Here is a 57,671-nt window from a genome sequence, read left to right as displayed (position 1 = left end):
CGATGATGTCTTCGATCTCGTAGCTGTAATAATCTACCGAGAAACTCACATTATCGGTAATATTGTATACTACGCCCAGATTATAACTGGTGGATTCTTCCGGACCCAAATCAGGGTTACCTTCAAATACCGCCGTATATTCTTGTGGCTCACAGGCCTTGTTGATATTGCCTACGGCATCACAGCGTATGGTATCGACTAAATTCGGCGATTCATCGGTTCGGCCTAAGCCTAACTGGTGCAACGATGGTGCTCTAAACGCGGTACCGTAGGAGCCACGAAGGCTTAAGTTGTCTAGTGGTGCCCATAAAAACGATACTTTCGGGTCGGTTGTGGTACCAAAATCGCTGTAATCTTCATGACGTACCGCCAGTTGCACTTCTAAATTGTCCAATACCGGGATCGCTAGCTCAGCAAAAATTGCGGTGTTGTCACGACTACCGTTGGCTTGAGTGGCTTCGGTACCAAACACATTGCCGCGTAAAAATTGATCATCTGGGTTATCACTGATGGTTTCTTCACGATACTCGGCGCCTAAACCTATCATTAAATCACCTGCCGGCATTTCAAACACTGGCCCGGAAATTTTCGCATCAATGGTTTTGTTGGTAGATTTACCCACTCGGGTGGTATTGGTCTCAATAAAAGCTAAAGACTCAGGTGAGTTTGATGATGGTTCAAACGGATTCCACAGTTCACTGTCAATGGCTTCTTGCACCCGCTGAGAGTTTGGATAGCCATCGACACCCATTTCCACCGATTCACTTTTAATGTAGCTGTATGCGGCTTCCCAGTTCCAATCGCCAAAATCGCCACGTAAGCCCATGATCACCCGATAGTAATCGGTATCGACTTCTTTTTTGCGATTGCCAATATCGACCATACGGCGACGCATGGTGAGATCTTGCTGATAAAAATCATGAGTGGGATCGTCGGCAAGTGGATGATTGGCGTTGTCGCCAGACATAAACAACTCATTAAAACTTGGGCTGCCGGCACCACGGATCATGGTCTTGGCATTTTGGCCGTTAAGTTCAGCAAAGCCTTCAAGATTATCAGTTATTTCGTATTTGCCCATGTAGTTATAACTGAAGCGTTCTGTTTGCGGTACCATAGACATATGAGGCGCATAATCATAGCGACATAAGTCACCAACAATATCTTCCGCAGGACAAACATCATTGCCGAAGGTATCTGCCATACGAATCGTTGAATCCGAGGCGAGAGCAATAGTGCCAGGAATACCTGAGGAACTGCGGAAATCGGTTGCATTTGGATCATTCGGTCGTAACGCACTTTGATTGGATGATTTCGAATAATCGCGGTCAGCATAGAGGATCTCGCCACGACGGAAATAATCCAATACAAAGGTGTGGCTGGTGGTTTCTGTACTATTGCCCCAAACCAGGCTGATATTTTCTTCTTCACCACCGCCATCGGCGGTGTCACCAATTTTGGCGCTGATTTCAACGCCTTCGATATCATCACGCAAGATAATATTGATAACACCCGCAATGGCATCAGAGCCGTAAGTGGCCGATGCCCCATCTTTGAGGATATCGACCCGCTTTATTGCGGCTAATGGAATATTGTTAATGTCGACAAACGCGGTATCTATGCCTTTGGCAAACGGACTTACCGATACTCGGCGACCATTGACCAATATTAACGTTGAGTCAGCCCCTAAGCCCCGTAATGAAACGCTGGAACCACCATTGGCGGTATCGTCGCTACTGTTCGCCTGGGTTGAAAAGGTGCCTTGGCCGGCCATTGGCAGTTTAGTGAATAAACTGATGAGGTCGGTGACCCCGGATTTTGCGATATCATCTGCGGATAAACTGGTCAGCGGCGATGGCCCTTCCATATCTGTTCGTCTGATATGCGAGCCTGTCACTTCAATCCGTTCTATGTTCTCTTCGTCTTCAGCACTCACTGCGCTATAGCTGATGGAAGACAGTAAAGCGGTTCCTGAACACAATATAATCGATTTGCTTAACTTAGAAAGTTTAAACATTTTCCCTAGTCCTTTTGTTGTTTATAATTATCCTGAATTACAACTAAAAATTATTATAAATAGCCGACAACTAATTGCAGTTAGTCAATTATTAGCATCATTTTCATAAAATAAAAAGCTTTAACAAACATTAAAGCTACTAATTTGTAACGATATTATTCTGAAATGAAATTAAATTGATTCAAGCTCCGTCGTGCCGGTGCCTTCGCGGCCGTTCAGCAGTAGTATCATTAACTATCTCCGGTAAACTTTACCCTTTGTCTTAAAAAGGTAATGAATCTGTTTCCGCATTTAGTGCTAAGATTAAACCCCATTCACATCATTGGTGCATTGTATGACTGCCTTATTTAACAAGCTTAATTTAAAACAACAGCAACAAATTGTGGTGTTAAATGCCCCCTTAAGTTTTTCTGATGAGTTAAAGCAATTGACCGGTATAGATGTTTTGCAAGATGTGCAGAAGGTAGACGCCATTGAATTTTGTTTATGTTTTGCCGAGCAACAACAGCAATTGCATCCGTTTATTGAGGCAATTGTCGGTAAACTCGATGGTGATGCCGTGCTGTGGTTTGCTTACCCGAAAAAATCGTCACAAAATTACCAAAGTGATATTTCGCGCGATCAAGGCTGGCAACCATTAGGGCAGGCGGGTTTCGAAGGTGTGCGGCAAGTGGCGATTGATGAAGATTGGTCGGCGTTACGTTTTCGCAAAGCCGAATATATCCAGTCATTAAAGCGAAACCCTAAGTGGATCATGTCTGCCGAAGGTAAGACTCGCGCCAAAAAATGAGCACTGCAATGTAGCACTGGCAAGACCATAGGCTAAACCGGTCTTGTTAGTGCTTTAACGCCAGTTTGGCTTGTTTGAGTTTGCGCATGGAATCCCAACTGTAAATGACAATCGCGGCCCAAATAAACACAAAGGTAATGAGTTTTTCAATAATCAATGCTTCGTTATAAAGCACTGTCGCCAAAATGAACATTATTGTTGGTCCAAGGTATTGGAAAAATCCAAGAGCGGCCAGAGATAAGCGTTTCGCCGCGGCGGTAAAGCATAATAACGGCGCCGTGGTGACCAGCCCGGCAGCAATTAAGGTAATGTTTAAACTGGTTTCGTTGGCAAACATATCGCTGCTTGGCGTATCCATGAAGAACAGCCAGTAAACAATGGCTAACGGTAGCATTAACGCCGATTCAATTAACAAACCGGGGACAGATTCAACCATGAGTTTCTTCCGTAATAAGCCATAAATGCCAAAGGTACCGGCAAGGCTTAGGGCGATTACCGGTATGCTGCCAACATTAAATAATTGTATCACCACACCGATAAAGGCTAACAGCACGGCGATGGTTTGCCATTTTCTTAGGCGCTCTCCAAGAAAAATCATGCCCAGAGCCACCGAAAATAATGGGTTGATAAAATAGCCTAAGCTGGCTTCGAGGATATTGCCGTTGTTGATCGCCCAAATGAAGATGAGCCAGTTAGCGCCTAAAATGAGCGCGGTGAGTAGTAGCCAGGCCAGCATTTTAGCATCGCCAACAATACGTTGTACTTTACGCCAATTGCCCATCGCCAGCACAATAATGACTAATAAGGCGCAAGACCAAATAATGCGGTGCACCAAAATTTCAGGTGCCGAAACTTGATCGAGTAATTTGAAATAAAGTGGTGCAAGGCCCCACATCGCATACGCCGAAAGCGCATTAATTATTCCACTGTTATTGTCTGATTGTTGACTCATCAAGTACTTAATATTATTGCCCGCTAAATTGCGCGCGATTCTACCATAACTCGGTAATTTTGTTTAATGGTATTACACCATATAGGTGCCGGTGCCGAAAGCGATGTGTTCACCTTTTTCATTATGTAATTCCATACGGGCCACCGCCACTTTACTGCCATGACGAATAATGCGGGCGGTGGCGATAAAGGTTTCACCTCGACCGGGCCTTAAAAAATCGGTGCGTAAATCAATAGTGCTTAATTTGGTCAGTTTGGCGTGGATACTCTCTTTATTAGGAGTCTGAATACGGCTGATCATATTGGCAGCAATAACCACACCGCCAACCATATCTAATACCGAAGCCGTGACACCACCATGGAGAATTTTTTGCACCGGATTGCCCATCAATTTGTCGTCCCAGTTAAACTGGATTTCGGCGTATTCGTCTTGCATTTGAGTTATTTTAAAACCCAGCAGTTGATTGAAGGCGATGCGAGTATTCCACATCTCGGTAACCTGCTCAAAAATTATTTCTTTTTCCATAATTCACTCTAAATCAATCACTTCAGCCAATAGATTATCTTAGTGATGAAAAATGTCTACCGGTGATGGCATTTAGTGGGTAAAATGTACGAACTTAACAAAAATAACGATAATCTCTTGAAAGCAGACCTCGAAACACCTACTCAATCTCCTGATTTACTGCACTCTTTGAGCCATCACTTTGGCTATCAAACGTTTCGTCCTGGTCAACAGCAAGTCATAGAAAGCTTACTACAAGGCAGAGATTGTTTGGTGTTGATGCCAACCGGTGGTGGTAAATCCCTTTGTTATCAATTACCCGCGACATTAATGCCAGGGTTAACCGTAGTGGTTTCGCCGTTAATCGCCTTGATGAAAGATCAGGTAGATGGCTTAGTACGACAAGGCATTGGTGCGGCATTTATTAATTCCAGTCTCGATGCACAAACCATTAATCAAACCATGCAACGCATCGCCAGTGGTGAAATTAAAGTCTTGTATGTCGCGCCTGAGCGCTTATTGAACTATTACTTTTTGCAATCGTTGGCGGCTATGCAAATCAGTTTTTTTGCCATCGATGAAGCCCATTGTATTTCGCAATGGGGCCATGATTTCAGGCCATCTTATACTCAGCTTGGTAAATTAAAAGAGCACTTTCCTTACACGCCGGTGATGGCACTAACCGCAACCGCCGATGTGACTACCCGTAAAGATATTTTAAATCAGTTACGGTTCAATGACCCTTATGTGCATTTGGACAGTTTTGATCGCCCTAACATTCGTTATACCTTAACGGAAAAATATAATGGTGAATCACAACTTATTGATTATTTAAAACAATGTGGTGATGACAGCGGTATTATCTATTGCAATAGCCGTTGGCAAGTGGACAAATTAAGTGGCTTTTTAGCGAGTAAAGGGATTAATTGCGCTGGCTATCATGCGGGTCTTGAACCCGAAATTCGCAGCGTTATCCAAGATGGCTTTACCAAAGACAATATTCGCATTGTGGTAGCCACTGTTGCCTTTGGCTTGGGCATCAATAAGCCGAATGTGCGCTTTGTGGTGCATTATGAAATGCCGCGCACACTAGAGTCATTTTATCAGGAAACCGGCAGAGCGGGGCGTGATGGCCTAACCGCCGAGGCGTTATTTTTATACGATAATCAGGACATCGATAAAATTAAAAAACGCATAAGCCAGAATGACAATGAACAACGCGCCAATGTTGAAATGCAGCGTTTTTCGGCAATGGCTGGTTTTGCCGAAGCACAAACCTGTAGAAGGCAGGTACTACTCAACTACTTTGCCGAGTACACGCATTCGGGTTGTGGTAACTGTGATATTTGCCTGGATCCTCCAAGCCGCTATGATGCTACGGTTGATGCGCAAAAAGTGCTTTCTTGTGTGTATCGCATCAACCAAAGTGGTGACATTCATTATGTCATTGATGTGCTGCGTGGCAGAGACACCGATAAAGTCAAAAAACAACAACATGAAACGGTATCCACCTTTGGCATTGGCAAAGATAAAACCCGCGGCTATTGGTTCTCAGTGATCCGCCAGCTAATCCATTTAGGGTTATTACAGCAAGATATCGAGCAGCAATCGGCGCTGTGCTTAACCAATGCGTCGAAAGCGGCGTTAAAAGGCGAAGAGCCGCTGATGATGGCAAGGCCACGTTTACAGCATCAAAGTTACTGGCAACAAAATAAAGCCACAGCAGGCTACGACAAGGTGCTGTTTAAACAATTACGCACGTTGCGTAAAGACATCGCCGATAGTGAGGATATCGCGCCATTTATTGTTTTCAATGACGCATCTTTAATTGAAATGGCTCGGATAAAACCAAGAAACTCGACCGAGTTTTTAACCATTACCGGGGTAGGAGATACCAAACTTGCCCGCTACGGCAAGGCGTTTATGGATTTGATTAAAGAGAGTCTGGACGGCACTTAAGACACTTAAAATATTTAAGATAACTAAGTCACTAAAGTGGCCAATTACTCCGCTACTAGCACATCACATTTGTAAAATGCGCCTTTGCTGTTGCCGTTATCCTCGACTTCATCCAAAGCACTAACCAGTTTCGGTAACAACGTTTGCATTTTCTTCATCAACGTCCATGGTGGGTTAATCACCAGCATGCCAGATGACGTCATGCCACGTTCATCGGTGTCGGCAGATAAGCCTAATTCAAAGCGTTGAATATCACGGATACCACTGTTGATAAAACTGTGTTCCAATGTATCGATGCGCTTTCTGTCCACCACCGGATACCAGATGGCGTAAGTGCCGGTAGCAAATTTCTTATGGGCATTGACGACTGTAGTAAACACTTTCTCGTAATCGGTTTTTATCTCATAAGGCGGGTCGATCAGTACCAGTGCTCGCCTCGAATGTGGTGGTAGCAAGCCAAGCAGACCTTTAAAACCATCTTCATTTTTCACTTTCACTTTGCGTGATTGCTGGATATTGGCCCTTAATAACTCAAAATCTGCCGGATGCAATTCATATAACCAGGCCTTATCGATGTCACGTAAAAAATGCTGAGCGATAACCGGTGAACCCGGGTAGAACTGCAATTCATCACTGTTGTTACCCGGCCAACGATTTTGACTGTTTATCGCATCAAAATAGCCGCTTAATTCCGGCCAGTTTTGTTGTTTTAATTTACCGATACCATTTAAATATTCACCCAGTTTGGTGGCGTGCTCTGAGTTTAAATTAAATAAACCGGCACCAGAATGGGTATCAATATAATCGAAGGCTTTATCTTTTTGCCCTAAGTACTCTAATATTTCCACTTGCACTATGTGCTTTAACACATCGGCAAAATTTCCTGCATGAAATGAATGGCGGTAACTGAGCATGAATAACCTTAATAAATTGAATATTGAATAATGATAGCGAGCAATACGGCCAATAGCCCGTAATGGTTATTTAAAAAGGCTTTGAAACAGTCATCTCGGTCGCGTTGCTTAATCAAGTCTTGTTGATAAAAAAAACTGCCTGCGGCAATGGCAACACCACCATAGTAAAACAAATTAAACTGCTGCATTTGCCCTACTTTGATTAACAAGGCTAAGGTGCTGACTTGTAACAGTGCGATGATCACTTTATCAAAGCGGCCAAAGGCAATCGCCGTTGATTTAACGCCAATGCGCACGTCATCGTCTTTATCCACCATGGCATACATGGTGTCGTAAGCGATGGTCCACAATACATTGGCAGTAAATAATAACCAGGCGACAGTAGGAATTTCGCCACGAATTTGGGCAAAGGCCATGATCATGCCCCAACTGAACGCGGCGCCCAACACCACTTGTGGGAAATGAGTAAAGCGCTTCATAAACGGGTAACTGGCAGCAAGAATCACGGCAATGACGGACAATTGTATGCTGTACCAGGAAAGGGTAAGCACAATGGCGAATGCGATGATGATTAACAGTGCAAATAACAGCAATGCTTCTTTGCTACTCATTAGCCCACTCACTAACGGTCGCTGACTGGTTCTTTTGACATCACCGTCGATTTTTCGATCGGCAAAATCGTTGATCACACAACCGGCGCTGCGCATCACGAATACACCTAAGGCAAAGGCTATGGTTAAATGCCAGCCGGGAAAACCATCAGCAGCAACCCAAAGTGCCCAAAACGTCGGCCACAACAATAGATAGGTGCCAATCGGTTTGTCCATACGGGTGATTAATTTCGTTGCTTGCCATTTTTGCGAAAGAGTGGTCATTTACAATTCCTGCTGAATTTAGCCACGGGCGCCTGGTCAACCATAAACTGAAAGTAAGTTCCGATCGGTTTATCCATGCGAGTGATTAATTTCGTTGTTTGCCATTTTTGCGAAAGAGAAACCATTTACAATTCCTGCTGAATATAGGCACGGGCGCCTGGTAAAAATACTTCGGCAACCATCAGCGGTTTGTCCTCGATAAAAAATAATGAACGTCGGCCCCAAAGGTTATGGTTCACTTTCAGGTTTAACATTGCGGCCAATTCACAAACTCTTAGGCTTGGCTCAATCTCTGCTACTTCAACCACTTCTCGGCGCAATGCCGGATCATTAAACAACACTTGTCCTAGCGATTGTTCACCCAGGTGGGCCAACGCTTGTTGTTTGCCAGTGAGGCTTCTTAATGGTAACAGGCTACGGGCAAATACGTGGGGTATATCGTCGCAAAACAATACCACTTCGCGCACCAGAACTTGCTCACCGAGCAATATTTTGTCATTGGCTTCATGCGCCTGACACCCTTCTATTTTTTGCCCAAGCACTTGCACTTTAAAGTCACTACAATGCTGTTTTAACCGGGCGGTCAGGGAAGACGGATCTAATAGCCAGTCATTCAACCGCTGCAGAGTTGGCGCGTTATCGGCACTTACCCAGTTTACATCGAGTCCAATAGGAAATTGCTGCTTTAATTCGAACATTGAGTGCTCTATTTATTTTTATTAGGAGTCATATTGCTCAATATCATGGCATAAGCAATACCTGAAAGCAGACCAACCAGATGAGCGGTATTGGCAACATTAATTGGCATAAATGGCGTAAAACCGAGCACTAACCAAAACAGCAGAAAGCCAGTAATGGTGTTGGAAAGGCCAATACCTTTATCTGGATTTAGATGTCCGTACCACCAGACAAAGCCAACTGTGGCATAGACAACGCCAGATAAACCGGCAAAATTCGGCCCGGAGATGTAAAATTGAGCAACATTAGACAGCAATGCCGAGGCAATAAATAAGGTCATTATTTTGCTGAGCCCTAAACGTTTTTCAATCTGCCCACCGAGTTGCCACCACCACATAGTATTGAACGCGATATGCAATAAAGAGTAGTGGAAAATAGCCGGTGTTATCAGGCGCCAGGGCTGGTTTAATGTTTGACTAATATCACCATACTGGTTGATCAGAATAAGTTGATACAGACTATTACCGAAAATTAAAAACGTGGCAGCAAAAACTAGCCAGCACAGCATAAAAACGCTAATGGTAAAAGCCCCTGCCTGGGCGAGAAAATTACTTTTTATTTGTTTCGTTAGCCCTGAACTACCTGAGAAACTTACCGAATGCCCGCTTTGCCAGGCGGATGCCTGATACCTTGGATGGTTTGGGTTACTCATGAATTGTTCGAATTCAACTTTGGCCCTGTGCTGTTGATGTTCCTGGCACAACACAGTCCAGCCATCTGCATGGTGATTGTCATCCAGTGCTGGCGCTGTAGAGCTGTTAATACCAATCGATGTTAGGTAATCACTAAACTGAATGGCGACCGATTTTTGTTGGATATTAACTAATGGCAACATGGTAATAATAAAACTTAACCTTGCTCAACATCACTAGGGTAAGTATTGCCCCATTGTTCAAAGCCGCCATCTAGTGAATACACGTCACTGAAATCATGGCCAATTAAAAATTGTGCCGCTTGTTGACTGGAAATGCCATGATAACAGCAGACGACAGTAGGCGCATCGAAGTCGGCATCTCGTAAAAAATCAGTGACATTGTCATTGGTTAAGTGAATAGCGCCAGGTATATGGTTTATGCCAAATGCGTTGGCATCTCGGATATCGACGACAACAAATTTTTTGTCACTAAGACCTGAATGCACTTGTTCAACATTAATATGTTTAAACTGGGTATCATCTGCTAACACGCGATTCTCTTTCTATAAGTTACTTAATGTTGCCATTCTACCAAACCCTACTGGCATACGCTATTTTCTTAAGGTTTAAAGATAAATCACTCTTTATAGGCTTTCCCTGCCTGCCGGGTATAAGTAAAAATGTTAATAGCTTCTGGCTTCTGGCTACGGGCAGCATTTGTATTGTTACACGGTAGGTGAGGTCATCAAATGTACAGCCCGTGGCCAGTAGCTAATTGCTCGAAGCTTAAATCAACCACCCTAAAAGGCTTTCCTGCCTGTCGGATATAAGTAAAAGATATTCATAGCTTCGGGCTACGAGCTTCGGGCAGTACTGGTATTGTTAGATGATAAGTGAATTCATCAAATACCCTGCTCGTAGCTCGTAGCCCGTAGCTAATTGCCCGAAGCTTAACCTCAGCTTAATCCCAACTTAATATCACTTTTCCTGAATTACCCGACAGCATGGCATCAAAGCCTTGCTGGAACTCATCAATCGGGAAGTGGTGGGTGATAATTGGTGTTAAGTCTAGCCCCGACTGGATTAATGACGCCATTTTGTACCAGGTTTCAAACATTTCACGACCATAAATGCCCTTAATGATTAACCCTTTAAAGATCACTTGGCTCCAGTCAATTGCCATGTCTTGCCCTGGTATGCCTAGCATGGCAATTTTGCCACCGTTATTCATATTCTCCAGCATGTCACGAAATGCCATTGGCACCCCTGACATTTCCATGCCGACATCAAAGCCCTCGGTCATACCCAGTTCGTTCATCACATCTTTTAGGCTTTCTTGCGCGACGTTAACGGCGCGGGTTGCGCCCATTTTACGCGCTAGCTCTAAGCGATATTCATTGATATCGGTAATGACCACATGACGGGCGCCAACGTGTTTGGCAACCGCTGCAGCCATAATACCAATAGGCCCGGCGCCAGTGATAAGCACATCTTCACCGACTAAATTGAACGATAATGCGGTATGTACAGCATTGCCAAAGGGGTCAAAAATTGCAGCCAAATCATCAGAAATTTCATCCGGTAATTTGAACGCATTGTAAGCCGGGATCACCAGGTATTCGGCAAAGCTACCAGTGCGGTCAACACCAACACCTACCGTATTACGGCACAGGTGAGTACGGCCGCCACGACAGTTACGACAATGACCACAGGTAATATGGCCTTCGCCAGACACTCTGTCACCAACAGCAAAGCCTTTTACTTCCTGGCCTATATCGACCACTACCCCTGCGTATTCATGCCCGACTACCATAGGTACCGGTATGGTCTTTTGTGACCACTCGTCCCAGTTGTAAATATGAATGTCGGTCCCACAAATGGCGGTTTTGTTGATTTTAATTAATAAATCGTTATGACCCACTTCTGGCTTTGGTGAGTCTGTCATCCAAATGCCCGGTTCGGCTTTTAATTTCGCTAATGATTTCATAAATAATTCCAATATTTTCTCACTGAATGGCTAATTCCTTATGTAGATTGGAATTAGATAACCCCCATTTCTTTACCAATACGGGTAAAGGCTTCAATGGCTTTGTCTAACTGCGCACGGGTGTGTGCCGCCGAAATTTGCGTGCGAATACGCGCCTGGCCTTTGGGTACTACCGGAAAGGAGAAACCAATAACATAGATACCTTCGCTCAGCAGACGATTGGCCATATCCGATGCGACTTTGGCATCGCCAAGCATTACTGGCACAATGGCGTGGTCAGCACCGGCACAAGTAAAGCCGGCCGCTTCCATGTTGTTTCTAAAATAGGCGGCATTGTCTTTTAAGGTTTTACGTAACTGACCACCGTTGGCCAGCATATCAATGACTTTAATCGAAGCGGTTACGATTGCCGGCGCAAGAGAGTTAGAGAAAAGGTAAGGACGAGAACGTTGACGTAGCCATTCAACCACTTCTTTACTCGCCGCTGTGAAACCACCAGAAGCGCCACCCATGGCTTTACCTAACGTGCCGGTAATAATGTCAACTCTGTCCATCACTTGACAGTATTCATGTGAGCCCCGACCTTCTTCGCCAACAAAGCCGACGGCATGTGAATCATCTACCATCACCATGGCATCGTATTTATCGGCTAAATCGCAAACACCTTTCAGGTTGGCAATAACGCCGTCCATTGAGAATACGCCATCGGTGGCGATTAACTTGAACCGAGCACCGGCTTCATTGGCGGCAATTAATTGCTCTTCTAACGCGGCCATATCGTTATTGGCGTAACGAAAACGCTTGGCTTTGCATAAACGCACGCCATCAATAATTGAGGCGTGGTTTAACGCATCAGAAATAATGGCATCTTCAGGCCCTAAAATAGTTTCAAATAGCCCGGCATTGGCATCGAAACATGAAGAATACAGAATGGTATCTTCCATGCCTAAGAAGTTGCTTAACTTGTTTTCAAGCGTTTTATGAATGTCTTGCGTGCCACAGATAAAACGCACTGAAGCCATACCAAAGCCATGGTCGTCTAAACCACCTTTCGCGGCGTTGATAAGTTCTGGGTGATTGGCTAAACCTAAGTAATTATTGGCACAAAAGTTAATCACATCTTCGCCACTGCTAACCGCTATGTCGGCTTGTTGAGCGGTAGTAATAATGCGTTCAGCCTTATAAAGGCCTTCTTCTTTTACTTGATTTATTTGTTGTTGCAGATGGTTAATAAAATTAGATGACATATCAGCCTCGGTTAGTACGTTTATCGGTAAACTTAAGAGTAATTATAAATGTAAGTGATTTAGACATATTATCCACCTTAGAATGGATAAAAAAAAGTTTACAGATGTACAAAATGTCTTATAATTATTTCGATATGACACCCTTTTGCGTCATTTTGACATGGTGTGGTTTGATTTTTAGTGAGGCTATTGATTGATGATTAGTGAAAAAGACGAAGAGTTGCTGTCAATTCTTCGCTGTAATGCCAGAGCTAGCGTTTCCGATATCGCAAGAGCGTTAAATGTTTCTCGAACCGCCATACAAAATCGAATCAATAAGCTTGAAAGTAATGGCGTAATAAAATCCTACTCGGTGGAGCTGGGAAGTAACTATAGCAAACATTTAATCACCATCAATGTATCCTTGAAGGTAAAACCAAACTTAAGAGAACAGATTTGTATCACCTTAAGAAAAACACACCAAATAAGTCATATCTATTCAATCAGCGGCGAATATGATTTGCTCATTGTGCTGCAGATCCAATCGCTCAAACACTTGTCAGCAATTTTGGATCATATTTGTAATTTAGACGGGGTTGAGCGAACCAACTCGTCCATTATTCTGGATGCAATTTTTGAAAGATGATGTTTATTTCTGTAACGACTCATGGTTATAATTTACATAAGCAATATCAAAGCATCGTCGTTGTTTACCATGCAGCTATATAAGAAGATAAAATTTGACTAAACAGAAAATATCGATACGCCTCTACCAATTGTTGATTCTACTTTTGGTGCCAATTTTATTGCTGGTGCTTATTGTTCGTTCCTTTTCACAAAAAGAATATCGACAACGATTAAGTGAGCGCTTTGGCTGGCTACCTTCGAATATGCAGCCGGGTGGCATAGTAGTTCATGCTGCCAGTGTTGGTGAAGTGATCGCGGCAAAACCCTTTATCGATAAATTATTACTCACGTATCCTAAATTACCGATAACGGTAACGACATTTACGCCAACCGGATCTGCACAAGTCAAAAAGTTTTACATCGATAAGGTTCAACACTGTTATTTGCCATTAGATATTTCCTTCTGTGTGCATTTGTTTTTTCGTTTGCTAAAGCCAAAAGCGGTTGTGCTGATGGAAACCGAACTTTGGCCAACACTGATTCATCGCTGTTACAAATCGGATGTTAAATTATTGCTGATAAATGCTCGGTTATCGGCAAAATCACTAAATAGCTATAAAAAGCTCAGCTGGATAATTACTCCGGCATTGAATAAGTTTTCGGCAATATTGTGCCAAAGCAACGATAATGTGGAACACTTTATTGAAATCGGCGCTAACACTGATTTAGTCAGTAATTCGGGTAATTTAAAATACGATATTGGCGTTACCGATGAACTGCAACAGAAAGTTTCGGAGCTGCAGCAATTCGTGCCTGAGCAGAGACGATTACTGGTGCTAGGTAGTACTCATCAAGGTGAGGAATTACCTGTGCTTAATGCCTATAAACAGTTAAAAGACAATAACCCTGAATTACTTTTAGTACTGGTTCCTCGTCATCCTGAACGCTTTAGCAGTGTAACAAAGCTGTGTGCAGAGCAAGGGTTTAACGCTGTGACCCGCAGTTCCCAACAGGCGATCAGTGAAGACACCGATATTTGGCTAATTGATACGTTAGGGGAGTTATTAGCTGTTTATGCGTTAGCCGAAGTTTGTATGGTAGCAGGCAGCTTTTCCGATGTTGGCGGCCATAATCCGCTCGAACCAGCGTTGTTTGCAAAACCCATTGTCGTGGGGGAAAATATGGCTAATTTTAAAGAGATCACGCAAAAACTAATCGATGCTAACGGCATAGTGCAATTAGAAAAGAACAGTGAACTTGCGGTCAAATTGCATTGCTTATTGACAGATTATGAACTGGCTACATCAATTGGCAAGAATGCTTATGATGTAGTCATTGCCAATCAGGGGGCGACAGATAGAAGTATTGATGCACTAACTGATATTTTAAATCTATAATATTTCGGTAATTTTTGCTTTCACCATATCAAAGGTGATGTGCGACATTAATTCACCTTTAGCCCGCATTCCCCAAGGTAACTCGTTAGATGGCTTGCCTTGTTGTTCGCTAATGCATTTTTCATAGACACTCACGGCATGATTTTGATACGGGTAAGGGCCAGTTCGTTTGGGATTGGAGTGGGCATATAAGCCAATGACTGGCGTATTCACCGTAACCGCCATGTGAGCAGGGCCGGTATCTGGCGCAATGACCAACTTGGCAGACTCTAACACTGCTAATAATTGTTTTAGATTGGTTTCTCCCACCAGATTTAATAACTTACTGTTCGCATTATTTTCGATAGCGGCAGCTAAATTACGTTCAAGCTCAGTTGGCCCACCACAAAGCACGACTTGATATCCTTGCTCGATTAAATAGTCGGCCACTTGTGCATAGCCTTGCGGGTGCCAGTTACGTTCCGCTTTACTGGCCGCAGCTGATATCACCACATAAAACTTATCTTGTGGAATATTTTCTTTTTCCCAGTTGCGCTCGCTTTCACCAAATGGCATCAACCAACTCGGTGTAGAGGTTGCAACGCCTATCGCTTTGGCAAAGCCCATAAAGCCATCTAATACATGCGGTTCGTTTTGTGGAGCAATTTGGCGGTTGGTGAATAGCCATTGGCCTTCTTTGGCACGACTTTTATCAAAGCCAACTCGCACTTTGGCCGAAATGCATAAGCTGGCGATGCTGGCACGTAAGGCGACCTGCATATGCAACAGTACGTCAAATTTTCGGCCCTTCATTGTCGCCCTAAGATCTTTAAAACCTTGTAAACCGTTAGATTTATCAAAAATGACAAACTCGACACCCGGTAAATCTTTTAACAGCATGTGTTCTACTTTGCCAATCACCCAGGTAATGTCTATTTCGGGATATTGTTTTTGAATTTGTTGTACCATAGCCACTGCATGGCAAACGTCACCAATGGCAGAAAGCCTTAGAATACAAAGAGATTTTGGCTTAGATAGTTGACCAAGCATAAAGGATTCACCACAATAAACATGAAAATAACGTATTATACCAATTTGATTAAGTTTGTGATCTACTTTTTCATCAGGAAAAACGGATAAATACAATGCATAAAATTTAGTAAGTAGTTATTCTACCTAACAATTTTATAAAGCAGTCGCTGTTCGTTTTAACCATTAAAAATGAGCAGATATTTAATCAACTTGCTATTCATAAAGGCCTATTATCTTGAACCTGTCGAGATTTGTAAAACATTCATCACTTAATCTTTTTAAAGAGGGAAATATTACCTGTCTGTACCAGCAAAATTTACTGCCTGATTTTTGTGTCGATATGTTCAGCAGTGGCTATTGGCAACAACAAGATGCAATACTGGGCAAAGCCGTGGGTCGTGGCACAGCTTGGTTCATACAACATCCGGTGACGAACATGGTGTTGCGTCATTATTATCGTGGAGGTCTGGTTGGCAAGCTTATTGATGATAGCTACATCTTCACCGGCATTATGAATACTCGTGCGGCGAAAGAATTTTTATTGCTACAGCAACTGCAACAATGGCAATTACCGGCACCGAAACCGGTAGCCTTTAAAGTGACTCGTACTGGCTTAACCTATCAGGCCGATATCCTGATTGAGCTTATTGCTGGTGCTACAGATTTGGTCGGGCTGTTAACGAAATCATCATTATCCGATAATATTTGGCGGGAAATCGGTAAGTGCATCAAACGCTTTCATCAAAAAAATATTTATCATCATGACTTAAACGCCCACAACATCATGCTCGATAGTGATAATAACGTTTGGTTAATCGATTTTGATCAGGGCAAGGTGATGACTAAGTCGGGGCCATGGCAACAGCGTAATATGGACAGGTTGTTACGTTCGTTCAACAAGGAACTTGCCAAATTGCCAGCGTTTCAATTTTCTGAGACTAACTGGCAGATGTTGATGCAGGGCTATAATAGCTGTCTGCATAAGGACTGAGTTGAGCAACTACTTATGCAGATTGGTATTCCCATAAAAGAAAGTAGTTTATTGGTTTACCGCTAACTGTTGGTCTAGTGCTTGTTGCTTTAATTGTTTATATTGGCTTCTGGCGGTTTCAAAATCAGCTCGTGATTTATCGGTCACATAGGGGCTTAGTAAGGCAAAAATCTTGAGTAGCCCTTCGTACAAACTGGCATCATCAATTTCTGGATCTTCACCAACCTGCGTTTGTAAGTAGCTTAACCAAAATGTTGTGGTGATGCGCAGCAAACAGGTTAAATCATCCAGCTCATCTTCTTTGATGCTCAATATTTCCGCTTCATCTAAAGATTTCAACATGGTTGAGACTTTCTTAATGATTTGTCGCTGGATTTCTGAGTAACGTTTTTTTAACGCTGGGTTTTTACTGAGTAAAACCGGTAAGTTGCTATAAAAGAAGCGGAATTTAGAAATTAACTGAAAGACAATATCCATATAGAGCAGAATGCTGTCTAATGGGTTTTTGGTATCCGATAAGCCCTTAAACTGGGTAATTAAATCGTCGGCATATTCATTATAAATGGCATTGATAATGTCTTCTTTATTACGGAAGTGGTAATAAAGATTGCCAGGGCTTATCCCAAGGTGGGCGGCAATATGGTTAGTGGTAATATTGCGTTCACCTTTTTCATTGAAAAGTTCAATACTGGCAACAATGATTTTATCTCTGGTTTTCATTAACAACGAAACTCTATTAATTATGAATATCTATATACGACCATCATACTATCAAAATTAACCAAATAGGAAGTTTTTTGAGTAATTACTTTAAATAATACTCATCCAGGAAAATTAGAAATGAAAAATACCCGTTTAGTTATTTGCTTTGTGTTTAATCGAGGCTAAAATACCAACACAATAAATCATTGATTTAACGATATTTTGATCATGAAAAATAAAGCGATATATCCCGGTACATTTGATCCGGTAACAAACGGCCATGCAGATCTAATTGAAAGAGCGGCATTACTTTTTGACCATGTAGTCGTCGGGGTTGCGTCTAGCCCAAGCAAAAAGCCAAGATTTGATTTGGCCGCAAGGGTGAAAATGCTTACCTTAATAACCTCACACTTAGACAATGTGTCGGTGCAAGGGTTTAGTGGTTTGCTGGTAGATTTTGCCAAAGAATGTGACGCCAAAGTGTTAATCAGAGGCTTGCGAGCGGTGTCAGATTTTGAGTATGAATTTCAGTTAGCGAATATGAATCGCCGGCTATACCCAGAATTAGAAAGCGTGTTTTTAACTCCGGCTGAAGAGAACTCTTTTATTTCCTCAACCTTAGTTAAAGAAGTGTCGCTTCATGGCGGCGATGTGAGCGAGTTTGTTCACCCTGTGGTGAAGTCGGCTTTAGAAAAAAGTTAGGCCACCTAAGCATTTAATTAAAAGCTAACGCTGCCTTTGGCGTTAGCTTTTTTGACACTGGGGACAAAAAACACTGGCACGGCCCGATTGGCGAATTTCCTTTAATACGCTTTCACAAATTACACATTTCTCACCACCACGACCATATACTTGTAAAGACTGAGCAAAATAGCCAGGGCGGCCATCTGCCTGGGTAAAATCTTTTAACGTAGTGCCACCTTGATTAATGGCTTTTGCTAATACCTTTTTAATTATGTCAGTTAGATTGTTATAACGTTTTTGGCTGATTTTACCGGCAACTGCTGTCGGTAAAATTCCGGCTTGAAACAATGCTTCGTTGGCATAAATATTACCGACACCCACCACCACATGGTTATTCATGATGAAGGTTTTAACCGGGACGGTTTTGTTACGGGATTTTTTAAATAAGTAACCATCAATAAAGGTGTCATTCAATAAAGGCTCTGGACCAAGCTTTGCCAATAGTGGATGCTCAGCGACATCTTGGGTTAACCACAATACTGCGCCGAAACGTCTTGGGTCGTTCAACCTTAATGCCATGCCCGAATTTAACACCAAATCAAAATGATCATGCTTACTTACCGCGCTATCTTTCGGGATCACCCTAATGGTGCCCGACATGCCTAAATGCAGAACCAGAGTGCCTTTTGCTGTTTTTATTAACAGGTATTTTGCTCTGCGGCTCACTTCCATGATTTTTTCGCCGCAAATTTCATCAATGGTCGGGGTAATGGGCCAGCGCATTTTGCTATTGCGGACAATAACGTTAGCAACAGTTCGATTTAATACATGTGGTTCAATGCCTTGTCGGCATACTTCAACTTCGGGTAACTCTGGCATTAGTATTCTGAATTTTAAAATAAGAAAAAAGATCTTGAAACAAACAGGGCAGAAGGTCAAGAACTCTCCGTTATTGTTTGTTACAAAAATGTTAAATGAACTCGGTGAATTGTTTTGATATTTCATTAAATCTGTCTAATAATCGTGTCCGTTATTTATATGTAACCAATTAATATAAAAAGATTTTAATTATAAGGGAATACCATGAAAAAACGTCACATTACTTCGGCACTGTTAGCCGCTATGGCGCTGGCCAATACCGCTGTTGCCGCAGATACCAATACAACTCAACAAACGGTTAATGATGTCAAACATTGGAATGTCGGTGTTGGCACTTATGCGCTGGTCATTGACGATGAAGATGAAGGTGATGATGATTTCACCGGTTTCGGCTTATCGGCGACTTATGCTTTTTCTGACAAGGTTGCAATTCGAGGTGAATACTATTCACTTGAGCATGATGATGAATCGAAACTTGAAGTGTCAGGTTTTGATCTTGTTGCCTATTATGGTACCAATTTGATGTCACCAGGTTTTAAAGCCTACATCGGTGGTGGGGTGTATAGTGAAAGCCTAGAGTATTCAAGCTTTGATGTGGATGAAGACTTCTCAGGTGTTCAACTCAACGGTGGTATCGGGTATAACTGGGAAATGGTATCGCTTGATTTCGTGTTGGGTTTACGCAGTGTCGGTGATTATGAAGACTTTGCTGGTGATAGTGCCGACTTGTCAGCTGCTACCTCGTCATTAATTATATCTGCGAGATTCTAATAAGAAATTCCGTTTTTAATTAACAATCGATAACAGTGCAGGTAGTAGTTAATGTCGCTATATTAATTACTACCTTTTTATTTTTTCGGCATTCTGCCGCCACAGCTATGATGAAGAAGCAGAATCATGAAGGATTAATCAGTTTTATCGCTAATCGTCATAGATATTTCGTTGTTCTGGCACATCACTTAAATACTCAACAAATTCTACCTCATAGCCGCTTGGGTCAATAAAATAGACGTTATTGCGATATGGTGACACAGCTCCATCCTTATCTATAGCAAAGCCAGCTTTTGCCAATCTGGCTATCACCGCTTCAATACTGTTGGTGACAAATGCAAAATGGCTTAAACCAATTTGATGACCGGTAAGGTCACGATTTTCCCCTGTGCCGTTATCGTTAAAAGTAAGGTATTGAAAATCATCGCCAAAGTGCAGCCAATTTCTTAATTTTCCATACCACTCGGCCTCGCCACCGCCCCGCACCTGCCAATGGGGAAAGGCTGCCTGATAAAATTTTAACGTATCCGGAATGTCTTTGACGACCAGGTTCAAGTGTTCTAAGTGCAACATAGTTTGTCCTATAGTATTTGATGATTTGTGATTAATTAACGGTTACTTGTTTTGCATGGTTTGAATAAATAGTTGAAAGAAATTGCTGGTAAGTAAGCTTGTGCTGGTATGGGCAACGGTATTTTCTTTGCTAATTTTATGTTGATTAGTATTCATGGCTATCTTCCTGTTGGTTAATTCTATTAAGTTAGCCATAGCATAAAACCCCAAGTAAGGTTGAGGTAAAGTGTTTTTTTGCCTATGATGAATATAATTTAAATCAATGAGATAAACTTATGCTAGAAGAAGCCAATCTGAGTGTCGGCATAGTTGCAAAACGTTGCGGTGTGAACGTTTCAGCTTTGCATTTTTATGAACAAAAGGGCTTGATTCGAAGTTGGCGTAACCAGGGCAATCAAAGGCGCTACAAACGCGATGTGTTACGGCGTATCTCGGTAATTAAAGCGGCGCAAAAAATGGGCATCTCATTAGAAGAAGTGAAAGCAGTGTTTGCGCAGTTACCAAATCAGCGCACACCAGATAAACAGGATTGGGCCACACTGTCAAAAGCCTGGCAACAACAACTTAACCAGAGAATAGCTTATCTGGAAAAACTGAGAGATTCGTTAACGGGTTGCATAGGTTGTGGCTGTTTATCGATGAAAAACTGCCCGATTTACAATCCTGAAGATATTTTAGCTGATGATGGGGTTGGGCCTTTGCTATTAGATAAGGAGGCCGAAGAGTAATTATTTCATCGCTGAAATAACAGATTTTATTTCGTGATTTACAGGGATGTAATGAATGCCATGATCACAGGATGTGTTGGAGTGGTCCATGGAAAATCTAAGTTATCTCATCCCTGAAATAAAAAAACCCAGCGTATAGCTGGGTTTTTTGAAAGCAGGGTATCAATTACTTGATTTTAGCTTCTTTGTAGATCACGTGCTTGCGAGCTTTCGGATCAAACTTTTTAATTTCCATTTTTTCTGGCATGGTTTTTTTATTCTTGTCAGTAGTATAAAAATGACCAGTACCTGCAGATGAAACTAAACGGATTTTATCGCGCATGGTTAAATTCCTTAAACTTTTTCGCCACGGGCACGGATGTCAGCTAATACTGAATCAATACCATTTTTATCGATAATACGCATTCCTTTCGGAGTTAAGCGTAATTTTACAAAACGGTTTTCACTTTCAACCCAAAAACGGTGAGTTTGTAGGTTTGGTAAAAAACGACGACGAGTAGAATTCAACGCGTGAGAACGGTTGTTACCTACCATCGGTTTCTTGCCTGTTACTTGGCAAATCTTAGACATGTGAGTCACTCCAATAAATATTTCAGCTCGAGCTTGTAAATCCCAGGCCGTCGCACGGGATCCTGAAAAGGCCGCAGATTATATATACGTCCGTTTAAATGATCAAGCTTTATCGGCTAGAAATTAAGCTGATGTTTGTAATGGCCGCGATTATACGGATTTTTCCCCAAGATCCCAACCAAAATTAGCGATTTAAGCAATTAATTTTAATAAAAATTAATAAAACGTCGATATCTGTCTATTTATTGACTACATATCGCCGCGTTCGGCCAACGAGCAAGTAAGATGGCCAGCGATAATAATATGGTCAAGCACGCGAATATCGACCAGCGCTAAGGCTTTTATCAACCGTTGGGTGATTTGTTTGTCGGCTAAACTTGGCTCGGCAATACCCGATGGATGATTATGGGATAAAATAATCGCCGCCGCTTTTACTTTTAATGCCGTTTCCACGACAACCCTGGGATAAACCGTTGCGGCATCGATAGTGCCAAAAAACAACTTCTTAAAACAAATAATATTATGCTGGTTATCCAAAAACAAAATGGCAAACACTTCATAGTCTTCGTGTTTTAACTCTGCAATTAAATACTCTTTGGTTTGACTGGAAGAGGTAAGGCTTTCACCTTTGATTAATTTTGCCGCCAAATAACGGCGCGACATTTCTAAACAGGCTTGCAGTTGTACGTATTTAGCTTTACCTAAACCATAATGTTGACAAAAACTGTCGCAGTCACTGGCAAACACCTGGTGTAAACTGCCAAAGTGCATTAATAGCTGTCGGGATAACTCGACCACATCTACACCTTTTACTCCGGTGCGCAGAAATATCGCCAATAATTCGGCATCACTTAGACTATGAGCGCCTTTGGCTAACAGTTTTTCGCGGGGACGTTCTTCTTTGGGCCAATCTTTTAACATCACTGCTTCCTTGCAATAGATAACCTGAACCGTTCAGGTTGAATAATAAATGATACCTTAGTAACAACAAACGATAAAAGAAGGTGAATACTCACTAATCGAAGCACACAAATATTATCGCGTATTCACAATAACGTGTTATCTTATCGACACTTATTCATTGTATTACCGGTTGGGTAATTAAATTTTAGCAGGTGATGATGTTTTTACAGCATAAAAATATCGTTTTAGGGGTAACTGGTGGCATTGCAGCTTATAAATGTGCAGAACTGGTTAGGCGCTTAAAAGATCATGGTGCCAACGTAAGAGTGGTAATAACTAATGGTGGCAAAGCCTTTATTACGCCATTAACACTGCAGGCCGTATCGGGCAATCCGGTCGCTGAAAGTTTACTCGATCCGGCGGCAGAAGCAGCGATGGGGCACATTGAGCTAGCCAAATGGGCCGATTTAGTGTTAATTGCGCCGGCAACCGCCAATACTATTGCCCGCTTAAGTGCTGGCATGGCAGATGACTTATTGGCAACGATTTGTTTAGCAACAGCCGCGCCCATTGCTATTGCGCCAGCAATGAATCAACAAATGTGGCATGCAATAGCAACTCAGCAAAATATCGACACGATTAAAAAACGCAGCGTTCATGTTTGGGGGCCAGGTGCTGGCGAGCAAGCCTGCGGGGATGTTGGCTTTGGCCGCATGCTTGAGCCTAATGAAATTGTGCAGCACTGCCTCGACTTCTTTGATGATAACCATGCGGACTTGTTGGCTGGTCAACATTGGGTGATAACTGCCGGGCCTACCCGCGAAGCTATCGATCCGGTACGTTATATTTCAAACCACTCATCCGGTAAAATGGGGTTTGCTATCGCCCAGGCCGCGCAACATTTGGGGGCAAAGGTTACTATCATTGCCGGACCGGTAAACTTGGCAGTGCCAGATAATTGCCAGTGTATTGATGTGCAAAGTGCTGTTGAGATGCACAAGGCAGCACTTTCGCAGGTTGCCAATGCGACTGTGTTTGTTGCTTGTGCTGCGGTTGCCGATTATCGAGTGGCTAAGGTGAGCGAACAAAAAATTAAAAAAACAGACAGCAATAATGCGATGAACATCGCCTTGGTGAAAAATCCGGACATTGTTGCCGATGTTGCCGCGCTAGATAATAAACCCTTTACCGTAGGTTTTGCTGCCGAAACACAAGATGTTGAGCAGTATGCCAAAGGTAAATTACAACGTAAAAAACTGGATATGATTGCCGCGAATAATGTCGCCAAACAAGGCCAGGGGTTCAATAGCGACGATAATGCGTTAATGGTTTTCTGGCTGAGTGGGCAAAAAAAATTAGCGTTAACGAATAAAGTGGAGTTAGCCAAACAACTGGTGGCCACGATTAATGACAGGATGCTTGATGATTAGCGAAGCAGACAAAATATCTGTTAAAATCAACAAAGCTTAGAGTCATTAACCAATACGAATAATATAAGAAATAAAAATAATATGTCTGATAAACAAAAAACAAATCGTCGCCAACAGATATTGGAATGTCTGGCTCACATGCTGGAAACCAGCCCCGGGCAAAGAATTACCACCGCCAAGTTAGCGGCTGAAGTTGGTTTTTCTGAGGCGGCGCTATATCGTCACTTTCCATCAAAAGCGCGGATGTTTGAAGGATTAATCGAATACATTGAAGAGTCATTGTTTTCACGCATCAACTTGATTTTGGCGGATCAAAAAGAAACCCTGGTGCGTTGCCACCATATTACCCACGTATTGTTAATCTTTGCCGAGCGCAACCCTGGCATGTGCCGTATATTAGCGGGCGATGCGTTAGTCGGGGAAAATGAGCGCCTACGTGTACGGGTACATCAATTATTTGAAAAACTGGAAACACAATTTAAACAAATTCTGCGCGAGCGGAAATTGCGTGAAGGCAAGAATTTTCCAATTAATGAATTGGCACTGGCCAATATCATGCTGGCCTATTGTGAAGGGAAAATTAGCCAGTATGTGCGCTCGGGTTTTGAAAAGAAGCCCAGTGAAAATTATGCCGAGCAGTGGCAGTTTCTGATGGCCGGCTGTTAGTCAGAGAGCTGTTTTAGAGAAAAAGTACGAAGGCATTAATATCGACGATATTAATGCCTTTGCAGTTATATAAGTTATTAGAATTATTACAACATTAAAATTATTAGAGAAAATATCATGAGTGAATTAAATCAATTATCACCGAATCGTTTATGGAACATTTTTGCCAATATTTGCAGTATTCCGCATCCATCGAAACATGAGCAAAAAATATCCCTGTGGATCCAGTCTTGGGCGAAAGAGCAGGGCCTGGCAATTAAAGAAGATGCGGTAGGCAATTTATTCATTAAAAAGCCGGCAACGCAAGGCATGGAAAATCGCAAAGGGGTAATTTTACAGGCCCACATGGATATGGTGCCGCAAAAAAACAGTGATACTGTGCACGACTTTTTAACCGATCCAATCCGTCCTTATATTGATGGTGACTGGGTAACGGCTGATGGTACAACGTTAGGAGCAGATAATGGTATTGGTTTATCGTCGGCGATGGCTGTGCTTGCCAGTGATGACGTTGCTCATGGCCCGTTAGAAGTGTTAGTGACAATAGATGAAGAAGCGGGCATGAGCGGCGCTTTTGGTTTAGAGGCTGGCTGGTTAGATGGTGAAATCCTGATCAATACCGATTCAGAACAAGAAGGTGAGGTGTACATGGGCTGTGCTGGTGGTGTAGATGCCAGTGCCACCTTTACATTGCAAAACGAAGCGGTACCTGCTGGCTATGAGTCGTTTAACTTGTCAATTTCAGGGTTAAAAGGCGGTCACTCGGGTGTCGATATTCATACCGGCCGAGCTAATGCCAATAAACTTCTTGTGCGCTTCTTATTACAAGCAAGCAAAGTATTTGCTATTCAGTTAACCGAACTCAACGGCGGCAGCTTACGCAATGCCATTCCGCGTGAAGCCAATGCCAGTTTTGTGGTTAAAGCTGAGCATGTTGCTGAGTTAAAGTCGTCACTTGAGCAATATGTTGCCACCATTAAGCATAACTTAGCCGTAGTTGAACCCGATGTCTCTATGCTATTAATTCAGCCAGAAACCTTCGATACAATGTGGACCAAGCATTGCCAAAACACTATTTTAAGTGCGCTTAATGGTTGTGCCAATGGTGTTATTCGGATGAGTGATGATATCGAAGGCGTGGTAGAAACATCATTAAACTTGGGAGTGCTACGTTGTAAAGGTCCTAAGTTTGTAGCCCTTTGTTTGATCAGAAGTTTGCATGACGATGGTCGCCTAGAAACTGAAGAAATGGTTGAATCTGTGTTTTCGTTAGCAGGGGCCAACGTAGAGTTCTCTGGCGCCTACCCGGGTTGGAAACCAAGCACCGATTCGGCAATTATGAATATAGTACGTGAAACCTACCAACAAAAATTCAATAAATTACCCGAAATTATGGTTATTCATGCCGGCCTTGAATGTGGCTTATTTAAAACCGAATACCCACATTTAGACATGGTATCTATTGGGCCAACGATCAAGTTTCCGCATTCTCCGGATGAAAAAGTCGAAATTGCCACCGTTGCCGAGTACTGGAAATTATTAACGGCAGTATTGGCCAATATACCAGAAGCTGAATAACGCCGTGATAGCATGGTGCTAAACGAAAGGCTGACTTTTGATGCTGTTTAATAATACTGAGTAATCGGTAATGGCAGGGTAGTCAGTCACTTCTCGTATTGGCTGTTTGCTATCCGGGTTGGCTATCGCTAATAAATGTTTAATGCCGTAAGTTTTGGCGGAATCGAGGATGCTAATGCTATCATCAACAAACAAAGTATGTTCGTTTTTGAAACCAACATGTTGTTGCAAGCGTTGCCATAATAACTGTGATTCTTTGGTTGCGCCAAACTGATGGGTAGAAATGAGTTCGTCAAAGTATTTATCTAATTGCGTACGTTCAATTTTTAATGACAAACTGTCAGGGTGGGCATTGGTAACCAGGACGATTTTTCTACCGGATTGTTTTAAGGCGATTAAAAAATCATGAGCATCGGCGCGAAGGCTAATTAAGTGTTGTACTTCTTGTTTCAGCTCTCTGATCGGCATATTGATTTGCTCTGCCCAATAATCAAGGCAATACCAGGAGATGGTACCTTCAACTTGTTGGTAGCGAGATTTTAAAAAGTCAGCCGCCTCACTCTGGCTTATTTGCGCATGCTCAGCATACCTTTTCGGTAAATGCTCTAACCAAAAGTGATTATCAAAGTGCAAATCAAGCAGAGTGCCATCCATATCGAGTAAAACGGTGTGGATTTTTGACCAATCAAACATGGATTTATTCCTGTAAAACAACGGGCTAATTGAGTATATTAAGGATACACAACAATGCTGTATCCAAATATCAATTTTCGATAGTAAATATGGTAGGCATTTTTTATACTAATTTCATTAATTATTTGTTGTGAAAGCAATACTTTTCAAAAACCTCAATTTTAAACTGATAATGCCATATAGGTGCAATGACCATGGAAAAACCCGCTAAACTTAAATTACCGGAAATACTTGCCTGCAAGCAGGTGGCAGCCAGTCGTTTAGTGACCGTTGAAGCCATTGATTTAAAGTTTAGCAATAATGAATTACGTACCTATGAAAAAATTAAAGGTGGTGGTCGTGGCGCGGTATTGATTGTGCCTATGCTGGATAACGATACCATGATACTTGTCAGAGAATATTGTGCAGGCACTCATTCTTATCAATTAGGCTTTCCAAAAGGATTAATTGATTGCGGCGAGGAGCCCATTATCGCCGCCAATAGAGAGTTACAGGAAGAAATTAAAATGGCGGCAACAGAACTTACTTATGTACATAAAGTAAGTTTAGCCCCGGCATTTTTTAATGCAACCATGGACATTTTTCTGGCAACGGGCCTGTTTGATAGCGCCTTAGAAGGTGATGAACCGGAACCTTTAGAAATTGTTCACTGGCCACTTAGCAAATACAAAGAGTTACTAGCACAAGAGGATTTCACCGAGGCTCGCAGCATTTCCGCCTTGATGCTAGTGAAAGATTTACTGAAAGGATAATATGTTAGAGACCTCACACTTGTTGACCATAGCGATAAATGCCGCGAAAAAAGCCGGAATTGAAGTAATGCGATATTATCAGCAGGGTAACTTTGAACAATACACCAAAGACGATGAATCGCCATTAACCAGCGCCGATTTAGCGGCTAATGACATTTTAGTGGCAGAATTAGGACGTTTAACTCCCGATATTCCAATTATCTCGGAGGAGAGCCCTTATCTGGAGTTGGCAAAAAGGCAACATTGGCAACGCTATTGGTTGTTAGATCCTATTGATGGTACCGGTGAGTTTATTGCCGGCAGCGGTGACTTCGCCGTGAACGTTGCTCTGGTTGCAAATGGCTGGCCTAAAATTGGTGTTATTCATGCGCCTGTTCATGCCGTTACCTATTTTGCTGAAACCGAACATGGTGCATTTAAGCAAGATGCTAGCGGTACTAAACAAATTAAGGTGGCCGATTATGATGGTAAACGACCGCTAAATGTGGGCGTAAGCCGTAGGCAAAAACTTGCGGTAATCGAAAAATTCTTAAATGCCAGTTTTGATTATCGACATATTCAGCTAGGTAGCTGTTCATTAAAAAGTTGCCAAATTGCCGAAGGGACGACGGACTGTTATCTACGAATAGGACCTACAGGTGAATGGGATACCGGGGCCAGTCAATGCATCTTGGAACAGGCTGGCGGCACTATTTTAGATAGTGAATTAAACAGTTTGTCTTACAATAAAAGAGAGAGCTTAATGAACCCAGACTTTGTCGGCGTTGGCAATGCCAATATTAATTGGCATGATGTCATTATTCCGCATCGTTGTGAACGGGAATATTAGGGGCTGTTAATCTTTGCGGTACAAATTTTGTTCATCAGACTCTGGGAAATACTATGAAAAAATATCTATCCATTTTAACTCTATTGATTCTGCTTTTTAGTCAACAGGCGCTAGCTGCATGGCAGTTAGACAATGAGCAATCGTTAGTCTCTTTTGTCAGCATTAAAAAAGCAAATATTGCCGAAGTACATCACTTTGGCAAATTAACTGGTGTTATTGATAGTAGTGGTGCAGCGAAAGTTGTTATTCACTTAGCCAGTGTTGATACCAATATTGAAATACGCGATACGCGCATGCAGGAAATGTTATTTCAAACCAATCTTTTTCCAAAGGCGACCATATCGGCCAATATTGGCAGCCAATTTATTAATGAATTGCAAATAGATGAAGGTAGGAAGTTGATGTTATCAGGTCAACTTGAGTTGCATGGTGAAAAGCAATCAATACAACTACCGACTTACGTGGTCAGGGTGAGTGACAACAAGTTATTAATAACCAGTATTCAATCGGTGATCATTAATGCTAAGGATTTTGCGTTAACCGATGGCTTATTGAAATTACAACAAATAGCGGGGTTACCCAGTATCAGTAGTGCGGTACCGGTAAATTTTGTCTTAACCTTTACTCAGCACTAGAGAATTTCTCAGCAGGTAACAAGGTTACTGTCTCATGCAGCTCAGAATACACCAGGACGATTACCCCGGAGGTTAACTGAGCTTTTATTTGTCGTTTTTTATCATCCAAAGAACATTCAAAGGCACCGTAGTCGGTGCCTTCTCTTAAAATATACGACTCAATAATGCCGTCTAGGGCATCATTACTGAGTTGCTCTATGGGAATAATCATTATTTAGCCGCCTTAAAGTGCTGAGCAATATAATCTAACACTCGGTGCTCAAGCCAGTATTTGGGTTTGAATGGGTTATTACCACTAATAAAACCTACATGACCACCACGGTTGCTGACTTCAAAGCTGATGTTATTGTTGCTTGGTAACCTTGTCAGATAGTCATGACATAGAAAAGGATCGTCTAAGGCATGGATCACTAAGGTGGGCTGACAAATTTTATCTAAGATATTAATGCCACTGGCTTTATCGTAATAATCCTGTGCGCTTTCAAAACCGTTGATAGGTGCGGTAACCTGTTCGTCAAAATCAGATAAGCTGATGATATTATCAAGTTCATTGTTATTGATATGGGTGATCAGTCCTAGCTTTATTTTTTCTTTGGTGCTTTCTTTAAGCATATCCACCAGATACTTTTGATAAACCTTAGAAAAACCATGGCTGATGCGTTCACTGCAACTTGCCAAGTGTAATGGTGCGCATAATATGGCCGCACATCGATAGGGGTTATCTACATCTTCGCTCAAATAATTGGCCAATACATTGCCACCTAATGAAAAACCTAAAATGGCGAGTGGTCGCTGGTCAAAACGTTGTTTTAAGTACTCGGTACAGTAATGTACGTCCCAGGTATCGCCACTGTGATACGACGGGCCCTGGCGATTGGGGCGGCCACTACAACCACGAAAATGCATCAATAAACCAATCCAGCCCTTATTTTTAATGGCGGCCATCATGCCTTTTGCGTAGTGGCTGTCAATAGAGCCTTCAAGGCCATGCAGTACATAAACAATGGGTTTTTCTGGAGTGTGTTCGGGGTTTTCCGTCCAGGCAAGATCGACAAAATCACCATCGGGTAATTCAACGGTTTCGTTGATCACGGTAATGGTTTGTTTTCTGCGAAGTATTTTTCCAGCCATGGTTTGCAAGTGACAATTACTTAACCACCAGGCCGGCTTGAATGAACTGTTTGTTATCATTAGGTTCTCTTTGTTTAGTGGTGAAATTATAACTGCTAAACAAAGGCGAGAATAGAGCTTATTTTGTGGCGACGGCGATAAATACCGCTAATACCTGATTAAGATCATCTTTGAGGGTAAAAGTTTTATTGTCAATGCGGTAAGTGCTGACCGCAGCCATTGCTTTAAACAAAACCGATTCTTGCGTTGAGCTTTGTGCACAATATTTACGGGTGGCTCTTGCCGGACCAAGTTCAAGTTTTTCAGCCTTTGCCATATAGCTGCCGGAATAATTATTGCAGCCAGCAAATCCTCGATATGTATTGTTTTCCGCTAAAAACTCGATATTGACGGTGTTATTATTGTCGCCACTAACCGCTTTATTTCCGGCTAAGGTGGTCAATTGCCACACTTGCCCGGTTAACGTTAATTGCTTAGTTGCAACGTCAGCCCCGGGCTGACTTTGACAGCCAACAGCGGCGAATAAAAGACTTATACTCAAGCCTATGTTTTTAATCAAACTAGTCATCTTAACTCCCTGGAATTCAAAAAATATTATAATAATCATAGTGCTATCTATGCAATTAAGAAACAGCATTTCACCATTGTTGGCTAACAACGGTGATTTTAACGGCGGAACATTAAGCGGTTGCTGGTAATCATGGTAAATTTAGGCATAATAGCGAGTTTTCACTAACCCTAGGACGATGCACATGTCTCTCGAACAAACCCTTAGAGATCGCAGTGGCGATAAATGTGAGCTTTGTGGCGCACAAGATAACCTTTCTATTTATGAAGTTCCGCCAGTAGCCGAGCCAAATTCAGATAAAAGCGTATTGGTTTGTTCACACTGTGCTACTCAGATCAACAGTACCGATGCTGATTATGACATGAATCACTGGCGATGCTTAAATGACAGTATGTGGTCACAAGTACCGGCCGTACAAGTAATGGCATACCGTATGCTTAAGCGTTTGAATAGCGAAAGCTGGGCCCAGGATGCGCTGGATATGATCTATCTAGAAGATGACGTGCGTGAATGGGCCGATTCTGCCGCAGGAGATGCGCTAGAAGCGGATGAAGCAACGTTAGATAACAACAAGGCCCCTCTTGCTGGCGGTGATAATGTAGTGCTGATCAAAGATTTAGTGGTGAAAGGCGCAAACTTTACTGCAAAGCGGGGTACCGCGGTGCGTAATATTTCGTTGACTTCAAATCCCTTACATATTGAAGGCAAAGTAAACGGCACTCGCATCGTGATTATTAGTGATTATGTAAAAAAAATGTAACGCCATCCATCGAGCAGAGCAGTTAAGTTATTCTACCTACTGCTCTTATTGTTAGGCAAATATTCGCTGTATCTTCCCTGCTCTTGTACTTGTACGTTGACTCCCCAGTTGATTGTTTATTGCTCTACGGTCATATGTTACAAAGTATTTCATAAAGTGTTTTCTTTTTGTTAAGAAAACGCTATCATATTTCATTAATAACAAAAATGTGAGGATCCGGATTTACCTTACATTTCAAAAAATAACAACAAATAAAGGGACTTATCACTATGCTCACCTTGCGCATTGCGTTCTCTAAATATGTAAAAATATTATTCATTTTTATCTCTGCAACCGTTATTTATGGTTGTGGCAGTGATTCAGATCCAAAACCTGAACCTAAGGTAAAGGTTCCTTTATTTACCCCTGATCCAACTCCTGACCCAGATCCGGATCCGGAACCAGATACGATAACGATTTTCGGTAGTGGTGTAAAAGGGCCTTTGGCGGCAGCCAATGTTACCGTTTATGCGATTAATCCGGACAATGAAAACTTCTTTGGTACGGTTGCCGGTACCGGTAATACCGATGCGTCAGCCCAAATTGAAAATTTATCTCTCCCTTTCCCTCTCTCCCCCCCTTATATTCTAGAAATTAGTGCAACAGAAGGCACCACAGATATTACCACCGGCCAATACCCGGTGATTGAGGTAATGAAAACCCTATTAACGGATGAGATGTTATCTGGGGGACAGCAAATATTTGCCACCCCGTTAACCGATATGACGGTTTCGCTTATTTTTAAAAATGCCGATTCTAATGTTGCGCCATATACCGGTAATGATGATGGTACGGTCACCGATGCTGAGATTTTAGCGGCAATCCCGGTGGCGCAAGAGCAAGTAAAATCAACTCTTGGCTTTGGTCTGGAAGACGATGTCGATCTATTTAATACCCCACCACTGATTAATGAAACGACTGACTCTGCCGGTGAGCAAGCCTCAACCGCGGCTTACCGAAGTGCGGTAGAAGCGTTGACTGCCGTGGTTTATGAAATTAAACAATTGAGTGGCGATTCAGACATTACTACCGATAGCATCGTTGATGATTTAGCCGCCGATTTATCTGACGGTATCATTGATGGTGCTGTGGATGGCGTCGAAACTGAAAGCTATCCCGAAACGGCGCTGGAAGTGTTAGAACAAGATCCTGCGACTTTGCCGATCCCCAATGATCCCGAAGGCAGAACGGTAAGTGACGTAAAAGAACTTCTCCTTGAAGAAACCGAGCAAACCGGTAATACCGACACCGATACCACCGCGTTTGCAGACAGTGAAGAAGTAATTGAACTTGCGCCGGCTGAAACCTCGCCCGATATTGATGGTGATGGTGTTTTAAATTCGATTGATGCGTATCCGGAAGATGCTGCAGCAGATAGTGATTTTGACCAGGATGGTATGCCAGATGTGGCCTACATTGTTGTCGATGGTGCTCGCACCACAACCATTGATACTGAACGCTCAGATAATGACGATGACAATGATGGTGTCGATGATGACCGTGATGCCTTCCCGTTTGATGCTACTGAAACCACAGATACCGATTTAGATGGCATTGGCAATAACGCCGATACCGATGATGATAATGATACGGTATTGGATGATGCCGATGATTTTCCACTCGATAGCACACGTTCCAATGCGGTTGATGAAGACAACGATAGCTGGCCTGTTGGCCAAGATCCAGATGACAGCGATGCCAGTAACCCCGGTATTGATTACCTTGACAGCGATGGCGATGGCCAGGCGGATACGGGTGGCTTAGCCGCCGATAATGATGATGATAATGATGGTGTAGCGGATGTGGATGATGTTTTCCCATTAGACGCTAACGAGTCAAAAGATCTGGATATGGATGGTATTGGTGATAATAGTGATAGCGATATTGATGGCGATAATGTTGCCAATGCTGATGACTTGTTTCCATACGATGGTTTTGCCTCAATAGATACCGATAATGATGGTATTGCCAATTACTACGATGAAGATGACGACGGCGATAGTTTAGCCGATGAAACTGAAATTTTATTGGGCACAGACACATTAAACAATGATTCTGATGGCGATGGCGTGTTTGATAATGTCGATGCCTTGCCACTTGACCCGACCGAACGCTTCGATACCGATAAAGATAGCGTGGGTAATAATAGCGATAACTGTCCTTTAGTTGCCAATACCTTCCAAATGAACTCCGATGACGATGCCTTTGGTGACGCTTGTGATAACGACGATGATAACGATGGAGTCGTTGATGCGGAAGACGACTACCCATTAGATGCCGCTAAGTTTAATGCGGTGGATGCCGATAACGACGGCTGGCCAACCGAGCAAGATTCTGATGACAATAATGCTGCGGTACCAAGTGAAACATTTGTTGATACCGATGGTGATGGCCTTGCCGATAGCGGTGGTTTAACCCCGGACAGTGATGACGATAATGATGGTGTTGCTGATGTTGATGATGCCTTTGCACTTGACGTTAATGAATGGCTAGATACCGATTCGGATGGCGTAGGTAACAATGCCGATCTCGATGATGACAACGATCAATACTCAGATGCTGACGAAATAGCGGTTGGCTCTGACCCACTCGATGCCAGCAGTAAACCTGCCGACTTTGATGGTGATTTTATTGCCGATGTCAGCGATGACGATATCGATAATGATGGTGTGTTAAATGCCGATGATGCGTTTGATTTTGATGCCAGTGAAAGCGTTGACACCGATGGTGATGGCGTAGGTAACAACACAGACCCTGATATTGATGGCGATGGTGTCGCAAACGGCGATGATAGTTTCCCACTAGATGCCTCGGAAAGTGTTGACACAGATAATGACGGTAAAGGCGATAATGCCGATACCGATATTGATGGCGATGGCGTAAATAACGCCAGTGATGCGTTCCCGATGGATGCCAGCGAATCAGTAGATACCGACTTAGATGGTATTGGCAATAATGCCGACCTTGATGATGATGGTGATCAATTTACCGATGTTGATGAAGTTGCCGCCGGCACAAACCCTTTGTCAGCCAGCAGTGTACCCGCCGATTTAGATGGTGATTTTATCTCCGATGCCACTGACACCGACATTGATGGTGATGGTGTAGAAAATGCGGATGATTTATTCCCAACCGATCCGGCAGAATCAGCCGATACTGATGGTGATGGTACCGGTAACAATGCCGATCTTGATGACGATAATGATGGCTATACCGATGAAGATGAACTTGCCGCCGGCAGTGATCCTCTATTAGCTACCGATGTGCCAGAAGATATGGATGGTGATTTCATCTCTGATGCCACTGATACCGATATTGATGGCGATGGTGCATTAAATGATGATGATGCCTTCCCGAATGATGCAACAGAGACCACAGATACGGATCTTGACGGTACCGGTAATAATGCCGATACCGATGATGACGGGGATGGTTTTACCGATGAAGATGAAACTGCAGCTGGCACCGATCCATTATCAGAGTCAAGCGTACCCGCCGATTTAGATGGTGATTTCATCTCCGATGCCACCGATCTCGATATTGATGGTGATGGCGTATTAAATATTAATGATCTATTCCCAATGGACCCTTCAGAATCTGCAGATGCAGATGCAGATGGTACCGGTAATAATGCCGATCTCGATGACGATAATGACGGCTTCACCGATGTTGATGAAATTGCCGCGGGCACAGACCCATTATTAGACTCAGATGTACCTGCTGATATGGATGGTGATTTTGTTTCGGATGCAACCGATCTCGATATTGATGGTGACGGTGTATTGAATGTTGATGATGCCTTCCCGAGTGATGCCACAGAAACGACAGATACCGATGCCGATGGTACTGGTAACAATGCCGATACCGATGATGATGGCGATGGCTATACCGATGCGGATGAAACGGCAGCAGGTACGAACCCACTACTCGCTAGCAGCGTGCCTGCCGATCTCGATGGCGATTTCATCTCCGATGCTACCGATACCGATATTGATGGTGATGGTGCATTAAATGACGATGATGCCTTCCCTAACGATGCCACTGAAACTGTAGATACCGATGCCGATGGCACCGGTAATAATGCCGATACAGACGATGATGGCGATGGCTTTACCGATGCGGATGAAACGGTCGCAGGCACTGACCCGTTATTAGCTACAGACGTTCCTGCCGATCTCGATGGCGATTTCATCTCAGATGCTACTGACACCGATATTGATGGTGACGGTGCATTAAATGCTGATGATGTATTTCCGACTGATGCCACTGAAACAACTGATACAGATAGCGACACCGTAGGCGATAATTCAGATAACTGTCCAGCGATTGCCAATGAAGACCAGCTAGATACTGATAATAACGGTATTGGTGATGTATGTGATGGCTACTCATTTGATCTGAATGGTCGTTGGTTGATCAAGCAAGAATATACGCAAACCGGTGTTGACGGCCAATGTTCACCAGCGCCGGTAGAAGCAGAAATTGTTGTCGTCACAATGACTGAGGAAACACTACATATTGTCGGTCATGAAGAAGTAGATATTGAAGGCGGAGGTATTAACGGCACGGTGAACTTGGATGGCACGTTCTCATTCAATGATGGCAGCTTTGTCTCTGCAGATGGTCTGTATGACTCAGCTACCGATACTTTTGCATTCTCATTTACGGAAGAAAATGTAGGCGATGCTTGTACCGAGGCGGCAAACATTACGGCAACTCGTGTACTAGACGTTAATGAGCAAGCGGCCATGGTTGGCGGTGTTACCTGGTTTGAAGGTGACACTGAGGAAGAAAACGGCGAAATCACCGCGGTTTACTTCGATAAAGGCGATATCAATGAAGGCGTAGAGGAAGTGATTACTTTCTACGATTCTGTATTAGGCGATTGGGTTGCAGATGATGAGCCTAGCAATGACTTCTTAGTAACAGAAACTGGTATCGTTAATGATCCTGACCTATACACCGCTGACAGCTATGGTGCAGAAGGTGAAACCTTAACACTTCTCAGCAGTGAAAAAACATTATTCCTCGACTTCGAAGAGTTGGATATTGAAGGATTCCCGCTTACTACCATTTTGGATGAAGAGTTTGAAACGGTAATTGCTGAATCAACTATATTTACCGTGGGGGCGAAAGCTTATTATACGGCGATCACTCAACAGGACGCTTCGTACTCATTCTATTGTGACAGCAACTACCATCACTGGTTCGATAATAACTTAACTTGCGATAATGCGGTGGCAGTTTCATGGTTAGATAGCAATGAAGGTATTGTGCCTGCTCTTTCAATGGCTGATGTGGTCAATGTTGCGGGTAATGATGTAGGTACTTTTGGTAGTGCAATTTGGATTGGTGGCACAGGTTCCACTTATATCCAAGCGTATGTAGTATCTGACGATGGCCAATTTAATGGTGCAAACCAACAAGTCGTATTTATCGAATACCAAAACCATGTTTGGCAATATGAGCAAATAGATCAGGTTCCACTTACTGAAGTGCAAGTTGGCAGCAATACTGTTTACACATTCACTACCCCTGAATGGATCAACAATAGCGTTGAACGGGATGCTGAAGAGCAAACTATGTTCCTGGTGGAGGATAGTCAGCTTGAAGTCGATCAAACTATTGTTCGTGTTGGTTATGTTGCTGCAGCAGGTTCTTCACAAGAACCTGCCATACTATTTAACGATATTGCCAAAGCTGACATCGAAGCGGCATTTAATTATGTCGATACCGATAGAGATGAGCTTCCGGATACCATAGATCCTGATCAAGACAACGATGGTGTTGCTAACGAAGATGACGCCTTCCCGTTAGATGATAGCGAGTGGTCTGATTTAGACGGCGACGGCATTGGTGATAACACCGATACCGACCGCGATGGTGATGGCGTTGATAACGACGTTGATTTAGCGCCAGATGATGAGGATATTCATACAGCACAAGCTTTTACTGCGGCTGATTTAAAGGCTGATTATGTATTAATTATGGCTGGCCGTATTTCCGAACCAACATTCAGTGTTGGCCATCAGACAGGTAGCCAGTACTCATTTAATGAAGGGGCTAGTTATGACCTAAACTGGTCTGGTCGTACGGATTACTCTTATGCACTGTTAAACAATGTAATGACTCGAACGGTAACTAACCCTGTTGAATCATTAAGTTATATGGATGTTTCTAGCTTGGTTAACGGCGGTGTAATTACTCAACAAGCGGCTGATGAATATATTAACCTTAATGGTGAGAGCCAAGTTGGCGTATTTATCTCATTTGCCGAAGATCGTTGGCAGTTAACCGGTAGTGGTGTTAATACTCAGACGTTCTGGATCACCAATGTCACAAACTACCGGTTTGAAGACTTATCTGTCCAGGAACAATTAATTGGTCTGGAAAATGACGTGGTTGCTATTGAATCTAACGACTCTTTAACAATAACTGACGCAGCATCTTTAACCATTACCCCGTTTACTGAATCTGAATTATTAGCTGGACCTTGGGCAATGCCTCTTGGTGGAGATAATGAATCGGGTGATATGCAGCAAATGTTTACCGCGGATATTGCTACTTTTAGTGCTGACTTTACTGGTAGCTTAGCACTATCGGAAAGTGCCTTTACTTGGCAAATTAGCGGTGATGAATTGATAGTGACATTGGGTGATGGTAGCCAAGCTACGTTAACTCGAGTGCAATCGTTAACAAATATTGATGAAGTACTTGTTGTCGGTAACTACAACGGTAATACCAATAGTAAGTACGTTATTGTGGCTCCAATCGATGACAATGCTTCACTTACGCCATTAATGAATAAATTTGCCCTCAATAGTTTCTCATTTACCAGCCCGAATACTATTGATGTGGATGGAAATATAGATCCCAATGATGTATTTGGTTTCCGATTAGAATCTGATGGCAAAGTAACCCGCATATGGGATGGTAATGTAGATTTAAATAACTACAAATCAGGTTGGGATACTTGGCATTGGCAAACTGAAGAGTTTGGTGCTATTTCAATGGCCGCTAATTATCATGAGAGTGATGTATACCACAGTGATTGTATTCTTGATGAATATACATGTAACCCACTAAGAAAACGTTTTTGGAAGCCTATTAAACAAATAGACAATCGTGTTTATGTGATTGAATGGGAAGAATGGAATGATGAGCATTGGTTATTCTCTGATGCGGAAAATCCTATTTGGCGAGTTAATATTGCGCCTAGGGTTCAATTCTACGAAGTATTTGATTTAGGTTTAGATTCCGATAATGATGGTATCGCCGACAATGAAGATGATGACATGGACAACGATGGTGTACTAAACGTTGACGATGCATTTGCATTGGATAGCGCGGAATCATCAGATTTGGATGGTGATCGCATTGGTGATAATACTGATGAAGATAAAGATGGCGATGGCGTAAACAATGATGACGATGCCTTTCCACTAGATAGCACCGAATGGTCTGATTTAGATGCAGACGGTGAAGGTGATAACACCGATACCGATATTGATGGTGACGGTGTTAATAACGACGTTGATTTAGCACCGGAAGATGCTGACATTACAGCGGCAATGACCTTTACTGAGTCAGAACTACATAGCAACTACATTTACCTATCAGAAAGTCACGGTGCAGAGCCAACGTTCCGATTAGGCAGCAGCAATGGTTTTCAATATCGCTTTACCGGTGGTCTTGGTGAGAGTATTTCGTCAGCAGGTACTAGCACGTTTAGCTATACCGTAGCAGATGACGAACTAGTGATGACGCTTGATGCCCCGGTTCAAGCTACGAGTTACTGGGATCCTCAACAGTTAGCAAACATTGGAGTGGTCAGTCAACAAGCTGCCGATGACTTTATCAATAACCATGGTGATTACCAATTAGAAATCTTCTACACCGTAGTTTCTCGTAAGTGGAATCTGGTTATCAGTGAGGGCAATAAACAAACGTTCTGGGATACCACAGTAACCGAATATCGCTTTGCAAATGCTTGGGACCAAGAACAACTGATTGGGATAGAAACTGACGTTGTAACCTTAGAAGATTCAAGCTCAACTGAGTTAATCAATTTAGCGTCATTAACCCAAACCGGGTTTACCGAGGCAGAATTAATTGCCGGTAACTGGGCAATGCCGACGAACCTGGATGAATCGGGTGAAAATATCCAATATCGTTTAGCCGCAGATATTGCAAGCTTTGCTGAAGATTACAGTGGCTCTAATGTGATCAGTGGTAGCACCTTCCTTTGGTCACTTGATAATGGAACGCTCGAATTATCCTACCCAAGTGGTGGCTCTGTGCGGATGACGCGATATCAAGACTTTGCTGAAATTGATGAAGTGTTAGTGGTGACTGATAGTGTCGGCATTAAAAGCAGCTCGTATCAGATGATTGCGCCTTGGGGCAATGCCAGTCTTGAGCCATTAGTGAATAACTTTGCGCAAAACAGTTTCTCATTAACCAACCCAAATGCCTACGATGATGAAGGTAACTTCGATTTGAATGAAGTGTTTGGTTATCGCTTACAAGATAATGGCGTGGCAACTCGAGTTTGGCGTGGAGATGTCGACTTTAATAATTATCAATCGGGTTGGGATACCTGGCAGCTGAACTGGGGCGATTTTGGCTCAGCTGAAATGACCGCATATATGGATGGCAATGAAAATTGGCATGCCGATTGTAACCCGGATGACTGGGATTGTAGTCCAGTGCGCAAACGCGTCTGGGTGCCAGTTCAGCAAGTAGGCGAGCGAGTTTATGTAATCGAATACGAAGAGCGCAACTCAGAAGCGTGGAATTATGGTGCAGAGCCCAATTGGTATATGGCAATCCAACCACGTATTCAGTTCTATCAAGTATTAGACATAGGTCTAGATTCTGATGGTGACGGTATTACCGATAGCCAGGATGACGATATCGATGGTGATGGTTATAACAATGACGTCGATGCCTTTGTCTTTGATAGTAATGAATGGGCTGATGTTGACCAAGATGGTCTTGGTGATAATGTTGATACTGACCATGACAACGATGGTGTAGATAATGACAATGACGCCTTCCCGTTAGACGATACTGAATGGTCTGACTTAGACGGTGATGGTGTTGGCGATAACAGCGATACCGATATTGATGGTGACGGGGTATTAAATGAAGATGACTTAGACCCTGAAAACTCTGATGTTTCGGTGGCACTAACGTTTACTCAAGCACAATTGAAATCAAGCTATGTGCAGTTATACCCTGGCCACTTGGCCGAGCCATCTTACAAAGTTAGCTACATTGGTGGTGCTCAATACAACTTAGCTGCGAATGCGGGTGAAATCATTACTCATCAACAGAGTAATGGCGTAACTTATGGCTTTGCCAATGATGAGCTCACCATTCACATGGATACACCAAATGAGAGCTACACCTGGCTTAATCCATGGGACTTGGTCGAAAGAGGAATTGCTACAGAACAAGCAGTTAATGACTATGTCAATGTTTATGGTGGTGATGCGGTTGAAGTCATCGAAGCCAATGTCAGTCTTCGTTGGTACTTAGTTGCCGATGGGGTTAACACGCAAACATTCTATGAAACCACGGTGACCGCATATCGCTTTGTTGAAGCTTGGATTAATGATGAGTTATTAGGTGTAGGTGTTGAAAATGTAGCATTAGAGACAACAGGCACCATGACCTTAACCGATGCCGCAACACTCACATCTTCTGCATTCTCGGAAGCAGAGTTTAGTGACTTAATGTGGGCTCTACCTGCCAGTTTAGATGAGTTATCTGCTGATGGGCGAACTCGTTTGGCTTCGGATGTAACCACCTTTAATAATGATTTTACCGGTTCTACTCACTTTAATGGTGCCAGTTTTGATTGGGCTGTTGTAAACGGTGACCTGGTATTAACTTATGCTAACGGTGGTACGGTAACGATCACTCGCTTACAAAACTTGGCAAATATTGATGAAGCTATGGTAGTGACCGATGCTAATGGCATTAAGACCAGCCGTTACTTAATGCTTACCGAGTTTAGCGAGGCAACGATTGATCCATTGATGAATCAGTTTGCAATGAACAGTTTTTCATTAACCAATACCGACAGACTCGATGAGCAGGGTAACGTATATCCTGAAGACGTTTTTGGCTACCGCCTGGAGGCTGGTGGTCGTGCAACGCGCATCTGGGATGGCAATGTTGATTTAAACGATTATAAGTCAGGTTGGGATCAGTGGTCTTGGACTTGGGGCGATTTTGGCTCAGTGCAACTCGAAGCGAAATGGTCAGAGTGGAATGGCAATTACGATGAATGTAATGTTGCAGACTACGGTTGTAATCCTTTCCGTCAACGTACTTGGGTGCCTCTAAAAGAAGTCGGCAACCGAGTGTATGTACTTGAATTTGAACAGTGGAATGACAATACCTGGGATCCAAACGCGGAACCCGCATGGAGAACAAATATTGCCGGTCGAGTTGTATTCTATGAAACGTATGATTTAGGCTTAGACTCCGATAATGATGGTATTGCCGATTCAGTTGACGATGATAATGACAACGATGGTGTAATGAATTGGAACGATGCCTTCCCATTCGATAATCGCGAATCTGCAGATTTTGACGGCGACTTTATCGGTGATAATTCTGACTGGGACAACGACAACGATGGCGTAGACAACGGCAACGATACCTTCCCATTTGATGCTGCTGAGTGGTCGGACTTAGATGGTGACGGAATTGGTGATAATGCCGATACCGATCGTGATGGCGATGGTGTTGATAATGATCTTGATTTAGCGCCAGATAATGGCGATATTTCAGCAGCACAAACGTTCAGCGAAAGTGAACTGAAAAGCCAGTACGTACACCTTAATGAAGGCCGCTTTGTTGAGCCAACATTCAACTTAGGTCACGGTGCCGGCAGTCAATATATCTTCGCCGCCGGAACGGGTGAGTCGATTAATGGGGCTGGTTCAGTAGGTTTTACATACACCTTGGCAAATGATGAACTGGTGATGAACATCAATGCACCGGTCGAAGGTGTGACGTATCTTGAACCATGGGAATTGGTAGAAAGGGGTATTATCAGCCAGCAGGTTGCCGATGATTTCGTTAACAATAATGGTAGTTATCAATTAGAAGTATTGTACTCTGTATCTTCACGAAAATGGAATTTAGTGGATGCCGACGCCACAACCCAAACATTCTGGCAAACCAGTATTAGCGATTATCGTTTTGCCCAACAATGGGAAAACGATGCATTATTGGGTGAAGGGGTAATAAGCGTCTCTGTTGAAGATACAAACAGTGTAACTCTCAGCGATGTCAGCGCTCTTACGGTATCGGCGTTTACCGAAGGTGAAATCGCCGGTAGCAGTTGGGGCATGCCAATGAATTTGGATGAGTTTACTGGCGATGCTATGTGGCAATTGACTGCAGATATCGGTACGTTTAATGCAGACTACAGTGGCAGTGCATCTGTCAGTGGCATTGGTTATACCTGGTCGATTGTTGACGGGTCTTTAGTCTTAACTTATGACAATGGTGGTACGGTAACGATGACACGTTTCCAAGATTTGGCCACCATTGACGAAGTGTTGGTGGTTGCTGAAACGGCAGGCATTAAGACGAGTAACTATTCCATTGTTGCAAACTATGATGCTGGCAGCTCTGTTTCGCCATTAATGAATCAATTTGCGATGAATAGCTTTACCTTGACCAATCCAGGTGCATTTGATGGTCAAGGCAATCTAAATCCGAATCATGTGTTTGGTTTCCGTCTGGAAGACGATGGTATGGTAAAACGTGTTTGGGGCGATGATGTCTATTTTAATAACTACAAATCGGGTTGGGATACCTGGCATTGGCAGTATGGTGATTTGAATGCCATCGAAATAACGGCGTATGGGTCTGAATGGGACGGCATGTATCACAGTGACTGTAACCCGGATGACTGGGGCTGTAACCAATTACGCAAACGTACCTGGGTGCCATTACAACAAATTGGCAACCGTGTTTATGTTCTAGAGTATGAACAATGGAATGACGATGTTTGGTCTACCGGCAATGCACCAATGTGGCGCAACTACATTCCGGCTCGGATCCAGTTCTACGAAGTATTCGATTTAGGTTTAGACTCAGATAGTGATGGCATCATTGACAGCCAGGATGATGACCTGGATAACGATGGTGTCTTAAACGTTGATGATGCGTTTGCATTAAATGCCGGTGAGTGGGTTGATTCAGATGGTGATGGTGTCGGCGACAATGCTGATTGGGCGCCAAACGATGCTAACGAGCAAAACGATTCAGACGGTGATGGTGTTGGTGATAGAGCGGATGATTTTCCTTTTAATTCTGAACTAACTGAAGGCACACCATTAAGCTCTTTAGATTTGGGTAATGCAGAATTATTAGCGTGTATTTTAGAAAATAATCAACATGATGTATTTATTGAGTCAATCGAACATTTATATTGTGGAGGAAGAGAGTTATCCTCTATCGAAGGTATTGGTAATTTAATCTCTTTGAGAGAATTGAATGTCAGTGGCACACAAGTCTCTGATTTAGAAGCTTTAACAACGTTATCAAAACTATCGAATCTAGATATTTCTTATACACCAGTAGCGGACATTACTGCGATAGCTAACTTGACGCAGTTAACATTTTTATCATTAGATGATACGGCGATCACCGACTTGGCTGCGCTTAGTGCATTGTATGAATTAAATTGGTTAAGTTTTGGTAGTACTGATGTTGCAGATTTAACAGCATTGTCAGGGTTAACTAATTTAACGAGCTTAAATTTATGGCAGACGTTAGTGACTGATTTATCCCCGATTTCAGGATTAATTAATCTGAATGATTTAACCATACACAATACCTCAGTTGCAGATATCAGTGCATTGGCGACTTTAACCAATCTGAGCTACTTAGAAATAAGCAATACACAGGTACGTGATTTATCGGCCTTATTGATGCTTAGTAATTTCTGGAATTTGGGTCTTGACCAAGTGGGTTTAGACGATATCAATCAAGTAAGCCTGCTTGCAGGTAATGGCGTCAATGTATGGGGTGAATACTATCAATACGATGCTAACGATATTGATAATGATGGTGTGCCTAATGCGGACGATGCCTTCCCGGAAGACCCATCACTAAGTAGTGATATGACTCTGGCCGATGTCGTTTTTAGCGACGCTAATTTGGCAAATTGTGTGTTAAGCAATTATTCTACAGATACTTATGCTCAACATGTCACTGGTTTATGGTGTACAGGCCTGGGCATTACCAACTTAACGGGCATGGAAACCTTAACTGGTTTAACGAGCCTGTATATCAATAACAATGATATCTCAGAAATTTCAGCATTAGCTTCGTTAGTGAAGCTTGAATGGTTAGACATTAGTGACACGAATATTACCAGCTTAGATGCCGTTGCAGGTTTGACTAAACTTCAGATGTTGGATATTTCACATACTGTGATAAGCGATATCAGTATGCTTACCAACTTGGATAACTTATCTGAGCTTAGAGCTGCCTACACTCATGTGTCAGACATAAGTGTTGTTAATGATTTAGATAACATTTCATCATTAAACCTTACGAATTCTCGAGTCCATGATTTAGCTCCTGCACTTGATAAACCTAATTTGTGGTGGCTTGGAGTTGACGGGTTAACCTTGATGGACCCGTCTCAGGTTACAGCATTGCAAGAACAAGGGAAGTCGGTTGAAGGTACGGTTACTCAATACGATGAAAACGATATTGATGGTGACGGTGTGCCAAATGTGGATGATGCATTCCCCGAAGATGCCTCACTGAACAGCTCTTTATTAATTTCTGACATCGCATTTACCGATGTGAACTTGGAAAACTGTATTCTAAACAACTATCTGCCAACTGATTATGCGCAATCGGTCAGAGAGCTATATTGTGGTTACCAAGGGATCACCGATTTAACCGGCCTTGCACAGTTTGATAAGTTATCCACCTTGCACGTAAATGGAAACGAGATAACAGATGTCACTGTGCTATCCGGTTTAGTCAATCTAACGAACCTGGATATTTCACATACGCAAGTATCAGACATCACTGTGATAGCCAATCTGACTCAGTTAACATCTCTATCGGTAGATGGTACGGCGATCACGGATTTGGCCGCGCTTAGTTCGTTGTATGAATTAAATTGGTTAAGCTTTGGCAGCACTGAGGTTGCAGATTTAACGCCTCTGTCTGGTTTAGAGAACCTTGGCGGGCTAACTTTTTATTGGACTAACGTCACCGATATTACGCCTCTTGCCGGTTTGCCAAACCTATTTGGCTTAGCAATGCAAAACACTGGCATTGAAGATTTTAGTATTTTAGCTACGTTACCAAATTTAGATAATGTGAACTTAAATGACACTAACATTAAAGACTTGTCACCGTTATTTACCTCAGAACATTTATCGTATCTCGGCCTGAACAATGTGGCTCTTAACGATATATCTCAAGTGGATGAATTTATTAACAGAGGGGTTTTTGTTGAAGGTGAATACTATCAATACGATGCCAATGATATCGATAATGATGGTGTGCCTAACGCGGAAGATGCCTTCCCGGAAGACCCGTCACTAAGCAGTGCGATGACTCTGGCCGATGTCGTATTTACTGACGTTAACCTGGCAAATTGTGTGTTAGCTAATTATCCTACGGATACATATGCCCAACATGTCACCAATTTAAACTGTGGTGGCTACGGAATTGCCGACTTAACTGGAATAGACAGCTTAGCTGGTTTAACGAACCTGTATGTTAACGACAATGGTATCTCAGATATTTCAACATTTGCCTCGTTAGTGAAGCTTGCATGGTTAGATATTTCAAATACTCAAGTCACTGATTTATCACCTTTATTGAATCATGATGGACCGATGGATTTAGCGATAACAAATATTCCTTTGGCAGACCAATCACAAATCAGTCAATTGCAAGCTAATGGTGTGAATGTTATTCAGTAAGAGAACACGAATAGCGGCTGTTCCAATTTGTGATCGTCGCTTATTTCTTGGCTAACTCTTAAAATGGAACGGATTTAAAATGAAAAAAATAATTTTATCTTTAGCGGCAGGTTTTGCTTTAGGTGTTGGTGTCATTAGTGCAATGAAGAGTAGCGAAATTGCACAATTAGAAGCTGACAATGTAAAAGCGGAAAAGGAAGTGGCGCAATTATCCCGGCAACTAATGAGCTTAAAAGCTAAGGATTCAGCACCAGCATCGAAGGCTGCACAACGGGTAGCAACCAAAAGCTCATTAGGTAGTTTAAAGCCTAAAAGTCCAAGATCGAAAGAGCAAATGCTTACTCAACGGAAACAGGCAATGGAGCGGATGCGAGCACAACAAAAAACCAATGCGCAAATGCTCGCTACTGAGCAGGATAAGCATAAAGTGAAAACGACAAAAAATGGTGTTGTACTATAGTTTCTTAGATTCTATTTTTCAGTGAATAAATAACAACAGGCAGAGTAGAGATACTCTGCCTTGCTTTAACTGGAAAGTAAATTTTTAGTCTTCACTCATGATCTCTTCAATCTCTTCTTCCAGCTCCATCCACTGCTCTTCAGCAGTTTCCACTTGCGGCTTTAACTTGCCTTGTTTGAGCATTAAATCGCTAAGTTTGGCTTTATTCTCCTGCTCATAGGTTTCCGGCTGGGCCAATTCATGTTCAATAATTTCCAGCTCGGCTTGCCACTTCTCTACTTGCTGCTCTAATTTCTCAACTTGTTTACGCAATGGTGCGGCTTTTTTACGAAGTTCCGCTTGTTGGCGACGCTGTTCTTTTTTATCCACTTTCGGTTCATTACTGGCGTTAGCCTGGTGTTGTGACTTTGATTGAGCGAAAGCGGACTTTTTGTCATCATCAAGCCATTTTTGATAATCGTCGATATCGCCATCAAAGCTTTGCACCTTGCCATTACCGACAATGTAAAACTCATCGACACAAGATTCTAAAAGATATCGGTCATGCGCGATTAAGATGATGGCACCGGCAAATTCTTGCAACGCCAACACTAAGGCCTGGCGCATTTCTAAATCCAGGTGGTTGGTGGGTTCATCGAGTAATAACAGTTGCGGTTTTTCCAGCACGATAAGTGATAACACCAAACGGGCTTTTTCACCACCCGACATGGTGTTAATGACATTCAATGCCTGATCGCCACTAAAGCCAAACTTGCCCAAATGATTGCGTGCTTGCTGTTCGGTAAATTCGGGTTTGGCCAGCAGAATTTGCTTAACCGCAGTTTCGTCGACGCGTAACTGCTCAAGCTGGTGCTGGGAAAAATAACCAATACTCAGTTCTTGCGCACAGTAGCGGCTGCCACCCTGCAACGCCAGCTCACCCGCTAAAGACTTGATTAAAGTCGATTTACCGGCCCCATTTCGGCCGAGTAGGCCAATGCGACTGCCTGGCACTAAATTTATATTCACTGTATCCAGGATAATTGCGGTTTCAGAGTAGCCACAATCACTTTGTTCAAGGGAGAGCAGTGGATAGGGCATGTAACCAGGGTTTTCAAAATCGAAGCTAAATTGGCTGTCTGAGTGCGCCGGAGCTAAATCGGGCAGTTTCTCTAAGCGCTTCAATCTTGATTGCGCCTGTTTGGCTTTACTGGCTTTCGCACGGAATCTGTCGACGAATGAGGTAAGGTGTTTTACTTCGCGTTGTTGTTTTTGAAACATCGCATCTTGCTGGGCAAGCTGTTCGGCGCGTTGGCGTTCAAAACTTGAATAGTTGCCAGAATACAGTTTCGCTTGTTGCTGCTCGATATGGAGGATTTGACCAATGACATCATCAAGAAAGTCACGGTCATGAGAAATCAGTACCAAGGTGCCGTCAAAGCGTTTCAACCAGCGTTGCAACCACAACACAGCATCCAAATCTAAATGGTTGGTGGGTTCATCGAGAAGCAGTAAATCAGCACGACTGATCAACGCTTGTGCTAAGTTTAAGCGCATGCGCCAACCACCGGAGAAGCTGCTGACACTGTTGCTTAGCTGATCTTGACTAAAGCCCAGCCCGTGCAACAATTCGCCTGCTCGTGCCGGTAGGCTATAGCCGTTGATAACATCGATTTGATTTAACAGATGCGCTTCCTGGTTGCCGTTTTCGTCAACTCGGGCTTGTTCTAATTGACTTTCTAAATGGCGAAATTCACTATCGCCATCCATCACATAATCGAGCGCGCTTTGACTTAAAGCAGGGGTCTCTTGCTTTACCGTGGCAATTTTCCAACCTTTAGGAATATCTAAATTGCCGCTATCAATTTGCAATTGCCCTAAAAACGCACCAAAAAGTGATGATTTACCACAACCGTTTGCTCCCACCAAGCCAACTTTGTGACCCGGGTGAATGGTAAAGCTTGATGATTTTATTAAAGTTTTTACGCCTCGGTCAAAACTCAGTTCAGATGCCAGTATCAAGTTGAAATCCTTTGCTTTTGTCAGAGCAATTTTACAGGTAAAATAACTCTACTAGTTTAATTTATTTAGTTGTTAATTAATCAGATGAAAAAACGATTCATTGCTGGTGCCATTTGTCCCGAATGCAAAGCCCGGGATACGATGGCACTTTATAAAGAACATGGCGTTGAAAAAGTGACCTGCGTAAGTTGTGGCATGGAAATGTCTCAACCCGAAGAGCAAGTTGAGCCACAAGTGCGCAGTACTGAGCAAGTTATCGGCGTTTTTAAACCGTAGCTTGCCCCACCATTTAATAATGTGGTGGTGGGGTTTCATCTTCTAACCTGCCAACCGCAGTTGTATTCATGTCTTTCACTCGTTGACCAATTAACCGTAGTTGTTCGTTAACATCACTGAGTTGCTCATGATGCACGGCAATTTCCCGGTTCAGTTGTTCAATGATATCGTCTTGAAAAGCGAGTTTTGTTTCAAGATTATCGATCCTGTCTTGTAACTTTGACAATTGTTGCTCGTTAGCCATGTTAGCTACCTTAAAAATATTTGCGGCTATTATCGCTAATATAGACGTAGCAATAAAGTTTTATTCATTTCATTCATTAATATCTCTTTAAAATGGCAATTTTGTCTCCATATCTAATTTCATAGCGTAAATAGACCACGATTCTTTAATTTTGGTACTGTTTTTTTGAAAAAATAGTCGCTAGTATATGATGACTATTAATAATAATGTTTTATGTATTTGGGGATTTCTCCTGATATGTGCTTTTATTTGGAGAAAATAATGAAATTTTTCGTTAAGCCAACTTTAGTGGCTGTTGCTGTAATGGCAATGATGGGCTGTCAAGAAGAAACAACTGCAAAAGCTGTAACTCTTGAAACAGAAGATCAAAAACAAGCATACGCTCTAGGCGCGTCTATTGGTTCATACATGAACAACAATTTAACCGAACAAGAAAAGTTTGGTATTGTTTTAGATAAAGATTTGCTAATGGCTGGTTTCACTGAAAGCCTAAATGGTAAAGCCCAAATTGAAAAAGAAGAAATTCAAAAACTTCTTATGGCGTTAGATCAAAAAGTAAATGAGAAAAAACAAGAGCAAACCGCTATCGCAACGGAGAAAAATATTGCTGATGGTGTAGCTTTCTTAGCGGAAAACGCGAAAGTTGAAGGTGTGCAAACTACTGAGTCTGGCTTACAATACCAAGTGTTAACCGCAGCTGAAGGTGCAAAACCAATGGCTAGCGATACTGTTAAAGTACATTACAAAGGTACGCTAACTGACGGTACAACTTTTGACAGTTCTTACGATCGTGGCGAGCCAATTGAATTCCCATTAAACCGCGTGATCAAAGGTTGGACGGAAGGCGTACAGTTAATGAACGTAGGTTCAAAGTACAAGTTTGTGATCCCCTCAGACCTTGCTTACGGTCCAAGCGGCACTGGCCCAATTCCAGGTAACGCGACGTTAGTATTTGAAGTAGAGTTACTTGAAATTATTGCCGCCGCAGCTCCAAAAGCCGAAGCCGAAGCCGCAAAATAATATCGGTAACAGATAAATACTGAATCAAAAAAACCAGGCATTGCCTGGTTTTTTATTGGGTAAAATATTCTAGTTCTAAGGCTACTGGCTTATGGCTCGAGCTGCGGGCAGATCGCATTAGCATTCGAAATAGGGACTGTCTTAAACATAGTTAACTCTGAAAAATTGACATTCTAATAACATAAAATATCCTGCCCGTAGCCCGTAGCCCGTAGCCCGTAGCCCGTAGCCCGTAGCCCGTAGCCCGTAGCCCGTAGCCCGAAGCACATCTATCAACCGTTACCCTAACCCTAAACTTTACTCGGTCTGCTTGTACCTTGTATCCTGTACCTAGTCTCTTATTTATGTTTGGTATAAAGCGCTTCTATTAACTGGTCTTCTAATTCAAAGCGTTCTTCTAAAAACTGTCCCAGCGCCGATAAGCTTTGATCAAAATCATCAAGTATGGCATCACTAGACATTTCAGCATATTTATCGTTAAACGTCAGGGCAACATCGGTGGTTTTTGCTATTTGCGGGTAAAGTTTTTGCGCAAGCGCTAAAGATAACGGGCCATTTTTTTTACACTGAGCTACTACTTGATCAAATACTTCAAAATGACCTGCCGACATGTAATCCATCAATAACTGACAAAAAGACTGAATATCGGCACTTTTCGGCAGTGCCCTGTCTGCTTGGTCAAATGGAGGTAAGCCGGCCAATTGGCAATAACCAACAAGAACATCTTGTCGCTCAGTTAACCAATTATCAATGGCATTAAGAGAACCGCCCCATTGTTGTTGTGCTTGTTCTAAACGATTTAACATTTTCCCTCCGAAATTTACGGGAGTGTTTGACATTAGTTATATAACACTGAATTTTACGAGTAAATGCAACATGTTTTTTCAAATGTTATTGCTAAGCGCTAAATAAAAATACCGCAAGCTGCTCTCCGTGATATTTTTTATAATGACTTTCGTTTGCCAATGTAAATGTTTTTTTCTAGAGAGATATTAAATATGTGTGCTTAAAAATAACCACAATCGCCGCGCTGCTTGTTGAATGCGTAGCGTCAACAAAGGGGTATGCTGGTTTTTATAGGCCTGATCGAATTTAATCGGGGTTAAACTTGCCAAACAACTCGAATTTGTTTTACTGGGTTGGCAATAACCAACCGAGGGTCGCCTTGATATGGCGAAAGATTCATTCGCCCAACTCTGAATATTGATTGCTGATAATTCATCACTTGCAGAAAAATTTAACGGGGTTGTTAATTGCAACAGCCATTGTTGTTTGGTCAATTGAGCCAGTAAACATGAATCCCAAATTTGATGTAAATTCTTACAAGCCCTGTTTTTTGCTATTACCTTGGTTTTATTTCCGCCCAAATCAGAGCGATAACTGACATGCAATGGTTGATGAATATCACCTAACCAATGAGCCAGAAATAATAATGCCTGAATTTTTTTCTGCGCAGTCTTAACTAACAAGAACTGTTGCTGGTGAAAACTGATGGCATCAAGCACGCAATTATTTTGACAAGCAAAGGCATTTACTTGTTTTTGCTCCCGGGCAAGGTTGACAAAATGCCAAGCTTTGAAGTGTGTGTAGGGTGTTTGATTCTTAATTGCATCTGCCCAGCTACAAGCTTCGGCAAAAGAGATGGCGGCGGTCGATTTTTTATGCAAAAAAGAATTTAATAATCGCACCTCCTTAGCAGGTAAGTGTGTGAGTAATTCATTTATCGAATTTTGCTGTTGAGTTGTTAACTGCTCGAACGCAAGTTGACATACTAACCAGTGCCCTTTACTACCTAGTGCGACGATCTTGGTACTGAAGATCATAGCAAAAATTAAACAAGTGAACTTCATATCCTATTGATCCCTATGGATATAGTGCTTTAGAAAAAATTTTCTTTCGGCAAATAAAAAGGCCTTAACAAAGTTAAGGCCTGAAATGCTCGCTGTAAGGTCTAGTAGAAACTAGCTTCTTATTGTTGTTCGGTAAAGCTTACTAAATTTATAACAAAGGAGTTTCAATTGTGCAACATTTTTTTACAAAAAATAGCCAATTAACAATAAGTTTGATCTCTCTCATGGAATCTGGACATAACTTTGGGTAGAATAACGCCAATATTTATACACTCACCATATATAAGCAAAACAATGACTACATTAAAGAATGATACTTATCTTCGCGCATTATTACGTCAACCAGTTGATTACACACCGGTTTGGATGATGCGTCAAGCAGGTAGATACCTACCTGAATATAAAGAAACTCGCAAGGATGCTGGCGATTTTATGGCACTTTGCCGTAATACCGAACTAGCTACCGAAGTTACCATTCAACCGCTTCGTCGTTTTCCTTTGGATGCCGCAATTTTATTTAGTGATATTTTAACCATACCTGATGCTATGGGCTTGGGCTTGTATTTTGAAACTGGTGAAGGTCCTAAATTTGAGCGTCCAATCACTTGTGCTGCGGATGTACAAAAAATTGGCCATCCGGATCCTGAAGGTGAATTACAATATGTAATGAATGCGGTACGCTCTATTCGTAAAGAACTTAAAGGCGAAGTGCCACTAATTGGTTTTTCTGGTAGTCCCTGGACACTAGCCACGTATATGGTCGAAGGAGGCAGTTCAAAAGCTTTCACTAAAATTAAAAAAATGATGTTTGCTGAACCGCAAACATTGCATTTATTATTAGATAAATTAGCCGACTCAGTGATCTCCTACCTTAATGCTCAAATTGCTGCGGGTGCGCAATCGGTTATGGTATTCGATACCTGGGGTGGTGTGTTATCACCGGCAATGTACAAAGAATTTTCACTACAATACATGGCGAAAATCGTTGACGCTTTAACTCGTGAAAACGAAGGCCGTAAAGTACCAGTTACCTTGTTTACCAAAAATGGTGGCATGTGGTTAGAATCTATTGCGGCAACGGGCTGTGACGCGGTTGGCCTTGACTGGACCATTAATATTGAAGATGCGAAAGCGCGCGTAGGCGATAAAGTTGCATTGCAAGGCAACATGGACCCTTCAATGCTTTATGCACCAAAAGAGCGAATTGAACAGGAAGTACAAACCATTTTAAATGGCTTTGGCGATACTGGCACGGGTCATGTCTTTAACCTCGGCCATGGTATCCATCCAGACGTTAACCCGGAACACGCGGGCTACTTTATCGACGCAGTCCATAAATATAGCAAACCGTTTCATAAATAGAATGTAACAAAGAGGAGCTTCGGCGCCTCTTTTTATTTAAGCAACTAGCTGCGAGCAAAAGGCTTCTGGCAGAAAGTGAAAATGAAAGGTACAGGGTACGGGGTACAAGGTACAGGCTGCCTGCGTAGGCGATTAGATAGTTTAAATTGAAAGAATAAGCTACGGGCATCGGGCCACGAGCAGATCGCGGTAGTGACAAGTGAACCTTCTTTTTTGACTATTGGCTTTCAAACTAGGTTTGGAAATATTTGTGAGCGAATAACATCAACATTGCTGCCTGTACCCTGTACCCCGTATCTTGTACCCTTTAGAGTTGGCTCGCAACGCAAAACTCGAAACTTAACTCTTTATTCGTTACAATCAGCGTTCGCTAAGAATAAAATAATGAAATCCATGCACCATCAAAACTACCCGTTAGATAATCGCAACAGTTTTGCTTTAGCGGCAACAGCAAAAGATATCTATCTATTAAACTCTTTGCAACAGTTGCAACAGCTAGCAACCTCTTTGCCTGAACATTTTTATATTTTGGGCGGCGGTAGCAATACGTTATTTATCGAAGATTATCAAGGCACAGTCATTTGTCCTGAGTTCAAAGGCATTGCGGTGACGGAAACTGACGCGGATTATAAACTGCATGTTGCTAGCGGTGAAAATTGGCATCAATTGGTACAACACTGCCTGGCCAATAACATGCCAGGACTTGAAAATTTAGCGTTAATTCCGGGCAACTGCGGTGCAGCACCAATTCAGAATATAGGTGCTTATGGTGTTGAATTTGCGGATATCTGTGATTATGTCGACTGGTTTGAGTTTTCCTCGCATAAAGTCAGGCGCTTAAGCAAAGCCGAGTGTTTATTTGCGTATCGCGATAGTATTTTCAAGAATTCTTTAAAAAATAAAGGCGTGATTTGTGCAGTTGGCATCAGTCTAAAAAAACAATGGCTACCAGTATTGAAGTATCAAGGCTTAAATACCTTAGGCGAAAAGCCAACACCTAAACAAGTTTTTGATAAAGTGATCGCGATACGACAAAGTAAGTTACCCGATCCTGACATTCTGCCCAATGCCGGTAGCTTTTTTAAGAACCCAATTGTCGACAAGGCATCCTATCAGGCGTTAGTAAAGCAATATCCAATGATGCCAGCGTACCCACAAGTTAATGGCAAGATGAAACTGGCAGCTGGCTGGTTAATTGACCAATGCCAGCTTAAGGGAGCTAGCGTAGGCGGAGCCGCCGTGCATAAGCTGCAAGCATTGGTATTAATCAACGAAAACAATGCTAGCGGCCAAGATATCATTGCCCTGGCCAGATTGGTAAAGCAAACGGTTAAGAACAAGTTCCAGGTAAATATTGAGCCGGAAGTAAGGTTTATTACTCATTGTGGTGAACAACAGATAGAAGACATTGGATAATGGCAAAAGTAGTACGTGAAGAATTAATCCGCAGATTGGCCGATGGTCACTTTATTTCAGGGCAGCACTTGGCTGAGCAATTAAACGTCAGTCGAACTGCCATTTCCAAACACATTAAAGTGCTGAATGAGATGGGTTTAGATATTTTCTCGGTGCAAGGCAAAGGCTATAAACTGGCAGAATCTATCACCTTATTGGATCAGCAAGTGATCGTTAACGAGCTCAATACACTAAGTTTAACCAACAAAGTGGAAGTCCACAGTATAATCGACTCGACTAACTCCTATTTGATGCGTCGCTTACCCAATAATGTTACCCATGGGCAAACCTGTGTCTCAGAATATCAATCTGCTGGCCGTGGGCGCAGAGGCAAAGAGTGGGTTTCTCCTTTTGCTTCGCATTTATACCTTTCTATGTATTGGCATCTGGAACAGGGTATGTCGGCAGCAATGGGCATTTCTCTGGTGGTAGGCATAGCCGTTAGTGATGTACTGCAAGGCGAATACGGCGTAGATGTGCAATTAAAGTGGCCAAATGATATTTATGTTAATGGCTTAAAATTAGCTGGCATTTTAGTGGAGTTGGAAGGGCAAAGTGTAGGGCCAGGAAATTGCGTGATTGGTCTGGGACTAAATATCAATATGCCAAAAATTGGTGCCAGCAAAATAGACCAGCCATGGACCGATTTACAACTCATTTTAAATCAACCTATCGACAGAAATCTTTTAACCGCGAAACTCATCGCCCAAATTAGCAAGCGCCTGGTGCAACATCATCAATTTGGTTTGGCGCCAATGCTTGGTGATTGGCAACGACAAGATTACTTTTACAATAAACCAGTAAAGTTAATCACTGGCGACAAAGAAACCCGTGGCATCTGTAAAGGCATCAATGCCAGCGGGGCATTATTGTTAGAAATTGATGGTAAACAGCAGCCTATCTATGGTGGCGAAGTAAGTTTAAGAGGCGGGTAATGGATTTATTAATTGATGTCGGTAATACCAGAGTCAAGTACGCTAAAGTTGAAAACAACCAGCTTTCAGCTATTGAACATTGCTCTATCGAAGAGTTTTTCGAGCAATTAGATACATTCAGTAAGTTAAACAGTATTTTCTTAGTGTCGGTATCAAATCAGTCGTTTTCTAATAAACTACAAAGTTGGGCACAAACTCATTCGATCACCTTCAAAACATTGCTCACCGAAGCAGAGACCTTCGGGGTGAAAAACAGCTATCAGCAATATTCCACTATGGGGGCTGACCGTTGGTTAGCCGTATTAGGAGCTCAGCTATTATTTCCCAATAACAATGTGCTTATTGTTGATGCCGGCACAGCCACCACTTTTGATTTGCTCAACAAAGAAAAACAACATTGTGGCGGCTGGATTATTCCTGGCGTGGAATTGATGATGCAATCATTGTTTGATAATACCGACAAAGTATTTGGTAAAATCGCCGAAATTGAACGCACCGCTTTTGGTCAAACTACCAATGACAATGTTAATTTAGGTTGTTGGTCAGCAACTACCGGCGCAATCAATAATGCCATTAGCCAGGCAAAACAAGATGGGGTTCAGGTTGAGCAATTAATTTTTACCGGCGGCAACGGCAAAGAATTAAACCGTTTAGGAAAATTTAATGGCATCTTTATCGCAGATTTAATTTTTCAGGGGATGAAACGATACATTCAGCCATGAGCAACACGGACAAACACCGTTGCTGTATAGTGAAAAATCAATTTATCAACAATATTGATGTTTAAAATGGTTGATATCAGACAAAAATTAATGTTTTTCTAACAATGTCGAACAAAAAAACAGCAGCCAGAAAAAAAACTGAATTTTTTTTAATTTAGCTATTGCAAGCCGCAAAGCATTCCTCTAGAATTCGCAGCACTTAATGGTGTGCCGTCTTAGCTCAGTTGGTAGAGCAACTGACTTGTAATCAGTAGGTCGCCAGTTCGACTCCGGCAGACGGCACCATTAATACACTTATAATTTAGTGTCAAAAATAATTGGAGGGGTTCCCGAGTGGCCAAAGGGATCAGATTGTAAATCTGACGGCTCCGCCTTCGGTGGTTCGAATCCACCTCCCTCCACCATTTTTGAGTAAAGATAATCTGTTAGATTGCGGACGTCGTATAGTGGTAATACCTTAGCCTTCCAAGCTAAAGCTGCGGGTTCGATTCCCGCCGTCCGCTCCAATTCTTTATAAGCGCTGATATAGCTCAGTTGGTAGAGCGCACCCTTGGTAAGGGTGAGGTCGGCAGTTCGAATCTGCCTATTAGCACCATTTCTTTGGATCCTGTAAAGAATCCCAAATCTATCTAAACAAATTATCTTAACTCTAAAACTTACCAATTTGGCCAGTGATGGTTTTTTTGAATTGGTTTTAATTTATTATTTAAAGGTAATTTATCATGGCTAAAGAAAAATTTGAACGTAATAAACCGCACGTTAACGTTGGTACCATTGGTCACGTCGATCACGGTAAAACAACTTTAACAGCTGCTATCTCTGCGGTTCTTACTAAAGTACACGGTGGTG

General features: G+C 42.5%; 49 protein-coding genes and 4 tRNA genes (1 of these 53 running past the window's edge). 28 read left to right on the top strand and 25 right to left on the bottom strand.

What is annotated here, in order from left to right; genetic code table 11:
- Positions 1–2,014, bottom strand: the 5' portion of a protein-coding gene (locus ND16A_RS05955) for a TonB-dependent receptor plug domain-containing protein (RefSeq protein WP_033078296.1). 617 nt of this gene lie to the left of the window's left edge; 2,014 of the gene's 2,631 nt are visible here — the first part of the coding sequence; its start codon is at positions 2,012–2,014; its stop codon lies off the left edge, out of view.
- 334 nt (positions 2,015–2,348) lie between these two features.
- Between ND16A_RS05955 and ND16A_RS05960 the strand changes: the two genes are divergently transcribed.
- Positions 2,349–2,804 carry a hypothetical protein gene (locus ND16A_RS05960; RefSeq protein WP_033078295.1) on the top strand — a complete coding sequence of 152 codons (456 nt, stop codon included), beginning with the start codon at positions 2,349–2,351 and terminating at the stop codon, positions 2,802–2,804.
- Positions 2,805–2,850: 46 nt separating this feature from the next.
- Here ND16A_RS05960 and rarD read toward each other — a convergent pair whose 3' ends face one another.
- Both rarD and ND16A_RS05970 read right to left on the bottom strand, forming a co-directional pair.
- On the bottom strand, positions 2,851–3,756 hold the full coding sequence (gene rarD, locus ND16A_RS05965; protein ID WP_033078294.1) for an EamA family transporter RarD: 906 nt from the start codon (positions 3,754–3,756) through the stop codon (positions 2,851–2,853).
- Between the two features lie 72 nt (positions 3,757–3,828).
- Positions 3,829–4,281 (bottom strand): thioesterase family protein, encoded by a 453-nt coding sequence (locus tag ND16A_RS05970; RefSeq protein WP_033078293.1) that lies wholly within the window; start codon positions 4,279–4,281, stop codon positions 3,829–3,831.
- Positions 4,282–4,365: 84 nt separating this feature from the next.
- On the opposite strand from ND16A_RS05970, the gene recQ reads away from it, so the two are divergent.
- Complete coding sequence (gene recQ / locus ND16A_RS05975; RefSeq protein WP_081945613.1) at positions 4,366–6,219, top strand: DNA helicase RecQ; 1,854 nt, start codon at positions 4,366–4,368, stop codon at positions 6,217–6,219.
- Between the two features lie 44 nt (positions 6,220–6,263).
- Here recQ and ND16A_RS05980 read toward each other — a convergent pair whose 3' ends face one another.
- The 7 genes from ND16A_RS05980 to ND16A_RS06010 form a co-directional block, all read right to left on the bottom strand.
- The gene (locus ND16A_RS05980; RefSeq protein ID WP_033078292.1) at positions 6,264–7,133 is read right to left on the bottom strand and encodes a 23S rRNA (adenine(2030)-N(6))-methyltransferase RlmJ; all 870 of its coding nucleotides are present in this window, start codon (positions 7,131–7,133) and stop codon (positions 6,264–6,266) included.
- Between the two features lie 8 nt (positions 7,134–7,141).
- A complete protein-coding gene (gene ubiA, locus ND16A_RS05985; RefSeq protein WP_033078291.1) occupies positions 7,142–8,008 on the bottom strand; it encodes a 4-hydroxybenzoate octaprenyltransferase in 867 nt (288 codons plus the stop codon).
- Positions 8,009–8,133: 125 nt separating this feature from the next.
- Positions 8,134–8,706, bottom strand: a complete 573-nt coding sequence (locus ND16A_RS05990) for a chorismate--pyruvate lyase family protein (RefSeq protein ID WP_033078290.1) — start codon at positions 8,704–8,706, stop codon at positions 8,134–8,136.
- A gap of 8 nt (positions 8,707–8,714) precedes the next feature.
- Positions 8,715–9,581 carry a rhomboid family intramembrane serine protease GlpG gene (gene glpG / locus ND16A_RS05995; protein ID WP_033078289.1) on the bottom strand — a complete coding sequence of 289 codons (867 nt, stop codon included), beginning with the start codon at positions 9,579–9,581 and terminating at the stop codon, positions 8,715–8,717.
- Positions 9,582–9,595: 14 nt separating this feature from the next.
- On the bottom strand, positions 9,596–9,931 hold the full coding sequence (gene glpE / locus ND16A_RS06000; protein WP_033078288.1) for a thiosulfate sulfurtransferase GlpE: 336 nt from the start codon (positions 9,929–9,931) through the stop codon (positions 9,596–9,598).
- Positions 9,932–10,341: 410 nt separating this feature from the next.
- A complete protein-coding gene (gene tdh / locus ND16A_RS06005; protein ID WP_033078287.1) occupies positions 10,342–11,367 on the bottom strand; it encodes an L-threonine 3-dehydrogenase in 1,026 nt (341 codons plus the stop codon).
- Positions 11,368–11,420: 53 nt separating this feature from the next.
- The gene (locus ND16A_RS06010; RefSeq protein WP_033078286.1) at positions 11,421–12,614 is read right to left on the bottom strand and encodes a glycine C-acetyltransferase; all 1,194 of its coding nucleotides are present in this window, start codon (positions 12,612–12,614) and stop codon (positions 11,421–11,423) included.
- Positions 12,615–12,810: 196 nt separating this feature from the next.
- Between ND16A_RS06010 and ND16A_RS06015 the strand changes: the two genes are divergently transcribed.
- Positions 12,811–13,239 carry an Lrp/AsnC family transcriptional regulator gene (locus ND16A_RS06015; protein ID WP_033078285.1) on the top strand — a complete coding sequence of 143 codons (429 nt, stop codon included), beginning with the start codon at positions 12,811–12,813 and terminating at the stop codon, positions 13,237–13,239.
- Between the two features lie 94 nt (positions 13,240–13,333).
- Complete coding sequence (waaA, locus tag ND16A_RS06020; RefSeq protein ID WP_235282157.1) at positions 13,334–14,617, top strand: lipid IV(A) 3-deoxy-D-manno-octulosonic acid transferase; 1,284 nt, start codon at positions 13,334–13,336, stop codon at positions 14,615–14,617.
- Here the strand turns inward: waaA and ND16A_RS06025 are convergent.
- A complete protein-coding gene (locus tag ND16A_RS06025) occupies positions 14,612–15,646 on the bottom strand; it encodes a glycosyltransferase family 9 protein (RefSeq protein ID WP_033078284.1) in 1,035 nt (344 codons plus the stop codon). The two genes, waaA and ND16A_RS06025, sit on opposite strands and share 6 nt — an antisense overlap.
- Before the next feature lie 217 nt (positions 15,647–15,863).
- Here ND16A_RS06025 and ND16A_RS06030 point away from each other — a divergent pair, with 217 nt between their 5' ends.
- The gene (locus ND16A_RS06030) at positions 15,864–16,619 is read left to right on the top strand and encodes a 3-deoxy-D-manno-octulosonic acid kinase (RefSeq protein ID WP_235282152.1); all 756 of its coding nucleotides are present in this window, start codon (positions 15,864–15,866) and stop codon (positions 16,617–16,619) included.
- A 48-nt stretch (positions 16,620–16,667) separates the two neighbouring features.
- Here ND16A_RS06030 and ND16A_RS06035 read toward each other — a convergent pair whose 3' ends face one another.
- The gene (locus ND16A_RS06035; RefSeq protein WP_033078283.1) at positions 16,668–17,339 is read right to left on the bottom strand and encodes a TetR/AcrR family transcriptional regulator; all 672 of its coding nucleotides are present in this window, start codon (positions 17,337–17,339) and stop codon (positions 16,668–16,670) included.
- A 210-nt stretch (positions 17,340–17,549) separates the two neighbouring features.
- Between ND16A_RS06035 and coaD the strand changes: the two genes are divergently transcribed.
- On the top strand, positions 17,550–18,023 hold the full coding sequence (coaD, locus tag ND16A_RS06040) for a pantetheine-phosphate adenylyltransferase (RefSeq protein WP_033078282.1): 474 nt from the start codon (positions 17,550–17,552) through the stop codon (positions 18,021–18,023).
- A 42-nt stretch (positions 18,024–18,065) separates the two neighbouring features.
- On the opposite strand, the gene mutM is transcribed toward coaD, so the two are convergent.
- Complete coding sequence (gene mutM, locus ND16A_RS06045) at positions 18,066–18,884, bottom strand: bifunctional DNA-formamidopyrimidine glycosylase/DNA-(apurinic or apyrimidinic site) lyase (RefSeq protein WP_033078281.1); 819 nt, start codon at positions 18,882–18,884, stop codon at positions 18,066–18,068.
- Between the two features lie 204 nt (positions 18,885–19,088).
- On the opposite strand from mutM, the gene ND16A_RS06050 reads away from it, so the two are divergent.
- Positions 19,089–19,655 (top strand): outer membrane beta-barrel protein, encoded by a 567-nt coding sequence (locus tag ND16A_RS06050; RefSeq protein ID WP_033078280.1) that lies wholly within the window; start codon positions 19,089–19,091, stop codon positions 19,653–19,655.
- 150 nt (positions 19,656–19,805) lie between these two features.
- Here the strand turns inward: ND16A_RS06050 and ND16A_RS06055 are convergent, their stop codons facing one another.
- Entirely contained in the window at positions 19,806–20,228 is a 423-nt protein-coding gene (locus ND16A_RS06055) for a VOC family protein (protein ID WP_033078279.1), read from the bottom strand.
- A gap of 275 nt (positions 20,229–20,503) precedes the next feature.
- On the opposite strand from ND16A_RS06055, the gene soxR reads away from it, so the two are divergent.
- The gene (gene soxR / locus ND16A_RS06060) at positions 20,504–20,956 is read left to right on the top strand and encodes a redox-sensitive transcriptional activator SoxR (protein WP_033078278.1); all 453 of its coding nucleotides are present in this window, start codon (positions 20,504–20,506) and stop codon (positions 20,954–20,956) included.
- Positions 20,957–21,122: 166 nt separating this feature from the next.
- Here the strand turns inward: soxR and rpmG are convergent, their stop codons facing one another.
- The 3 genes from rpmG to radC form a co-directional block, all read right to left on the bottom strand.
- Entirely contained in the window at positions 21,123–21,278 is a 156-nt protein-coding gene (gene rpmG, locus ND16A_RS06065; RefSeq protein WP_033078277.1) for a 50S ribosomal protein L33, read from the bottom strand.
- Positions 21,279–21,289: 11 nt separating this feature from the next.
- On the bottom strand, positions 21,290–21,526 hold the full coding sequence (gene rpmB, locus ND16A_RS06070) for a 50S ribosomal protein L28 (RefSeq protein WP_033078276.1): 237 nt from the start codon (positions 21,524–21,526) through the stop codon (positions 21,290–21,292).
- Between the two features lie 249 nt (positions 21,527–21,775).
- On the bottom strand, positions 21,776–22,450 hold the full coding sequence (gene radC, locus ND16A_RS06075) for a RadC family protein (protein ID WP_033078275.1): 675 nt from the start codon (positions 22,448–22,450) through the stop codon (positions 21,776–21,778).
- A 194-nt stretch (positions 22,451–22,644) separates the two neighbouring features.
- On the opposite strand from radC, the gene coaBC reads away from it, so the two are divergent.
- The 3 genes from coaBC (at position 22,645) to ND16A_RS06090 (ending at position 26,103) form a co-directional block, all read left to right on the top strand.
- Positions 22,645–23,859 (top strand): bifunctional phosphopantothenoylcysteine decarboxylase/phosphopantothenate--cysteine ligase CoaBC, encoded by a 1,215-nt coding sequence (coaBC, locus tag ND16A_RS06080; RefSeq protein ID WP_152593893.1) that lies wholly within the window; start codon positions 22,645–22,647, stop codon positions 23,857–23,859.
- A gap of 81 nt (positions 23,860–23,940) precedes the next feature.
- The gene (gene slmA, locus ND16A_RS06085) at positions 23,941–24,525 is read left to right on the top strand and encodes a nucleoid occlusion factor SlmA (RefSeq protein ID WP_033078273.1); all 585 of its coding nucleotides are present in this window, start codon (positions 23,941–23,943) and stop codon (positions 24,523–24,525) included.
- Between the two features lie 117 nt (positions 24,526–24,642).
- Positions 24,643–26,103 carry an aminoacyl-histidine dipeptidase gene (locus tag ND16A_RS06090; protein ID WP_033078272.1) on the top strand — a complete coding sequence of 487 codons (1,461 nt, stop codon included), beginning with the start codon at positions 24,643–24,645 and terminating at the stop codon, positions 26,101–26,103.
- Positions 26,104–26,121: 18 nt separating this feature from the next.
- Here the strand turns inward: ND16A_RS06090 and yrfG are convergent, their stop codons facing one another.
- A complete protein-coding gene (yrfG, locus tag ND16A_RS06095; RefSeq protein ID WP_033078271.1) occupies positions 26,122–26,796 on the bottom strand; it encodes a GMP/IMP nucleotidase in 675 nt (224 codons plus the stop codon).
- 194 nt (positions 26,797–26,990) lie between these two features.
- Here yrfG and nudE point away from each other — a divergent pair, with 194 nt between their 5' ends.
- From nudE to ND16A_RS06110, 3 genes are read left to right on the top strand one after another with little or no spacing between them, the layout of a single operon-like run.
- A complete protein-coding gene (gene nudE, locus ND16A_RS06100; RefSeq protein ID WP_235282150.1) occupies positions 26,991–27,548 on the top strand; it encodes an ADP compounds hydrolase NudE in 558 nt (185 codons plus the stop codon).
- Between the two features lies 1 nt (position 27,549).
- Positions 27,550–28,377, top strand: coding sequence for a 3'(2'),5'-bisphosphate nucleotidase CysQ (cysQ, locus tag ND16A_RS06105; protein WP_033078269.1), 828 nt, complete (start codon positions 27,550–27,552; stop codon positions 28,375–28,377).
- Positions 28,378–28,430: 53 nt separating this feature from the next.
- Positions 28,431–29,012, top strand: coding sequence for a YceI family protein (locus tag ND16A_RS06110; RefSeq protein WP_033078268.1), 582 nt, complete (start codon positions 28,431–28,433; stop codon positions 29,010–29,012).
- Here ND16A_RS06110 and ND16A_RS06115 read toward each other — a convergent pair.
- Genes ND16A_RS06115 through ND16A_RS06125 form a run of 3 tightly spaced genes read right to left on the bottom strand, consistent with a single transcriptional unit; the run spans position 28,999 to position 30,711 of the window.
- Positions 28,999–29,223, bottom strand: coding sequence for a YheU family protein (locus ND16A_RS06115; RefSeq protein WP_033078267.1), 225 nt, complete (start codon positions 29,221–29,223; stop codon positions 28,999–29,001). The two genes, ND16A_RS06110 and ND16A_RS06115, sit on opposite strands and share 14 nt — an antisense overlap.
- The gene (locus ND16A_RS06120; protein WP_033078266.1) at positions 29,223–30,203 is read right to left on the bottom strand and encodes a hydrolase; all 981 of its coding nucleotides are present in this window, start codon (positions 30,201–30,203) and stop codon (positions 29,223–29,225) included. The genes ND16A_RS06115 and ND16A_RS06120 overlap by 1 nt, the downstream gene beginning before the upstream one ends.
- 58 nt (positions 30,204–30,261) lie before the next feature.
- Entirely contained in the window at positions 30,262–30,711 is a 450-nt protein-coding gene (locus ND16A_RS06125; RefSeq protein WP_033078265.1) for an META domain-containing protein, read from the bottom strand.
- Positions 30,712–30,895: 184 nt separating this feature from the next.
- Between ND16A_RS06125 and ND16A_RS06130 the strand changes: the two genes are divergently transcribed.
- The 3 genes from ND16A_RS06130 (at position 30,896) to ND16A_RS06140 (ending at position 46,957) form a co-directional block, all read left to right on the top strand.
- Positions 30,896–31,471: a PhnA domain-containing protein gene (locus ND16A_RS06130; protein ID WP_033078264.1), complete on the top strand. Its 576-nt coding sequence runs from the start codon at positions 30,896–30,898 to the stop codon at positions 31,469–31,471.
- 269 nt (positions 31,472–31,740) lie between these two features.
- On the top strand, positions 31,741–46,497 hold the full coding sequence (locus ND16A_RS21370; RefSeq protein ID WP_033078263.1) for a leucine-rich repeat domain-containing protein: 14,757 nt from the start codon (positions 31,741–31,743) through the stop codon (positions 46,495–46,497).
- Between the two features lie 79 nt (positions 46,498–46,576).
- Positions 46,577–46,957 (top strand): hypothetical protein, encoded by a 381-nt coding sequence (locus tag ND16A_RS06140; RefSeq protein WP_033078262.1) that lies wholly within the window; start codon positions 46,577–46,579, stop codon positions 46,955–46,957.
- Between the two features lie 84 nt (positions 46,958–47,041).
- Here the strand turns inward: ND16A_RS06140 and ND16A_RS06145 are convergent, their stop codons facing one another.
- Positions 47,042–48,958 (bottom strand): ATP-binding cassette domain-containing protein, encoded by a 1,917-nt coding sequence (locus ND16A_RS06145; RefSeq protein ID WP_033078261.1) that lies wholly within the window; start codon positions 48,956–48,958, stop codon positions 47,042–47,044.
- Between the two features lie 84 nt (positions 48,959–49,042).
- Between ND16A_RS06145 and ND16A_RS06150 the strand changes: the two genes are divergently transcribed.
- Positions 49,043–49,234 carry a YheV family putative zinc ribbon protein gene (locus tag ND16A_RS06150; RefSeq protein WP_033078309.1) on the top strand — a complete coding sequence of 64 codons (192 nt, stop codon included), beginning with the start codon at positions 49,043–49,045 and terminating at the stop codon, positions 49,232–49,234.
- A 13-nt stretch (positions 49,235–49,247) separates the two neighbouring features.
- Here the strand turns inward: ND16A_RS06150 and ND16A_RS06155 are convergent, their stop codons facing one another.
- Positions 49,248–49,478: a SlyX family protein gene (locus ND16A_RS06155; protein ID WP_033078260.1), complete on the bottom strand. Its 231-nt coding sequence runs from the start codon at positions 49,476–49,478 to the stop codon at positions 49,248–49,250.
- Between the two features lie 261 nt (positions 49,479–49,739).
- On the opposite strand from ND16A_RS06155, the gene fkpA reads away from it, so the two are divergent.
- Positions 49,740–50,498: an FKBP-type peptidyl-prolyl cis-trans isomerase gene (gene fkpA / locus ND16A_RS06160; RefSeq protein ID WP_033078259.1), complete on the top strand. Its 759-nt coding sequence runs from the start codon at positions 49,740–49,742 to the stop codon at positions 50,496–50,498.
- Positions 50,499–50,836: 338 nt separating this feature from the next.
- On the opposite strand, the gene ND16A_RS06165 is transcribed toward fkpA, so the two are convergent.
- Both ND16A_RS06165 and ND16A_RS06170 read right to left on the bottom strand, forming a co-directional pair.
- Positions 50,837–51,304 (bottom strand): Rsd/AlgQ family anti-sigma factor, encoded by a 468-nt coding sequence (locus ND16A_RS06165; RefSeq protein WP_033078258.1) that lies wholly within the window; start codon positions 51,302–51,304, stop codon positions 50,837–50,839.
- Between the two features lie 186 nt (positions 51,305–51,490).
- Entirely contained in the window at positions 51,491–52,348 is an 858-nt protein-coding gene (locus tag ND16A_RS06170; protein ID WP_033078257.1) for a S1/P1 nuclease, read from the bottom strand.
- A 294-nt stretch (positions 52,349–52,642) separates the two neighbouring features.
- On the opposite strand from ND16A_RS06170, the gene hemE reads away from it, so the two are divergent.
- The 9 genes from hemE to ND16A_RS06215 all read left to right on the top strand — a co-directional run.
- Entirely contained in the window at positions 52,643–53,710 is a 1,068-nt protein-coding gene (gene hemE, locus ND16A_RS06175) for a uroporphyrinogen decarboxylase (RefSeq protein ID WP_033078256.1), read from the top strand.
- A gap of 384 nt (positions 53,711–54,094) precedes the next feature.
- A complete protein-coding gene (gene murB / locus ND16A_RS06180; RefSeq protein ID WP_200880845.1) occupies positions 54,095–55,126 on the top strand; it encodes a UDP-N-acetylmuramate dehydrogenase in 1,032 nt (343 codons plus the stop codon).
- Positions 55,126–56,100: a bifunctional biotin--[acetyl-CoA-carboxylase] ligase/biotin operon repressor BirA gene (gene birA, locus ND16A_RS06185; RefSeq protein WP_033078255.1), complete on the top strand. Its 975-nt coding sequence runs from the start codon at positions 55,126–55,128 to the stop codon at positions 56,098–56,100. Before murB ends, birA begins: the two co-directional genes overlap by 1 nt.
- Entirely contained in the window at positions 56,100–56,822 is a 723-nt protein-coding gene (locus ND16A_RS06190; RefSeq protein ID WP_052073176.1) for a type III pantothenate kinase, read from the top strand. Before birA ends, ND16A_RS06190 begins: the two co-directional genes overlap by 1 nt.
- A 209-nt stretch (positions 56,823–57,031) precedes the next feature.
- Positions 57,032–57,107: transfer RNA gene (locus ND16A_RS06195), tRNA-Thr, on the top strand.
- A gap of 34 nt (positions 57,108–57,141) precedes the next feature.
- Positions 57,142–57,226: transfer RNA gene (locus tag ND16A_RS06200), tRNA-Tyr, on the top strand.
- 28 nt (positions 57,227–57,254) lie between these two features.
- Positions 57,255–57,328: transfer RNA gene (locus ND16A_RS06205), tRNA-Gly, on the top strand.
- Positions 57,329–57,341: 13 nt separating this feature from the next.
- Positions 57,342–57,417, top strand: a tRNA-Thr gene (locus ND16A_RS06210).
- Positions 57,418–57,544: 127 nt separating this feature from the next.
- On the top strand, positions 57,545–57,671 hold a 127-nt coding region (locus ND16A_RS06215; RefSeq protein ID WP_033078254.1), incomplete at its 3' end, for a GTP-binding protein.

It is taken from the genome of Thalassotalea sp. ND16A (assembly GCF_000764205.1).
Lineage (GTDB): Bacteria > Pseudomonadota > Gammaproteobacteria > Enterobacterales > Alteromonadaceae > Thalassotalea_A.
This window is presented reverse-complemented; position numbering and strand designations above follow the sequence as displayed.

Bases quoted from the DNA above. Each gene is read 5' to 3' on its own strand.
- ND16A_RS06120 (WP_033078266.1), bottom strand. From the start codon at position 30,203: ATGATAACAAACAGTTCATTCAAGCCGGCCTGGTGGTTAAGTAATTGT.
- ND16A_RS06140 (WP_033078262.1), top strand. From the start codon at position 46,577: ATGAAAAAAATAATTTTATCTTTAGCGGCAGGTTTTGCTTTAGGTGTT.
- glpG (WP_033078289.1), bottom strand. From the start codon at position 9,581: ATGTTGCCATTAGTTAATATCCAACAAAAATCGGTCGCCATTCAGTTT.
- ND16A_RS06035 (WP_033078283.1), bottom strand. From the start codon at position 17,339: ATGAAAACCAGAGATAAAATCATTGTTGCCAGTATTGAACTTTTCAAT.
- slmA (WP_033078273.1), top strand. From the start codon at position 23,941: ATGTCTGATAAACAAAAAACAAATCGTCGCCAACAGATATTGGAATGT.
- ND16A_RS06155 (WP_033078260.1), bottom strand. From the start codon at position 49,478: ATGGCTAACGAGCAACAATTGTCAAAGTTACAAGACAGGATCGATAAT.
- ND16A_RS06050 (WP_033078280.1), top strand. From the start codon at position 19,089: ATGAAAAAACGTCACATTACTTCGGCACTGTTAGCCGCTATGGCGCTG.
- ND16A_RS21370 (WP_033078263.1), top strand. From the start codon at position 31,741: ATGCTCACCTTGCGCATTGCGTTCTCTAAATATGTAAAAATATTATTC.
- murB (WP_200880845.1), top strand. From the start codon at position 54,095: ATGAAATCCATGCACCATCAAAACTACCCGTTAGATAATCGCAACAGT.
- ND16A_RS05990 (WP_033078290.1), bottom strand. From the start codon at position 8,706: ATGTTCGAATTAAAGCAGCAATTTCCTATTGGACTCGATGTAAACTGG.
- ND16A_RS06190 (WP_052073176.1), top strand. From the start codon at position 56,100: ATGGATTTATTAATTGATGTCGGTAATACCAGAGTCAAGTACGCTAAA.
- cysQ (WP_033078269.1), top strand. From the start codon at position 27,550: ATGTTAGAGACCTCACACTTGTTGACCATAGCGATAAATGCCGCGAAA.
- rarD (WP_033078294.1), bottom strand. From the start codon at position 3,756: ATGAGTCAACAATCAGACAATAACAGTGGAATAATTAATGCGCTTTCG.
- ND16A_RS06010 (WP_033078286.1), bottom strand. From the start codon at position 12,614: ATGTCATCTAATTTTATTAACCATCTGCAACAACAAATAAATCAAGTA.
- ND16A_RS06170 (WP_033078257.1), bottom strand. From the start codon at position 52,348: ATGAAGTTCACTTGTTTAATTTTTGCTATGATCTTCAGTACCAAGATC.
- coaD (WP_033078282.1), top strand. From the start codon at position 17,550: ATGAAAAATAAAGCGATATATCCCGGTACATTTGATCCGGTAACAAAC.
- nudE (WP_235282150.1), top strand. From the start codon at position 26,991: ATGGAAAAACCCGCTAAACTTAAATTACCGGAAATACTTGCCTGCAAG.
- ubiA (WP_033078291.1), bottom strand. From the start codon at position 8,008: ATGACCACTCTTTCGCAAAAATGGCAAGCAACGAAATTAATCACCCGT.
- ND16A_RS05970 (WP_033078293.1), bottom strand. From the start codon at position 4,281: ATGGAAAAAGAAATAATTTTTGAGCAGGTTACCGAGATGTGGAATACT.
- mutM (WP_033078281.1), bottom strand. From the start codon at position 18,884: ATGCCAGAGTTACCCGAAGTTGAAGTATGCCGACAAGGCATTGAACCA.
- ND16A_RS06055 (WP_033078279.1), bottom strand. From the start codon at position 20,228: ATGTTGCACTTAGAACACTTGAACCTGGTCGTCAAAGACATTCCGGAT.
- tdh (WP_033078287.1), bottom strand. From the start codon at position 11,367: ATGAAATCATTAGCGAAATTAAAAGCCGAACCGGGCATTTGGATGACA.
- rpmG (WP_033078277.1), bottom strand. From the start codon at position 21,278: ATGCGCGATAAAATCCGTTTAGTTTCATCTGCAGGTACTGGTCATTTT.
- ND16A_RS06090 (WP_033078272.1), top strand. From the start codon at position 24,643: ATGAGTGAATTAAATCAATTATCACCGAATCGTTTATGGAACATTTTT.
- hemE (WP_033078256.1), top strand. From the start codon at position 52,643: ATGACTACATTAAAGAATGATACTTATCTTCGCGCATTATTACGTCAA.
- ND16A_RS06130 (WP_033078264.1), top strand. From the start codon at position 30,896: ATGTCTCTCGAACAAACCCTTAGAGATCGCAGTGGCGATAAATGTGAG.
- ND16A_RS06150 (WP_033078309.1), top strand. From the start codon at position 49,043: ATGAAAAAACGATTCATTGCTGGTGCCATTTGTCCCGAATGCAAAGCC.
- ND16A_RS06110 (WP_033078268.1), top strand. From the start codon at position 28,431: ATGAAAAAATATCTATCCATTTTAACTCTATTGATTCTGCTTTTTAGT.
- yrfG (WP_033078271.1), bottom strand. From the start codon at position 26,796: ATGTTTGATTGGTCAAAAATCCACACCGTTTTACTCGATATGGATGGC.
- ND16A_RS06025 (WP_033078284.1), bottom strand. From the start codon at position 15,646: ATGCTTGGTCAACTATCTAAGCCAAAATCTCTTTGTATTCTAAGGCTT.
- ND16A_RS06165 (WP_033078258.1), bottom strand. From the start codon at position 51,304: ATGTTAAATCGTTTAGAACAAGCACAACAACAATGGGGCGGTTCTCTT.
- ND16A_RS05960 (WP_033078295.1), top strand. From the start codon at position 2,349: ATGACTGCCTTATTTAACAAGCTTAATTTAAAACAACAGCAACAAATT.
- soxR (WP_033078278.1), top strand. From the start codon at position 20,504: ATGCTAGAAGAAGCCAATCTGAGTGTCGGCATAGTTGCAAAACGTTGC.
- ND16A_RS06115 (WP_033078267.1), bottom strand. From the start codon at position 29,223: ATGATTATTCCCATAGAGCAACTCAGTAATGATGCCCTAGACGGCATT.
- rpmB (WP_033078276.1), bottom strand. From the start codon at position 21,526: ATGTCTAAGATTTGCCAAGTAACAGGCAAGAAACCGATGGTAGGTAAC.
- recQ (WP_081945613.1), top strand. From the start codon at position 4,366: ATGTACGAACTTAACAAAAATAACGATAATCTCTTGAAAGCAGACCTC.
- ND16A_RS06015 (WP_033078285.1), top strand. From the start codon at position 12,811: ATGATTAGTGAAAAAGACGAAGAGTTGCTGTCAATTCTTCGCTGTAAT.
- fkpA (WP_033078259.1), top strand. From the start codon at position 49,740: ATGAAATTTTTCGTTAAGCCAACTTTAGTGGCTGTTGCTGTAATGGCA.
- ND16A_RS06125 (WP_033078265.1), bottom strand. From the start codon at position 30,711: ATGACTAGTTTGATTAAAAACATAGGCTTGAGTATAAGTCTTTTATTC.
- ND16A_RS05980 (WP_033078292.1), bottom strand. From the start codon at position 7,133: ATGCTCAGTTACCGCCATTCATTTCATGCAGGAAATTTTGCCGATGTG.
- birA (WP_033078255.1), top strand. From the start codon at position 55,126: ATGGCAAAAGTAGTACGTGAAGAATTAATCCGCAGATTGGCCGATGGT.
- coaBC (WP_152593893.1), top strand. From the start codon at position 22,645: ATGATGTTTTTACAGCATAAAAATATCGTTTTAGGGGTAACTGGTGGC.